The following is a 56,538-nucleotide window of genomic DNA, read 5'->3' on the forward strand; positions in this document are numbered from 1 at the left end:
GCAGCGCCCAGCGCCAGGGTAGAGGCAACAAACAGAGCAGTCAGTTTACGCATAATTTCTATCCTTTCTTTCAGTTATTTTTACGACACTCATGCGACTCTTATGCAATGTGATGTCGTGTTGACGAGATTAACTTTACCGGCTTAAGCGTCAATTAATCAGAGCAACGGTAAAACAATGAAAGTGTAAAAAACAAACTTTCATCAATTATGGAGAAAAAAAGAATAAATTGCGCAGAGTTGCAATAAAAAAATTACAACAGGATGATTTTGAAGGGATTATGAAGAACTATACCTCATCCCTGATTATTAAGAAAGCAATTCACCAGGAATAATCCGTAATAAATAAAAACAGCACACAAAAATAAGCCCTTAGGGATAAACCAAAAGGGCATATATATTTGTCACAATTTTTCGAGCATCAATCCGGCACGTAAACCACAGGCCACGTTTGGATTTGGAAAAAGAACGTATTCAACATCATGGGTGACGGTAAAACGTTCATCACCGTCCTGCGCCAGCAAGGTGCCCTCTGTAAAAGGGGTAAAGTTGAGCGTCTGGTTATCCATGTGAAGAATGAAATCGTCGCTACGCCGCGTGATTTGCGACACCACGCGGTAACGCAGCGGAGATGTTTCTCCCGGTGACATTCGCTCGCCCTGCAGCAGCTTCGCCAGTGCATCTGCCGTCTGCGCAAACTGAGCCAGATCGTTTTGTCCAAACGGCAGCGCTTTACCCAGTTCCAGCGTGCAGGCCAGCGCGCCAAAATGTTCAGCGCTAAAATGAGTGAACGTGCCGCCAGGTGTCTGATGGAAAACCAGCGCCTCCAGCCCTGCCTCTCCCAGCCATCCCAAAAAATCTTCGTCCCAGGCAACGTTGCGTTGTGGCAACACGCCAAAGCGCAGATGCTCCGAGCCGCGAATCGCGGTGTGCAGATCCAGATGCCAGCGTACTGGCTCTTTCGCCCGCGAATAAAAATCCTCCAGACACAGCTCAAGCTGATGAGCTCGGTGCGTTTCTTCACTCGCGGCAAAAATCTGCCAACGGCCGCCAAACATACGGTTCAGGTCGCTATGACAATAACGTTTTCCCGCCGCCAGCGCCTGCGGGTTCCCCAGAATCACCAGCAGCCGCCATGTCAGCGTTAGTTCACCGCTAAACAGCCTGGAGAGAATTGAATCAAGTATCTCTACCGGGGCCGTTTCATTGCCGTGGATCCCCGCAGACAGCACCAGCGAATATTCCGCCGGAGTGTCCGGCGTCAGCTCCAGAATTCCGTGACCAATCCACTGCCAGGAAAAGCCGCGAGCTGTGCCCTCGGTTGTCTCGGGGGTTATCCCTGCCAGCGTCTGGGCCAGAAAATTATCCATGGCTGCTCCTCTCCTGCTGGAAGGGATACACAGAGCCGAGGTTGAGCAATTGCGTCAACGTATCCAGCGCTTCACGCCCCTCACGTAACAGCTGCGGGTCGGCAAGGTCGGCGGCGGTAAGACGATCGCGATAGTAACGGTCGACCCAATTATTCAGCGTGTTAAACAGATTATCGTTCATGATAACCGCCGGATTTACGGCCTGCAGCTCCTGTGGAGTAAGCACCACTCTCAGGCGCAGACATGCCGGACCGCCGCCGTTGGACATACTTTCACGCAGATCGAATACCTGCAGGTCATCGATCGGATTGTCTTCCTCGAGCAGACGGTTCAAATACCGCCACACGCCCGCATGCTCCCGACACTCCTGCGGCAGGACCAGCATCATCGAACCGTCATCACGGCTCAATAACTGGCTGTTAAACAGATAGGTGGTCACCGCATCCTGCACCGACACTTCCGCAGCCGGGACTTCCAGCGGGGTAAAACCTGCCACCTGACTGCGTAACTGCTCGAACAACGCCTGCTGTCTGGCAAACGCCAACTGATGACAAAACAGTACCTGGCGATTCGACACCGCAATCACATCGTTATGAAACACGCCAAGATCGATAACGTCCGGGTTTTGCTGGGCAAAAATGCGCTGATGCGGGTTAACCTGATTCAGTCGGGCGACCGCCTCGCTGGCCTCACGGGATTGCCTCGCCGGATAGCGCTTCGGATGGGACGCATTCCCTTCTTCACGACCGTAAACAAACAGCTGTACGCCAGGGTCGCCGTAATCCCCGCCGAGGCGGTTATGGTTTGCCGCACCTTCATCACCGAATAGTGCAACCTGGGGTAACGCACCGTGGACCGTAAAACTATTCTCATCACGGAAAATCGCCCGTAGCAATGCTTCGGTGGTCGGCGCTTCCAGCGAACGGTGAAACTTATTATTCAGATTCGCCACCGTCAGATGCACTTTCCCGTCCAGCGCATCGGCTGAAGGGCAGACCGTTGCCGCATTCGCCACCCACATAGACGATGCGGAGCTGGCGCTGGAGAGCCAGTGAGGCGCCTGACGCGCCACGTTCTCCAGTATCTGTTCGTCGCGGCCGGTAAAGCCCAACTGACGCAGCACCGGAATATACGGCCGCTCATGAGGCGGGATCACCGCCTGGGGAAATCCCGCATCCGCCAGCGCTTTCATCTTTAGCAGACCCTGCTTCGCCGCCAGACGCGGGTTCGATACCTGAAAACGATGTTTGGTTGAGGCCTCATTACCAAATGACAGCCCCGCATAGTGGTGGGTCAGCCCCACCAGACCATCAAAATTTACCTCACGGGCTTTCATAGCTTATCCTCGCGAGAAAAATCCAGGCCGGGGCTAAGCGTCGTTGGCAGCGTTAAGGCCGGTGATTCCAGACTTGCCATCGGCCAGGCGCAATAATCTGCGGCATACCACGCGCTGGCGCGATGGTTCCCGGAAGCGCCAACGCCGCCAAACGGCGCTGTACTCGCCGCGCCGGTTAACGGCTTATTCCAGTTGACGATCCCGGCCCGCGCCTCGAGCAGCAGTTGATCAAACTGGCTGCGATCGGGGGAAACCAACCCACACGACAATCCAAAGCGGGTGTTGTTCGCCATACGAATTGCGTCATCAAAGCTGTCATAACGCCAGACGCCAAGCAGCGGTCCAAAGACCTCTTCATCGGGTACGTTCGCCGCCCCGGTCAGTTCGATGATCCCAGGGGTGAGCAGTGACGTTCCGGCTTGCACCAGACGTGGCGCTAATAGCGTTCGGCCCCCTAACGATTCCAGACGCTGCCAGGCATCATAGACATGCCGCGCGGCCTGTTCGGAAATCAGCCCGCCAATAAATGGCTGCGGTTCTGCATCCCAGTTGCCGGGCATTAAACGCTGGCTGACGTCCACCAGGCGCGTCAGGAACGCATCCCCCTGCGCGCCTTTTTTAACTAACAGGCGACGGGCGCAGGTACAACGCTGTCCGGCGGTGACAAACGCGGACTGAATAGTCAGATGCACTGCGGCATCAATATCTTCCGGGTTCTCAATAATCAGCGGGTTGTTGCCCCCCATCTCCAGAGCGAGGATTTTTTCCGGCTGGCCGGATAGCTGTCGATGCAGTTGATAACCAGTATTGGCACTGCCGGTAAACAGCAGGCCATCGAGGTCGTCCTGCGCGCTCAGCGCCTGTCCCGTATCGCGACCGCCCTGCACCAGGTTCAGCACACCCGGCGGCAATCCCGCCTGCTCCCACAGCTTTGTCACGGCTTCACCGGTCCACGGCGTCAGCTCGCTGGGTTTGAAAATCAATGTGTTGCCTGCCAGCAGTGCCGGAACAATATGACCATTGGGTAAATGGCCAGGGAAGTTATACGGGCCAAAAACCGCCAGCACGCCGTGCGGGCGATGGCGCAACGTCGCTGCGCCATCCGGTAATTCGCTGTGCTGCTCTCCGGTACGCGCATGCCAGGCTTTCACGGAGATGGCAATTTTATTGATCATCGCCGTCAGTTCTGTAGCGGCTTCCCAACGGGGTTTGCCGGTTTCCCGGGCGATAATCTGTGTGAGTTCGGCTTTATTGCTTTCCAGCAATGAGGCAAATTTTTCAACAATGGCCTGGCGTGCGCCAAAGGGCTGTTTAGCCCAACTGGCAAAGGCTGCGCGCGCGGCCCGGCACGCCTGCGCTACCTGGGCTGCATCGGCATCATTGCCCTGCCACAGCACATCACCGCTTACGGGATTGGTTTTCACCCGACGCTCGCCCAGCCCCGTCACCCAGTCGCCGTTTATCCATAATGTCATGCTGTTTTCTCCTCTGCACAAAGACGCACAAAACGTACATGGTCGCCCGCGTGACATTTCAGGGCGTCCAGTTGCGCCGCCGTCAGCACCAGACGCTGAGTATCCGGGTCAGCACGAACCAACATGACGCGGAAATTTTGATAATTTTCATTGGCAACCAGAGAAGCAGGATAGTCGCCCGGCGCAGGCTGCCCTTCAGCCACCTCCACCAGCCTGCTTTTACGGATAGCCCGTACCCGGTCAATATCGCATTCCAGGGTCGGTCCGCCGTCGAAAATATCGACGTAATTGCGGTAGCGAAATCCTTCTTTCTCCAGCACCGCCCGCGCAGGAGCCGTTTGCGGATGCACCTGACCAATCACGCTTTGCGCTTCGTCAGACAGGAAATGGGTATAAATCGGATGCTTAGGCATCAGTTCAGCAATAAAGGCTTTTTGCCCGGTTCCGCAGAGAAAATCCGCCCGGCTGAACTCCATTGAGAAAAAACGTTTGCCGAGGCTTTGCCAAAACGGAGAGTAGCCGTGTTCATCGATCACGCCGCGCATCTCGGCCACGACCTTCTCATTGAATCGGTCACGAAAGGCCGCCATAAACATAAAGCGCGACTTCGACAACAAATAGCCGTTGCCTTCTTTACGCCAGTCCGGATCGAGAAACAGAGAACAAAGTTCGCTACTGCCCGTGTGATCGTTACTCAGAAACAGCGTCGGCAGCGCGTTATACACGTTCAGCTCTTTCGAGGCGTGCACCAGAGTACCGACCCGGTAGTTGTACCAGGGATCGTTAAGCCCCACCGCCACCTCAATGGCGCAAATCCCTGCCACGCTTCCGCTGGCGCTGTCTTCAAGCACAAACACATATCCCTGCTCACTTTTGGGCAACTCACCGCGCCAGGTTTGTAGCGAACGTTCGATACGCGCCATCAGCGTAGCTTCATTCGCCGGTAGCGAGGTCAACCCACCGCCGGTCTTACTGGCAAGCTGCATCAGCGCGGTGATATCAGCGCGTTCAATGGGACGAATCACCATCATGATGAACCTCCTGCTTTAATGCGTTCGCAGGCTAGCGCAAAGCGATCCAGTCCGGTGGCGATTTCTTCTTCGCTGACGTTTAACGCTGGCGCAAACCGCACCACATTAGCGCCAGCAATCAGCACCATCACTCCGGCAACGGCCGCTTCTTGCGAGATGTGTTTTGCTTTCCCGGCAAATTCCGCGTTCAGCACACAGCCAATCAGCAGTCCGAGTCCACGAATTTCACTAAACAGTCCAAAACGTTCGTTAATGGCGTTAATACGCTCCACAAACCAGTCGTGACGCTGTTTCACTCCGTTAAGCACTTCCGGCGTGTTAACAATTTCCAGCAGTTTTCCCGCCACCGCAGTGGCCAGCGGGTTTCCGCCATAGGTCGTACCGTGCGTACCGACCGTCATCACACTGGCGCAACGCTCTGTCGCCAGCAGTGCGCCGATGGGGAAACCACCGCCCAGCGCTTTTGCTGTCGTCAGCAGGTCCGGCGTAACGCCGTAGTGCATGTAGGCATACAGTTCGCCGGTACGGCCAACCCCGGTCTGAACTTCATCAAAAATCAACAGCGCATTATGGCGATCGCATAATTCACGCAACCCCTGCAAAAAGGCGTTTGTTGCCGGCACTACGCCGCCTTCCCCCTGCACCGGCTCCACAATAACCGCACAGGTGTTGTCATCAATCAGTTGGCTGGCAGAGTCGAGATCGTTATACACCGCATGGCGGATATCCGGCGGCAGCGGCGCGAAGTCCTGTGAATAGGCGGGCTGTCCTCCGGCGCTGACGGTAAACAGCGTGCGACCATGGAAAGCATTTTTAAACGCCACAATGCCGCTCTTCTGGCTACCAAAACGATCGTGGGCATATTTACGTGCCAATTTTAATGCCGCTTCGTTAGCTTCTGCGCCAGAGTTACAGAAGAAAATGCGCTCGGCAAAAGTGGCATCAATCAGCTTTTTCGCCAGGCGCAGCACCGGCTCGTTGGTGTAGCCATTTCCCGTATGCCAGAATTTGCTCGCCTGGTCGTTTAATGCCTCGCGCAATGCCGGATGTGCATGACCCAGCGCGTTAACCGCAATGCCTCCCGCGAAATCGATATACTCTTTACCCTGCTGATCCCACAGACGTGAACCTTCGCCACGCACCGGAATAAAAGGGGCCGGAGCGTATACGGGCATCATCCATTCATCAAAATTTTCACGCGTAATTGACAGAGACATAGCGACCTCAACGGTAAATAAAAGGTTATTTATATGTTAATAAATATAGTGTTTGCGGTGTAAATGTAGATTGCAGGCTTCGTGCCAGCCAGCGAAAAAAGTGCATAAACGGAGGACGGTGACGGAATATCAACGAGTTACAACCTGACGATATTCACTGTATGTGCATATAAAGTGAATATGTTTGCGCACCAGATGACTAAACAGAGGAAAAAACGCAATTTTATTCAGTCGCCAAATATAATTCTGGAATTGTGATCGTATACGAAATTTATCGGAAATTATTGCTCTATTCCGACGCGCTACGCGCCAAAACGGTGCGGTTTTTGCTCCATCGTTAACACCATTAGCAATCATTGTTGGAATCAGGTGACAAGAAGCAGTCAGCCTGCAGAAATTCTGCTACCATCCTTGCACTATTCATCTTGCAAAGTGGCAGCGACTATGAAATTTGTCTCTTTTAATATCAACGGCCTGCGTGCCCGTCCCCATCAACTGGCAGCCATTGTCGAAAAACACCAACCGGATGTTATTGGCTTACAGGAGACAAAAGTCCACGACGATATGTTCCCTCTCGAAGAGGTAGCAAAGCTGGGTTATAACGTCTTTTATCACGGTCAGAAAGGCCACTACGGCGTAGCACTATTAACGAAAGAAACGCCGATTGCGGTGCGTCGTGGCTTCCCGGGTGATGGCGAAGAAGCGCAGCGTCGTATCATCATGGCGGAAATTCCGTCGCCTCTGGGCAGCATCACGGTGATCAACGGCTATTTCCCGCAGGGTGAAAGCCGTGACCATGAAACCAAGTTCCCGGCCAAAGCCGCGTTTTATCAGAACCTACAAAACTACCTGGAGACTGAACTGAAGCGCGACAATCCGGTATTGATCATGGGCGATATGAATATCAGCCCAACCGACCTCGATATCGGTATTGGCGAAGAGAACCGTAAACGCTGGCTGCGTACCGGCAAATGTTCCTTCCTGCCAGAAGAGCGCGAGTGGATGGAGCGTCTGCTGGGCTGGGGCCTGGTAGATACCTACCGTCACGCCTGGCCTGAAAAGAACGATCAGTTCTCGTGGTTTGATTACCGCTCAAAAGGCTTTGACGATAACCGTGGCCTGCGTATCGATCTGCTGCTGGCGAGCAAACCGCTGGCGGAGCGCTGCGAAGAAACCGGCATCGACTATGAAATCCGCAGCATGGAAAAGCCGTCCGACCATGCGCCTGTATGGGCTAAATTCCGCGTCTGATCGTCTGCGTATTTTCACTCTCCGGGCCTGGCCTGGAGGGTCTGTTTATTCTGTGCAAAATCAATAAAGCCACGGTAATACATTGTTGCGGCCGGAAATTTATTATATCTTCGCGCGCACTTTTCGCTGACGAAAACGCTACATTGCACTCGGTTTTACAGGAGAACCCCCATGAAAAAGAAGTTCGCATAACGCAGAATACCGGCTGCTAATTGTTGCGGTATTGTTCTGCGTTCTGGCGGGAGTTTTCCATCATTACGGTCTGACCGATCTGATCACCAATTTCCATCATTTACAAGATGTCATCCGCCAAAGCGGCCTGTTCGGCTATACCCTTTATATCCTGCTGTTTATAGTTGCCGCGCTGTGTCTGATCCCTGGCAGCATTCTGGTGATCGTCGGCGGTGTGCTGTTTGGCCCGGTGACAGGGACGCTTATCTCGTTAGTGGCGGCAACCACGGCTTCGGCGCTGTCGTTTATGCTGGCTCGCTGGCTTGGGCGGGAATTACTGCTGAAATACGTTGGCCACACGGCAACGTTTCAGGCTATCGAAAAAGGCATTGCCCATAGCGGAGTAGACTTTCTGATCCTGACCCGGCTCGTGCCACTGTTCCCCTATAACATTCAAAACTATGCCTATGGGCTAACGGCCATTCCGTTCTGGTCATTTACCGTGATATCTGCGCTAACCACCTTGCCCGGCATCTTTATCTATACGCTGATGTCGCACGAACTGGCCAGCGAAGGGATTAGCTGGGCATTTATCGGTAAGCTCAGCGTTGCGGGGCTGGCGCTATTCGTCCTCGTTCAGGCAGCCAAAGCCTGGGCGCGGCATAAACATGTCGATCCGGCGCCCGGTCACGAGTACGCGGGTAAATGATCAAGATGAATAAAGCGCGGCGGACACGCTATTACCGTATAAGCTTGCTTGCCCTGCTGCTGCTCGCCCTGATGGCGTGGGCGTGGATACCTGGCGTGAGTGATTTTCTTCACGGCAGTCTGGCGGCATTTACCACGCTCGATCAGCATGCTCTTGAGAACTTCATTCGTTCTTACGGAACCCAGGCGGCGGTCGTGTCGTTCTTCCTGATGATCTTACAGGCCATCGTCGCACCGCTTCCCGCCTTTGTGATCACCTTTGCCAACGCCTCGCTGTTTGGCGCATTTTGGGGCGGCGTACTGTCCTGGAGCAGCGCGATGGCAGGCGCGGCGCTGTGCTTTTTTATTGCCCGCGTTTTAGGTCGCAGCGCGGTGGAAAAACTGACCGGAAAAACGGTGCTGAACAACATGGACACTTTTTTCGAGCGCTATGGCAAGCACACAATTCTTGTCTGTCGCCTGTTACCTTTTGTGCCGTTCGACCCGGTAAGCTACGCAGCAGGCCTGACCTCGATTCGTTTTCGCCATTTCTTCATCGCCACCGGCATCGGTCAGTTACCGGCCACTATCGTCTATTCATGGGCTGGTAGCCTGTTAACCGGCGGCACATTTTGGTTTGTTACCGGCCTGTTCATCCTGTTCGCTCTGAGCGTGGTGATTGCCGTGGCCAGAAGCCTTTATCTTGAGCATCAACGGAAAAAGACCTGAGTCTTTCCCCCATTTTTAGCAAGGGAGATATTATGCGTTACTGCTTATTGTGCCTGAGTTTGCTGCTCTCTCCGCTGGCGGCTTTCGCCGAGGACGCCAGTTGGCAGCAAATCAAAAATGACGCCCGCGGTCAGACGGTGTGGTTCAACGCCTGGGGTGGCGACAACGCAGTTAACCAGTATCTCGACTGGGTTAGCGGCGAGATGAAAACGCACTATACCATTAACCTGAAAATCGTACGCCTGGCGGATGCCGCCGACGCCGTAAAACGTATCCAGACGGAAGCGGCATCCGGGCGAAAAACCGGTGGTTCGGTCGATTTACTGTGGGTGAACGGCGAAAATTTCCGCACGCTGAAAGAAGCCGGGCTGCTACAGACCCAGTGGGCGCAAACGCTGCCTAACTGGCGCTATGTTGATACCCAGAAACCGGTGAACGAAGACTTTTCCATTCCAACGGAGGGGGCTGAATCACCGTGGGGCGGCGCACAGCTCACATTTATTACCAGGCACGATCTCACCGCGCAGCCGCCGCAATCCCCGCAGGCACTGCTTGAGTTTGCCCAGGCGCACCCTGGCACGGTGACCTATCCGCGTCCGCCAGACTTTACCGGAACGGCTTTTCTTGAGCAGTTGTTCATTTCGCTCACCAACAAGCCGCAAGCGCTGAAAATAGCGCCAGATGCGTCCACATTCGCCGATGTTACCGCTCCATTGTGGCATTACCTTGATGCTTTGCATCCTGCCCTGTGGCGCGAAGGTAAAGATTTTCCGCCCACGCCCGCGCGAATGGATGCGCTGCTCAACGGTGGCACCCTGCGTTTATCAATGACCTTTAATCCTGCCCACGCGCAGCAAAAAGTGGCCAGCGGTGAATTACCCAATAGCAGCTATAGTTTTGGTTTCTCACAGGGCATGCTCGGCAACGTGCATTTTGTCACCATTCCAGCGAATGCGCGGGCCAGCGCCGGAGCGAAAGTTGTGGCAAATTTCCTGCTTTCACCCGAAGCGCAGTTGCGTAAAGCCGACCCGTCTGTCTGGGGAGATCCTTCGGTGCTTGATCCACAAAAATTGCCTGTCGACCAGCGTAATGCGCTGCTGGCGCGGATCCCACAAGGGCTCCCTGCCGTACTGCCAGAACCGCATGCTGCATGGGTAAACGCTCTGGAACAAGAATGGCTACGCCGCTACGGTACACATTAATTCTGCTACTCTGGGCTATCATGGCGGGCGTTTATCTGCCGCTGGCGCCAGCGGCTTTTTCTCTGATAACGCCGGCGCTGAGTACCAGAAACTGGCTGGCGCTATTTAGCGATCCTCAACTCCCGCAGGCGTTACTGGCAACGCTGGTTTCCGTAAGCCTCGCGGCTGGCGGCGCGCTGATCATCGCCCTGCTGGCGATCCTCGCCTTATGGCCCGGCGCAGGCTGGGCGCGTCTGTGCACGCGTCTTCCGTGGCTGCTGGCGATTCCACATGTTGCCTTCACCACCAGCGTGCTGCTGGTTTTTGCCGAAGGCGGCATGCTCTGGCAATGGCTCCCGTTCCTCAGCCCCCAGCCTGATCGCTACGGCATTGGGCTTGGCGTGACGCTGGCGGTAAAAGAGAGTGCCTTTTTGTTATGGATCCTCTCAGCTCTGCTGAGTGAAAAACAGCTTTCGCAGCAGGTTATCGTCCTGGATTCGCTGGGTTACAGCCGACTGCAATGCCTGAACTGGCTGGTTCTGCCCTCTCTCGCCCCCGCGTTAGGCAAAGCCATGCTGGCGATTGTCGCCTGGTCGCTCTCGGTAGTGGATGTAGCAATCGTCCTTGGTCCCGGAAACCCGCCAACGCTTGCCGTGTTGAGCTGGCAATGGCTCAGTCAGGGCAATGCCGAGCAACAGGCTAAAGGAGCACTCGCCAGCCTGCTGCTGGTACTGCTGCTACTCATCATCGCGCTGGCGGGGTATCTGCTCTGGCGCGCCTGGCAACGCACTATTCCCGCAGTAAACGGGGAACGCCTGCGTTTTTCATCCTGTACAATCGGCCGTTCGCTGGTACAACTTTTGCCCTTTGGCGGTGTGGTGTGCGCGCTGGTTCTGGCGCTGATCGCCAGCTATTCGTCGCTAAATAGCGAGGCGCTCAGCACTAGCCTGCAACTGGGGCTTCTCTCCAGCGTGCTGGCGCTGCTGATACTTTTTGCCTGGCTGGAATGGGGTCCACAAACCGGACACCGTTGGGTCTGGCTACCGCTCATTTTGCCTGCGCTGCCGCTGGTAACTGGACAGTATCTGTTGGCGTTATATGCCGGACAGGATGGGCTGATGATAACCATTGTCTGGGGACACCTGCTGTGGGTGATGCCATGGATGCTGTTTATGCTCAAACCGGCGTGGCAACGCATTGACCCACGATTGATTTTGATTGCGCAAACGCTGGGTTGGACCCGGGGCCGTATATTCTGGCAGATAAAATGTCCGCAGCTGGCGCGCCCGGCGCTGGTTGCCTTCGCGGTAGGGTTCTCAGTCAGTATCGCCCAGTATATGCCGACGCTGTGGTTAGGCGCCGGGCGCTATCCCACGCTGACCACCGAAGCGGTGGCATTAAGCAGCGGCGGTAGCACCGCCATTCTGGCAACCCAGGCGCTATGGCAGCTTCTGTTACCGCTTATAATTTTCGCACTGGCGGCGTTTCTCGCTGCGTGGATTGGCCGCTTTCGACAAGGACTCCGCTAATGCTCACTGTACAAGGCGTTTCGTTGTACCAGGGTACGACAGCGCTACTGAAGGACGTTAATTTTCAGGTTAATAAAAGTGACATTGTCACCATTATGGGACCTTCCGGCAGCGGTAAGTCTTCGCTATTTTCGTGGATGATCGGGGCGTTGTCTCCTCAGTTTCAGGCGTCAGGCGAACTGTGGCTCAACGAACAGCGCGTAGACACACTGCCTACCGCGCAGCGCCAGATTGGCATTCTGTTTCAGGATGCGCTGCTGTTTGACCATTTCAGCGTTGGGCAGAATTTACTGCTGGCCTTACCCGCCAGCGTGCAAGGTCTCGCCAGACGCCATGAGGTGGAAAGCGCCCTCGCACGCGCGGGCCTGGCAGGATTTTATTCACGCGATCCGGCTTCGCTCTCCGGCGGGCAACGCTCGCGTGTCGCCCTGCTTCGCGCGCTGCTGGCGCAACCCCAGGCGCTGTTACTCGATGAACCCTTTAGCAGGCTGGATGCGTCGCTGCGCGATACCTTTCGCCAGTGGGTCTTCACCGAAGTACGTAAACTGGGTATTCCGGTGGTCCAGGTTACCCACGATGCGCAGGACGTTCCGCCAGCAGGTCGCGTATTACAGATGGAAAACTGGGCGTGAATGTGGCGATATGCTGCGTTAACGCAAGGTTTTTACTTAACTGGCGGCACAGAATGTCGTCCTCTTTTTCAACGTCGGGCTATTCGATGAAACGTGTTTCTCAAATGACCGCGCTGGCACTGGCTTTAGGGCTCGCTTGCGCTTCTTCCTGGGCTGCTGAAACAGCACAGACGCTCACCCTCAACCAGTTACAGCAAAAGCAAGGCGCGGCGATCGATACCCGTCAGAGCGCTTTTTACAACGGCTGGCCGCAATCGCTTAATGGTCCTTCAGGACACGAGCCTTCCGCACTGAACCTGTCTGCCGCCTGGCTCGACAAGATGAATGATGAACAACTCAGCGCCTGGGTTAAGGCACATCACCTGAAAACCGACGCGCCGGTGGCATTGTATGGCAGCGATACTGACATGCAGGCCGTCAAATCCCGCCTGCAGAAAGTCGGTTTTAACGCTATCTCAACCCTCAGCGATGCGCTTACGGACCCTGCCCGCCTGCAACGTCTGCCGCACTTCGAACAGTTGGTTTACCCGCAGTGGCTGCACGACCTTCAGCAGGGTAAAGAGGTGACCGCCAAACCGGCCGGTGACTGGAAAGTGATTGAAGCCGCCTGGGGCGCGCCGAAGTTGTATCTGCTCAGCCATATCCCTGGCGCGGGCTATATTGATACCAACGAAGTCGAAAGCGAACCGCTGTGGAATAAAGTGTCCGACGCGCAGCTCAAAGCGATGCTGGCGAAACACGGCATCCGCCACGACACCACGGTGATTTTATACGGCCGCGATGTCTACGCCGCCGCGCGCGTGGCACAAATTATGCTGTATGCAGGTGTGAAAGATGTTCGTCTGCTCGACGGCGGCTGGCAGACCTGGTCTGACTCAGGTTTACCGGTCGAACGCGGTACGGCACCAACGGTGAAGCCTGAACCTGATTTCGGCGTGACGATCCCTGCCCAACCGCAGCTGATGCTGGATATGGAACAGGCTCGCGGTCTGCTGCATCGCCAGGATGCGTCTTTGGTGAGCATTCGTTCATGGCCGGAATTTATCGGTACGACCAGCGGCTATAGCTACATTAAGCCAAAAGGTGAGATCGCAGGGGCGCGTTGGGGCCATGCAGGCAGCGACTCCACCCACATGGAAGATTTCCATAATCCGGATGGCACCATGCGCAGCGCCGATGACATCGCCGCCATGTGGAAGCAATGGAATATCCTGCCACAGCAACAGGTCTCATTCTATTGTGGTACCGGCTGGCGTGCTTCGGAAACGTTTATGTATGCCCGCGCAATGGGCTGGAAAAACGTCTCCGTCTACGACGGCGGCTGGTATGAGTGGAGCAGCTCTCCGAAAAACCCGATCGCCAGCGGTGAACGGGGTCCGGACGCCAGCAAGTAAGATTGCCATTGTTGCCGGATGCAGCGAGAACGCTTTACCCAGCCTACATAAACCATCGTTGTAGGCCGAATAAGCGAAGCGCATCCGGCAATGCACTACGTTACGCCTGACGCTGGACCGCTTTCAGCGTCAGATATCCGCTCCAGATCCGGGTGAACGTCGTCATCCAGCACAGCGCGCCAAAGACCCACGCCATTACGGCAAAATATTCCGGGAACAGACATCCCAACACAAACAGCAAAATCGTCTCGGTTCCTTCAGTCAGTCCGCCCAGATAATAAAACGATTTATGCGCATAACCGGGGTTATCAATCTGATGCTTTGCCGCCAGCGCGGCGAAGGCCAGAAAGCTGCTGCAGGTGCCAATAAACGCGAACAACAGCCAACCGCCTGCCAGCGCATTTTGCGCCGGCGCAGCAAGAATAAAACCAAACGGCACTAAGGCGTAAAACAGAAAATCGAGCGAGATATCGAGAAATCCTCCCGCGTCCGTTAGCCCTCTGCGCCGTGCCAGCGCCCCATCCAGCCCGTCAAACAGCCGATTGAGTACAATGGCCACCAGCGCCGCCATATACCAGCCTAACGCCAGAAATGGCAACGCCAGCACGCCAATAGCAAAACCGACCAGCGTAAGTCCGTCCGGGGTAATCGCCGGTTGATCAAGGATGCCCACGCAGCGATGCAAAAGCGGTTTTAATCGCGGATGAAGATGGCGGTCAAGCATGCGGGCGTCCTTTAAAACTGTCGCACAGTCCCTGGGAGGGAATATCGAGAGCGGCATTAAAACGCGCTGAGAGATTTTGAAACGCAATCAGCGCGGTCATTTCAGTAATGGCGTCATCGGTAAAATACTGCTTCATCTGCGCTTTCAGCGCATCGTCAACCTGTGGTGGCGTTGCGGTGACCGCATCAGCATAGGCCAGCCCTACACGTTCTTCTGCGCTAAATAGCGTCGATTCTTGCCAGTTGGCAACCTGTAAGACTTTATCCAGCGCGCCGCAGCGTTCAGCCAGCCGTAAACTGTTGGCGTCAACGCAGAAAGCGCAGTGGCACACCTGAGAAACGCGGGTCATCAACAGCGCGCGCATCACTGGCGACAGGCGTGCCTTTTTACGCTCCAGAAACCCGACAAACAGCGCCACCAGCCAGAACAGGAACGGCATCCGCCCCCACCAGCGCGTGGGATGCAGCACATCGCCATAATGTTTTTTCTGCGTAGCAACGAGCGGTTGCAAACTGGAAGGGATACGCGTTAACGGTTTTACCCACGACTGAGGATCGTTCAACGGTGGCTCCTGAATACTTTAGATAAAACAAAGATAACGATAGTATGTCATTTTCTACCGTTAGATCTTGATGAATATAATGAAAACCCTCGACGTGGTCGCCGCTATCATTGAACGTGATGGCAAAATTTTACTGGCTCAACGCCCGCAGCATGCGGATCAGTCAGGTATGTGGGAGTTTGCTGGCGGTAAGGTTGAGCCGGGGGAAAGTCAGCCAGAGGCTCTGGTCCGTGAACTGCGTGAAGAGTTCGGCATCGAGGCGGTCGTTGGGCGCTACATTGCCAGCCATCAACGCGAGGTTTCAGGCCGACTCATTCACTTACATGCCTGGCATGTACCGTCATATCAGGGGGAGCTGAAAGTGTATGAACATCAGGATATCGTCTGGTGTTCACCCGAAGAGGCGCTGCGTTATCCGCTGGCGCCTGCCGATATCCCGCTATTAGAAGCGTTTATCCTTTTACGCGACGCCAGACCAGCGGATTCGTGCTGATCGTTTTATCATCACGCTGGCACTGAAGCAAAACGCCATCCGCTTTAATCACCGCCCCTTCTGAGTAGTTTTGATCCTGATAAATGCAGCACTGACTACAGGGTTGCGCCCGCTGACCGCTGGAACTGAACACTTCCGGCGGGACATTCACCTGCACGTCCGGGCGATAGAGCTGATTTGCCAGCGTCGCGCTGGACACCAGTGCCAACGCTCCTGCCATGATTATACGGCGCATATTCTTTCCTTTTTGACTGACAGTTATGCTCAGTATAACGGTATAAACCGGCAGAAACTTTAGCCCTTGCCATCATCGCTTTTGGTTATGACCCACGCCGCAATATTAATTTACTTAGCGCGGTTAATTTTTTCTTGCGTCCCGTCACACTGCTGATGTTATAGTCAAAAACTGCAAAACACTTAACACAAAAATCAAAAATATAACCATATCAATACATAAGAGGTACTTATATCTATGGATCAGACACGTTCTCTGGAGTCATTCCTTAACCATGTGCAAAAGCGCGACCCGAATCAGACCGAGTTCGCGCAAGCCGTTCGTGAGGTAATGACGACACTGTGGCCCTTCCTCGAGCAAAACCCGCGTTATCGTCAGATGTCGTTGCTGGAACGTCTGGTTGAACCGGAGCGCGTGATCCAGTTCCGCGTCGTCTGGCTGGACGATCGCAATCAGGTGCAGGTCAACCGCGCGTGGCGCGTGCAGTTTAGCTCCGCTATTGGCCCATACAAAGGCGGGATGCGTTTCCACCCTTCCGTGAACCTGTCGATCCTGAAATTCCTTGGCTTCGAGCAAACATTTAAAAACGCCCTCACCACGCTGCCAATGGGCGGGGGTAAAGGCGGGAGCGATTTCGATCCGAAAGGTAAAAGCGAAGGCGAAATCATGCGTTTCTGCCAGGCGCTGATGACCGAACTGTTCCGCCATTTAGGGCCCGATACCGATGTTCCGGCGGGCGATATCGGCGTAGGCGGTCGTGAAGTCGGCTTTATGGCCGGGATGATGAAAAAACTGTCCAACAACAGCGCCTGCGTCTTTACCGGTAAAGGTCTCTCTTTCGGCGGCAGCCTGATTCGCCCGGAAGCTACCGGCTACGGTCTGGTGTACTTCACCGAAGCGATGCTCAAACGCCATGGACTGGGCTTTGAAGGCATGCGCGTGGCAGTCTCTGGTTCCGGTAACGTGGCGCAATTCGCCATTGAGAAAGCCATGGAGTTTGGCGCGCGAGTAGTCACCGCCTCCGATTCCAGCGGTACCGTGGTCGACGAAAGCGGATTTACTAAAGAAAAACTGGCGCGTCTGTGCGCGATCAAAGACAGCCGCGACGGCCGCGTGGCGGATTACGCCCGCGAATTTGGCCTGACCTATCTGGAAGGCCAACAGCCGTGGTCGGTTCCGGTTGATATCGCCCTGCCGTGCGCCACCCAGAACGAACTTGATGTCGATGCGGCACGCGTGCTGATCGCCAACGGCGTGAAGGCTGTCGCCGAAGGGGCAAACATGCCTACCACCATCGAGGCCACCGATCTGTTCCTGGAAGCCGGTGTATTGTTCGCGCCGGGTAAAGCGGCCAACGCGGGAGGCGTAGCGACATCCGGTCTGGAAATGGCGCAGAACGCCGCACGTCTGGGCTGGAAAGCGGAGAAAGTGGATGCGCGCCTGCACCACATCATGCTGGATATTCACCATGCCTGCGTCGAGTACGGCGGCGAAAGCAAGCAAACCAACTACGTACGCGGCGCCAACATCGCGGGATTCGTGAAAGTTGCCGACGCGATGTTGGGCCAGGGTGTGATTTAATTCAGATCTGTTGTTCCCGTAGGCTTGATGCGGCACACATGCCTTATCCAGCCTAAGAGCGCATTACAGGCCCGCCTCTTCAGATGGCGGGCTTTTTTTCGCCGTGCGTTTACGCGGCGCGCTCTTTTTCTTGTCACCACCACTACTACCCGGTGCGGCAATACCACGGAAGCGTCGAACCGGCGTGCTGCGCGCCTGATCGATTAGCTGATACAGCGTCCCCACCAGCGGCTGCATGAAATCCTGATATCGACACTGCTTTTCGCTGATTTGGGTCAGGATCGATTCCCAGTGCGCGGTCATATCCGGACGCGTCGCCATTTCAGGCAGCGAATGAAACAGCGCTTTTCCGGCATCGGTAGAATGGATATAGCGCCCCTTCTTCACCAGGAAACCACGCTTAAACAGCAGCTCTATAATCCCGGCGCGCGTCGCTTCCGTTCCCAGTCCGTCCGTTGCGCGCAGGATCTTTTTCAGATCTTTATCCTGCACAAAGCGCGCGATTCCGGTCATCGCTGACAGCAGCGTGGCATCGGTAAAGTGCCGCGGAGGCTGGGTCTGTCGTTCAACCACTTCGCCTTTTTCGCACAGCAGCTCGTCGTCTTTTGCCACCACCGGCAGCGGCGTCCCGTCGTTATCTTCGTCGCGCTCTTTGTTGCCAAGCAGCGTACGCCATCCGGCCTCCGCCAGAAAACGGGCTTTGGCGACAAACTTACCTTTCGCGATATCCAGCTCAATAACGCACTTCCTGAATACCGCATCCGCGCAAAACTGCATCAGATATTGACGGGCAATCAGGTTGTATATCTTCGCTTCATTATCGTTCAGGTTGATGGACGAACTGCGCGCGGTTGGAATGATGGCGTGGTGGGCATCCACTTTTTTATCATCCCAACAGCGGTTTCGCGTATCGGGATTGACCGCCGGTTGCGGAAGCAGGTCCGGCGCATGGACGCTAATCGCGTTCAGCACCGCGTGACGTCCGGCAAAGTGTTCTTCCGGCAGATAACGGCTATCCGAACGCGGATAGGTGATCAGTTTATGGGTTTCATACAGCTTCTGGCAGATATCCAGAACGTTTTGCGCACTTAAGCCAAAGCGTTTCGCCGCTTCAATCTGCAACGCCGACAGCGAAAACGGCAACGGCGCGGATTCTGATTCCCGTTTATCGTTATAGCTGGTGACGATCGCCGGCTGACCGTTAATGCGGTTTACCACGTGTTCAGCCAGCGAGCGATTCAGCAAGCGCCCTTCTTCATCCTGATGCGGCTCACACGCTTCGCTCGGCTGCCAGATAGCGGTAAACCGATCATCGGCGGGCGTCACGATATGCGCCTTTACCTCGAAGAAGTCTTTGGCAACGAAGTTTTCAATCTCTTCATCGCGACGTACAACCAGTCCGAGCACCGGCGTTTGCACGCGCCCGACCGAAAGTACGCCCTGATAGCCCGCGTTACGCCCCAGAATGGTGTAAGCGCGCGTCATGTTGATACCGTACAGCCAGTCCGCCCGCGCTCGCGCCAGTGCCGACACGCAAAGGGGGATGAACTCACTGTTGGCGCGCAGACGCTCAATCGCCCGCTCGACGGCCTGCGGGTTGAGGTCGTTAATCAGGCAGCGTTGCACCTGCTGGCGCTTTTCAGGGGCCAGTTGCAGGTAATCCAGCACTTCATCCACCAGCAGCTGTCCTTCACGATCGGGGTCACCTGCGTGAATGACTTCACTGGCCTCATGCAAAAATCGCTTAATAACGTTGAGCTGTTTGGTCACCGAGGGACGCGGCTGCAGTTGCCACTTTTCCGGGACAATCGGCAGATCAACCAGACTCCAGCGAGCATAACGACTGTCGTAGGCATCTGGCTGCGCCTGCTCAAGCAGGTGACCAATACACCAGGTCACCACTTGCCCGTTTCCGCACTCGATAAAACCGTCACCTTTACGATGCGGCTTCGGCAGCACATCGGCGATAGCGCGCGCCAGACTCGGTTTTTCGGCAATAAACAACCGCATCGAGTTAACGGATCTCAACCATGGCGCGACCGCCACGAGCTTCCACTAACTCACCAATCGCAGTGAGGTCGATGCCAAACTGCGCCGCTGCCGCTTTAACTTCGGCTTCAGCTTCCGGCGTTACCGCTAACAGCAGACCACCGGAAGTTTGCGGATCGCATAGCAAATCGCGAACCGACTGCGGCATTTCACCCATCAGGTGTCCGTAGCTGGCAAAGTTACGCTGGGTACCGCCCGGCACCGCGCCCTGCGCGATGTATTCTTCAACACCTGGCAGCTTAGGAATAGCCTGGTAGACGATCTGCGCCTGAACGCCGGCCCCCTGACACATCTCGCTCAGATGCCCCAGCAGCCCAAAACCGGTAACGTCGGTCATGGCTTTCACGCCGTCGATATCGGCAAATGCCGCCCCGGCAATGTTCATCCGGCACATCACTTCCGTCGCCAGCCCTTTGTGCTCGTCCTTCAGCAGCGATTTTTTCTCTGCGGTGGTCAGGACACCAATACCCAGAGGCTTGGTCAGAAACAGCTTGCATCCCGCCTCGGCGGTGCTGTTTTTCTTCACGCGTTCAGTTGGAACTACGCCGGTTACCGCAAGACCAAAGATAGGTTCAGGGGCATCGATAGAGTGCCCCCCCGCCAGCGCGATACCCGCCTGACGGCAGGCAAAGCGTCCGCCTTCGGTTACTTCTCGGGCGATTTCCGGCGCCAGCTTATCAAGCGGCCAGCCCAGGATAGCAATTGCCATAATCGGTTTGCCGCCCATGGCGAAAATATCGCTGATGGCGTTGGTGGCGGCGATGCGGCCAAAATCAAACGGATTATCGACAATCGGCATAAAGAAATCGGTGGTGCTGATTACGCTGGTGCCGTTCCCCAGATCGTATACAGCCGCGTCGTCGCGGGTTTCATTACCCACCAGTAAGTTTGGATCAACAAACTTCGCCTGCTCGCTGTGCAGGATGGTTTCCAGCACTTTTGGGGAAATTTTACAACCGCAACCGGCTCCGTGGCTGTATTGCGTTAAACGAATAGCTTGCTCGCTCATGGACATCTCCTGTCATTGCAATCCGGATATGGTAGCGCTCATTCCATGATGTGGTAAGAGTGACTGTCTGAATTCGGGTGCCTTTGCTCATAATCCAGACAGTTTTGCCGTTGATATCAGAAATAACGGACGAATGCGCACGGATCGGCAAGGGTAATCGTCGTGGATGCTTTCAACTGTGGTGTGCCCAGATAGAGAAAACCGACGATTTTATCCTGTGGGCGACAGTCAAACGCTTCGCGGACGACCTCACTTTCGGTTAATGCGCCACTGCGCCAGATACCGCCAAAGCCCTGGGCAATGGCAGCCATCTGCATGGCCATCACCGCACAACCGGCAGACATTTCCTGTTCCCATAGCGGAACCTTGTCGTTCGCTTCACATTTCGCTACCACGGTAATAATCAGCGGTGCGCGAAACGGCGCGCTGCGCGCTTTTTCCTGGGCCTTCTCATCGCTGCCAGATGCAATAGCGCCTTTTTCAAGCACGGCGGCAAAGCGTTCACGCCCTTCGCCCTCGATGACAAAGAATTGCCACGGTTGCAGCGTTTTGTGGTCCGGCGCGCGCATTCCCGCGCGCAGAATATTTTGCAGTTGCTCTCCTGCCGGGGCCGGTTCGACGAGACGAGAGGCGCTACGACGGGTCATAAGTAATTCGAGTGCATCCATTTGCTTAACTCCAACAATGAAATTTGTTCACAAAATTAACACGTGAGCGGATTTTGTTACAGCACAGGCGGTGATTCCTGCTGACAAGTGCCTGTCGGGTCATTACGATAGCCTCATCTTATCGCCTTTCTCCGGGATTTCGGGGTGGCGTGTTGTTAATTGGTAGGGAGAATACATGCGAACCCTGTGGCGATTTATTGCCGGATTTTTTAAATGGACATGGCGATTACTCAATTTCGTCCGTGAATTTGTGCTTAACCTGTTCTTCATCTTTTTGGTGCTGGTTGGCGTGGGCATCTGGATGCAGGTCAGCAGCAGCAACACCAGCGAACACGCTGAGCGAGGCGCGCTGCTGCTGGATATCTCCGGGGTGATTGTCGATAAGCCTTCGAGCACCAGTCGTTTAAGCGTTATTGGCCGTCAGCTGTTTGGCGCCAGTTCCGATCGTCTGCAGGAAAACTCCCTGTTCGATATCGTGAATACGATTCGCCAGGCAAAAGATGATCGCAACATCACCGGCATCGTGATGGATCTGAAAAATTTTGCCGGGGCAGACCAGCCTTCCATGCAGTATATCGGCAAAGCACTGCGGGAATTCCGCGACAGCGGTAAACCGGTCTTTGCCGTGGGCGATAACTTCAGCCAGGGGCAGTATTACCTCGCCAGTTTTGCTAACAAAATTTACCTCTCTCCGCAGGGTTCCGTTGATCTGCACGGCTTTGCCACCAACGGTCTGTACTACAAGTCCCTGCTCGATAAGCTGAAAGTTTCCACGCACGTATTCCGCGTCGGGACCTATAAGTCTGCCGTAGAGCCGTTTATCCGCGATGATATGTCTCCTGCCGCGCGTGAAGCCGACAGTCGCTGGATCGGCGAACTGTGGCAGAACTATCTCGACACGGTCGCCGCCAACCGCCAGATCCCAGCTCAGCAGGTGTTCCCTGGCGCACAGGCGATGCTGGACGGTTTGACGAAGGTCGATGGAGATACGGCGAAATATGCGCTCGACAACAAACTGGTGGATGCACTCGCCTCCAGCGCCGAAGTCGAAAAAATGCTGACCAAACAGTTTGGCTGGAGCAAAGCGGATAAAAACTATCGCGCCGTCAGCTATTACGATTATTCGCTGAAAACACCGGCGGATACCGGAGACAGCATTGGCGTTATCTTTGCGAACGGCGCGATTATGGACGGTGAAGAAACCCCAGGAAATGTGGGAGGCGACACCACTGCCGCACAAATCCGCGAAGCGCGTCTCGATCCGAAAGTGAAAGCTATTGTACTGCGCGTGAACAGTCCTGGCGGCAGCGTCAGCGCCTCGGAAGTCATTCGTGCTGAGCTGGCTGCGGCAAAAGCGGCGGGTAAACCGGTTGTCGTGTCTATGGGCGGCATGGCGGCCTCCGGTGGCTACTGGATCTCCACCCCAGCCAGTTACATTGTGGCAAACCCCAGCACTTTAACCGGTTCAATCGGGATCTTTGGTGTGATCAACACCGTAGAAAACAGCCTGGATTCCATTGGTGTACATACCGATGGCGTGGCCACTTCCCCGCTGGCGGATATCTCCATCACCAAAGCGTTACCGCCTGAAGTGCAGCAAATGATGCAATTGAGCATTGAAAATGGCTATAAGCGCTTTATCACGCTGGTCGCGGATGCACGTAAGACAACCCCTGAGCAGATTGACAAAATCGCGCAGGGTCACGTCTGGACCGGTCAGGATGCGAAAGCCAACGGACTGGTAGACAGCCTCGGTGATTTTGACGACGCCATCGCGAAAGCGGCTGAGCTTGCCAAGCTGAAACAGTGGCACATTGCGTATTATCAGGATGAACCGACATTCGTCGATATGGTAATGGACAGCATGTCAGGCTCCGTTCGCGCCATGCTGCCCGGAGCTATTCAGGCCATGCTCCCGGCGCCGCTTGCTTCTGCGGCCAGTGCAGTTAAAGCGGAAAGCGATAAGCTGGCCGCGTTTAACGATCCGCAAAACCGATATGCGTTTTGCCTGACCTGCGCCAACGTTCGCTAACAATTGCCCCCTCTTCGGGATGAAGAGGGGTTTTCATTGAGACAGAAGAAAAGTCATGCAAAAGAAATCGATTTACGTTGCCTATACCGGCGGTACCATTGGTATGCAGCGCTCAGAACAGGGTTATATTCCTGTTTCTGGTCATCTCCAGCGTCAACTGGCATTGATGCCTGAATTCCACCGCCCGGAGATGCCAGACTTCACCATCCACGAATACGTCCCGTTGATGGATTCCTCCGACATGACGCCGGAAGACTGGCAGCATATTGCGGAAGACATTAAAGCACACTACGACGATTACGATGGTTTTGTCATTCTGCACGGCACCGACACCATGGCGTTTACGGCTTCAGCGCTCTCTTTTATGTTGGAGAACCTGGGTAAACCGGTAATTGTGACAGGGTCACAAATTCCGCTGGCAGAGCTACGTTCAGACGGGCAAATCAACCTGCTCAATGCGCTGTACGTTGCGGCAAATTACCCGATCAATGAAGTAACCCTGTTTTTCAACAATCGACTGTTTCGCGGCAACCGTACCACTAAAGCGCACGCCGATGGCTTTGACGCCTTTGCCTCACCCAACCTTGCGCCGCTACTGGAAGCCGGGATCCACATCCGTCGACTGGGAACACCGCCAGCACCGCACGGCGCAGGTGAACTGCTTGTTCACCCTATTACTCCACAACCGATTGGCGTAGTCACCATTTATCCAGGTATCTCCGCTGATGTGGTGCGTAACTTCCTGCGCCAGCCGGTGAAAGCGTTAATTTTGCGCTCCTACGGCGTGGGCAATGCACCGCAAAATAAAGAGTTTCTGCAAGAACTTGAAGATGCGAGCTCGCGTGGCATTGTGGTGGTGAACCTGACCCAGTGTATGTCCGGCAAGGTAAACATGGGTGGCTACGCGACGGGTAACGCCCTCGCCCACGCTGGCGTGATTGGCGGCGCGGATATGACCGTCGAAGCCACACTCACCAAATTGCACTATTTACTGAGTCAGGGACTGGATGTGCAGAGCATTCGTGAAGCTATGACGCAAAATCTGCGCGGCGAGCTCACCCCGGACGAATAAAGGAGTCTATGCCCATGGCCCGAGCCTTACTGTTGGTCGATTTACAAAATGACTTTTGTGCCGGCGGCGCTCTCGCTGTTCCGCAAGGCGACAGCACAATCGAGATTGCCAACCGTCTGATTGACTGGTGCGCCCTACGCGGCGACACGGTTGTTGCCAGTCTGGACTGGCATCCGGCTAATCACGGTAGTTTTGCCAGCCAGCATCAGGTCGCCCCCTACAGTCAGGGACAACTGGATAGTCTGGCGCAAACGTTCTGGCCCGATCATTGCGTGCAAAACAGCGAAGGGGCGGCCCTGCATCCGCTGCTGAACCAGCGTGCAATAGCGAAAACCTTCACCAAGGGCGAGAACCCGCTGGTCGACAGTTACAGTGCGTTTTTTGATAACGGTCGTCGTCAGGCAACCGCGCTGAACGCCTGGCTGCTCGAACACCGCATTGCTGAGCTTATTATCATGGGTCTGGCTAGCGACTATTGCGTTAAATTCACCGTTCTGGATGCGCTCGATCTTGGGTATACCGTCAGCGTTATTACCGACGGCTGCCGTGGCGTCAATATTCAACCCCAGGACAGTGCAGAGGCGTTTATGGAAATGGCCGCAGCGGGCGCAACGCTGTATACGCTTGATGACTGGCTGGAAACCCAGCGCTAATTGATGTCGACAGGATCCCCCCCTGTCGGCACGTTATCTCAAGCCAGTGTCGAAATCTCTTCCAGCGAAACTTTGCGTGTTTCGATGCCAAAGCAAAAAAGAATCAGCGCGCACAGCACCAGCATTATGCCTAGCACGATAAAGACCGTAATCGAGCCGTAGCGGGTCAACAAGATAGCGACACCATAGGGCGTAAATACTGCGACAATTCTTCCCACGGCATTCACAAAGCCCGATCCCCGCAATCTAAGGTGTGTGGGCCACAGTTCGGGGACATATACCGCAGAGGCAAAGCAGACGTACATATACAAAAAAAAGATCATCACCAGCCCGTAGCTCAAAATAGCCCACTCTTCGGTTTGAATCGAATAGAAATATCCGAGCAGCGCGATAATAATCAACAAGAATGAACCAAACAATCGACGTGGAAAACGATCAATAATCAGTGTGGCAATAAATATCCCAACGGGTGCGCTAATCATAATTATCGCGGTCATAAAAATAGATTTCGTCACATCGATTCCCGAATTAACAAAAATCGTCGGGATCCATACCGTAATGGTATAGAGCGAAATATTCATCGCGATAAGCACGGTGATTGCCACCAGCGTACAACGCAACATCGGCCCTTTGAACAAGAGCCAAAATGAATCACTTTCCGTGCTTATATCCGCCGTCAGGCAATCGCTATGGCAGGGAGGTAAAGTGATGTTTTTTTCTTTCTGAATTTGCAGTTCCACCTGTAGAAGATGTTTTTCAGCTTCGTTTCTCTTTCCTTTGCCAGCCAGCCAACGAGGAGATTCAATATAATACTTTCCCGACAGATACCATGCTAAGAGCATCGCCATGCCACCGAGTAAAAACATCATCCGCCAGCTTAGAAAGGCGATAATCACAACGCCAATCGCCGCTGAAAGCATCGGCGACCAGTTGCCGACAAACGACAGGCAAGCAGACCACTTCCCACGCACCCCGGGCGGAATAAATTCAGTAAATGAGGCATAGCCCACCATAATCAGCGCTCCCATTCCGCTCCCCATTAGGAAGCGGAAAAAGATAAGCCAATACATGTTAGGCACAAACGTTGCCGCACAGGCAGAGACCCCGACGATCAGCAAATTGAAGCGGAACGCTTTGCGTCGACCAAGATAATCACCAATAAAGCCACCGGTTAGTGAGCCAATAAAATAGCCAAACATCAGAGCCGAGGTAAACGCGGCGTTGAGGTAATTATTTGACCAACCGGTACTGACTAATTTTGCCAACACCACATTCCCGGAATAGCTGAGAAAACCGGTGACTAATAAACTAAAACTGATAATGCCGAAAATACGAAAATGAAATCGAGATAAAGGCAAGCGATCTAATCTTGCACCGATAGGGTCACATTGTTCCATCTGGATGCCTCAAATTAAGCTAAATAGAAAGTATGGCGATCGCGGCAGAAAAAATCTCACCGCGCCATCCATCATCATTAGATTCTTATGGCATTTTCCAGGTGCAAACTAAAATAATATCGACACGACCCACGTTAAAATTAATATACGAGTTGAATATTATTTTCTTTGCAAAATGCAATCCACTCTGCACCCGGTGCCTTATTGGTTATTAGGTAATTAATATGGCTAAAGTCCACGAGCTGGACGAACGCTTTACGATCGAACTTCGAATGATCAACCAACAGAGCCACCTCGGTCGCCTGGCGGATCATCGTCTTTTTGATTTCCGCTTCCGCTTCGTTAGAGTCAAGCGCTCCGCTCTGCATATCCAGACCTTTGCAGCTCATCACCAGGATATCAACATGATAGCGGCTGATAATCTCCTTGGTGATCCTTCCCTGAAGCGACAGCGTATTCTTATTTAATTCACCGCCAGTAGAAACAACGTTAATTTCTGACTGTGCAAGTTCATGAAAAGCTTCAGCCGAGTTGGTCAGTAGCGTCAGATCGTTTCTTTCCTTCAACAGTTTCAATAATTCCATCGCGGTACTGCTGGCGTCGGCAGCCATGGTGGTCTTATTTTTAATGAACGGTAATGCATTACGGGCAATGATCTGCTTTTCTTCAAAAAAAGATTTTGCACGCTTATAAAAATGGATATTGTCGGACAACGCGGTTGTATTGAGTACAGCACCGCCATATGTTCGGGTCAAAAAACCTTCATCTTCCAGTTTTTCCAGATCGCGGCGAATCGTTTCTTCAGTCACCTGAAAGATCGAACTTAAATTAGATACCGCTACTTTCTTATCATTCACCACCATTTGCTTAATGGCCTGAATCCTGTCTTTTGCCGCCACGATGACACCTCTGTTTGCTGCAAAGTAATAATAAGACCCAAGTATCTCACAGGCCATGTTTATTTTCAAAATAACATGTCTGAATCACAGATTTTAGTGCTATTTTACACAGAAACAGAGGTGAACCCCATTTGGCTTATTTTGTATCCAACGCCTCAGCCATTCGCCTCATCAATAAAGAATCATCATCGGTCAGGGGAATCGTTAACGCCTGAACATTATCACGGACCTGTTCAGGTGCGGTTGCGCCGCTCAGCAAGGTGATTAAATCGCTTTGCTTTAAAATCCACGCCAGTGCCAGCGCGGGGATTGTGCAGCGGTATTTTTCGCGCAACGGCCGCCATTGCTCAAGCATGTCAATCACCCGTAGCATATTGTCTCGTTGGAACCAGACTTTGTTGGCCCGCGCCCCGCCAGGGACATAATCGCGATCAATAGTTCCGGTCAGTAGACCCTGCTCAAGCGGTGAATATACCTGCACCACGATGCCATGCTGCTGACATAACGGCAGCAGTTCAGCTTCCAGTGCCCGGTCAAGGATGCTGTACTTGGCCTGGATGATATCCAGCTCACCGTGTTTGAGATACTCCCTGATATGTTCCGCATCGACGTTAGCCGCACCGATAGAACGAATTTTCCCCTCTTTCTTGAGTGCGTTTAGTGTATCGACGGTTTCCGCAATCGGCGTAAAACAGGGTTCGACCGACTGCCAGTGGGTCATGTAGATATCAATGCTCTCAATACCCAGTCTTTGCAGACTGGCATCCACCTCTTCGCGAATCGACTCGGGTGTGAGATTTTTATACAACTGCCGGTCGCCCACTTTGTTAAACAAACTTCCTGTTCGCTCCCAGACGATGCCGCATTTGGTTTCAACAACGATATCGTTACGCGGCAGTTTTTTCAGCGCCTGCCCGACAATCACTTCACTATTGCCGAAGTTGTAACCTGGCGCGGTATCAATCAAATTAATACCGCAGCGATGCGCCTCAACAATGGTATCAATACAGACCTGCAGATCGAGATCGCCGTTCCACGCCGGACCGCCGCCAATCGCCCATGTGCCTAATCCCATGCGGGAAAGCGTAATATCCGTACTGCCTAAAGGAATCATTTTCATCTGCCGCTATTATCCTTCATATTCATCGAGAAGTTGTTCAACCAGCTTTCTGTTCTTCACACCCGTCGTGGCCCCTACGCTCAAAACCGATATGGCTGCCGTTGCATTAGCAAACAGCGCGCACTCACGCAGTGTTTTGCCTTCAAGCAGCGCGGAAATAAATCCCGAGGCAAAATTGTCTCCCGCGCCGATAGTGTCGATGGCGGTAATTCCCGAAACGGCTGGAACCTCGATTTTCATATCGACACGTTTGATAAAGCAGCCTCTCTTGCCGGTCTTAATCACGACTGTTTTCACGCCACAGTTCAGGAAACTGTCGGCAATGTCATCCAGCGTCTCTTTCCCGGTGAGCAGTTTGGCCTCCTCAAAATTAGGAAACAGATAATCCACGTAGCTCAATGCCTGTCGAATATCTTTCAGTGTTTCATTAAGCCGCGGTTTGATCATATCCGCACAGATAATTAACCGATGCGCTTTCGCCTGAGCGAAAATTGCCGTCAGTGCATCGCTATCCAGTAACGGGCTATTAAAAATACTCGCCAGCGACAGCAGCTTTGCTTGAGAGAAGCGGTCAAAATCAACATCGCTGATATTCAGCTTCCACAGGCTGCCGTTACGGTTAGTCACGAAAGTACGCTCGCCATCGGCGGTGACTAATCCCACGTTAATAGATGTATCAATTGCGGCATCCTGCTTCAGGCTCTGAATATCTATATTCTCCCGACGGCAGTGGTCGAGAATAAAATAACCTGCTGCATCAGCACCTACCCGGCTCATTAACGCTGTACGATGACCGAGACGAGAAATAATAGTCGCTTCATTAATTGCGTCGCCGCCGGTTGTCATCGCTATTCTTTCTAACGGATAAGAATCAACATCAAAGATATTTTTACTCACCGGCTGTAAGGGAATATCAACAATAGCTGCCCCTATACAAATAACCTCGATATTATCCATGTTGTCATTCCGCTTTACCGTCAGAACCAAACAATTTAATTTTCTCCAGCGCGCGCTCTTTTACCGCTTTGCGAACTTCACGTTCAACGTGCAGGAAGGGCTGATTCTGGTTCTCCTGCACTGCCACCATGGCAGCCTGGCACAGTTCGGTATGAATGTTGATTTTAGAGATACCTAATGAAATGGCTTTTTTGATATCCGCATCGCTGATACCCGACGCACCATGCAACACCAGTGGCACGGATACGGCTTCCCGCACGCGTTTAACCACGTCGAAATTCAGTTTCGGCTCTGAGGTATAGACGCCGTGCTGGTTACCAATCGCCACCGCCAGAGAATCGCAGCCGGTACGCTCGACAAATTCCGCCGCCTGGTTCGGATCGGTATAGTGATAACCCGCCAGCGCTTCTTCGTACACCGTTTCATTGCCCACATGGCCCAGCTCAGCTTCGACTGGCACACCCAGCGGATGGAAAAAATCCACGGCCTCTTTTGTCAGACGAATATTCTCTTCGAAATCAAAGGCAGAGGCATCACGCATCAGCGAATTCATACCATGAGTCCAGGCGTTATGGATAATCTCCATGCTACGTCCGTGATCCCAGTGGGTAATAACTGGAACCGAGGCCTTTTTAGCCATTGAAACCATCATGTGCGAAAAATCTTCGAACGAGGTATTACCCACAAAACCAGTACCGAAAGAGATAATCACCGGCGATTTCGATTCTTCCGCCGCATCAATCACCCCCATTAGCATTTCCGCATTCCACACGTTAAAGTGAGCAATCGCATAATGTTTATTTTGGGCATCATTTTCCCAATATTTAATATCTGCCAGCATAGTTATTTCTCCCTTTCCGATAAATTAATTTTTTACTTTAATTACGCCTTTAATAATTTCGCTTTTGTTATTAACGGATTCATCAAACGCGCGCTGAACATCTGCATAATCGTAAATATGCGTCACCATCGATTTCACATCGAACCGACCGGAGGATATGGCTTCAATAGTAACCGGATAGCGGTTGGCGTAACGGAAAACTGTCTGAATAGACACTTCACGGTTAATTTTGAGAAAATTAATTGCGGAATCACCAGGTACTGTACCAACGATCATGATTTTCCCGCCGCGCATCACCAGATACGGCGCCTGCTTAACGGTTATGGCTGAACCGGCAGTTTCGAAAACAATGTCCGCGCCCATATCGCCAGAGAACTGCTGGCAGCGGACAATGGTGTCCTCTTTTGCACCGTTTATAACGGTTGTCGCCCCTAGTTGTTCAGCCATCGCCAGACGTTTTTCCAGCACATCAACCACCGCGATCTCGGTTGCGCCCAAACATTTACACGCCTGCAAAGTCATTAAACCAATACACCCCGCCCCAAGAATGACGATTTTCTTACCCGGTTTAACGTCTGCCAGCATTGCAGCATGCATACCCACCGCCGCTGGTTCCACCAGCGCACCTTCCAGGGTGTCCATGTTATCGGGCAATTTGTAAGTGAAACTCTCCGGATGACACAGATAGTGGGTTAGCGCGCCGCGGTAGTTGGGCTGCGTAGCCATAAAATCGACGTCCGGACAGATATTATATTTCCCTTCCAGGCAGTAGCGGCAGTGACCGCACGGTACACCGGGTTCAATATTCACCCGATCACCCGGTTTAAATTTGGTTACACGGTTCCCTACCGCCACCACTGTACCGGCGCATTCATGCCCCAAACCAATTTCCTGATTAGGATCTTTCGGCGGAATAAAAGGACCTGATTCAAAACCGTGAACATCTGAACCGCAAATACCAACGTATTCAACTTTGATCAGCACTTCATGCTCATTGGGCACCGGAATATCGGCGGCGATGATTTTCATCGTGCCCGGCGTTTTTAATATCGCTTTCGAGTTTTTCATTTTATTTCCCGTCAATATTATTTGCTGGTAACTGCATCAATCCCGAGACTTTCGACAGAGACGCCTTTGGTTTCAATTCCGATGGTAGCAATGGCAATGGCGACAATAATGGAGACCGCACCTAGGGAAGGTGCGAATAAGCAGGTCATTTCTTCCCAAGCTGACTCGCTGATTAAAATTTCGCGGATCTGGGCCGATTTTTTTCCCGCAAACACATCGAATCAGCCTATTTAGGCTATTTTTTCCACCATTTCTGGCGTTATTTCCGGTTTTTACTGAGATCTCTCCCACTGACGTATCATTTGGTCCACCCGAAACAGGTTGGCCAGGGTGAATAACATCGCCAGTTGGTTATCGTTTTTCAGCAGCCCCTTGTATCTGGCTTTCACGAAGCCGAACTGCCGCTTGATGATGCGAAACGGGTGCTCCACCTTGGCACGGATGCTGGCTTTCATGTATTCGATGTTGATGGCCGTTTTGTTCTTGCGCGGATGCTGCTTCAAGGTTTTTACCTTGCCGGGACGCTCGGCGATCAGCCAGTCCACATCCACCTCGGCCAGCTCCTCGCGCTGTGGCGCTCCTTGGTAGCCGGCATCGGCTGAGACAAATTGCTCCTCTCCATGAAGCAGATTACCCAGCTGATTGAGGTCATGCTCGTTGGCCGCGGTGGTGACTAGGCTGTGGGTCAGGCCACTCTTGGCATCGACACCAATGTGGGCCTTCATGCCAAAGTGCCACTGATTGCCTTTCTTGGTCTGATGCATCTCCGGATCGCGTTGCTGCTCTTTGTTCTTGGTAGAGCTGGGTGCCTCAATGATGGTGGCATCCACCAAAGTGCCTTGGGTCATCATGACGCCTGCTTCGGCCAGCCAGCGATTGATGGTCTTGAACAATTGACGGGCCAGTTGATGCTGCTCGAGCAGGTGGCGGAAATTCATGATGGTGGTGCGATCCGGCAGGGCGCTATCCAGGGATAATCGGGCAAACAGGCGCATGGAGGCGATTTCGTACAGGGCATCTTCCATGGCACCGTCGCTCAGGTTGTACCAATGCTGCATGCAGTGAATACGCAGCATGGTCTCCAGCGGATAGGGCCGTCGGCCATTGCCCGCCTTGGGATAAAACGGCTCGATGACAGCGGTCATATTCTGCCATGGCAGAATCTGCTCCATGCGGGAGAGGAAAATCTCTTTTCGGGTCTGACGGCGCTTAGTGCTGAATTCACTATCGGCGAAGGTGAGTTGATGGCTCATGATGTCCCTCTGGGATGCGCTCCGGATGAATATGATGATCTCATATCAGGAACTTGTTCGCACCTTCCCTAGCAGTACAAACACCCCTGTCACGCCGTAACCATTAAGTAATACTGCGACTGCATAAGGTGCGGCGATACCACTGACACGCCCGACAGCGTTGGCCAGTCCCGAACCGCGAAGTTTCGCTTCGGTCGGCCATATTTCCGGAACGTATACAGCGGAGGCATAACAAACATACATATAGACAAAAGTAATCAGGAAAAAACCTATTAATGTAATTAGCAGCATACTGGTTTGCAGCGAATAGATATAACCCAGCACAGCAATTAACACTAATAACCCCACCCCCATTGTTTTTCTCGCAATTTTATCCATTACCAGCATGGCGATAAAAATCCCAAATGGCGCACCGAACATGCTCATGGTATTTAAGACAATGGAGTCTTTCAGATTAATACCCTGGGTCATAAATATTGTCGGTAGCCAGTTAATTAAGGTGTACTGAACGACGTTCATGGCAATCAGAACAAAAGAACCCAAAATAACCCGCTTCAGCAATACACCTGTTAATAAGGCGGAGTACGGTACAGAACGAGGTTGTTTACCATCATCCTTTATCACGACTGGCGGAAGAGGCTTACCGGTCTGTCGAATGACACCTTCTTCAATTGCCCGCATCACCTTTTCGGCTTCCTGGTAGCGCCCGCGAGACTCCAGCCAGCGAGGCGACTCAGGGAAACTGCGCCAGGCAATAACAGTTGCTATGAGCGACAGCACCGCAGGAATCAACAGCTGTACGCGCCAGTTCCATTCCGCGCTGATAAGTGGCGTCAGCCCCATCGCGATCAGTGAACAGAGCGGATAAGACCAGTTGCCGATAAACGAGACCCGACTCGACCAAGTACCACGATTTCTGCCAGGCATATATTCGGTAAACCCGGCAAATAAGGTGACCAGCAGCGCGCCTAATCCAACTCCCATCACAAAACGACAGGCGATCAGGAAGGTCATATTGGGTGAAAACGCACCAACGGTCATAGAAAAAATATGAATCGCTTCATACAGAATAAATGCATTTTTACGCCCGATCTTATCGCCAATAATTCCCCCACCGAGCGCACCGAGAAACATTCCAGCCGTCGTAATGGCAGAGAATGTGGCGGTGGTGGAATTATCAGTCCAGCCAAGTTCTTTTAATTGCGCGAGAATTAATCCACCGACGGCATTACTCCAGCAAACCAGTAATCCGAAGGCAACCATGGCAAACATAGACGTATGCCAGCGACAGTCAGGCAGCCTGTCCAACCTCGCGCCGCAGTGCGGTTTTGCTATCTGTTCCATCCGGGAACCTTCCTTTAATAAATGGGGTTATTCATCAAAGTCGTAGGTCATGATGACCTTAATCGCGGTCTTATCGACCATCGCGTCAAAACCTTCTCGCCATTGCGATAAGCCGATACGGTGAGTGATCATCGGTTTGACTTTTATCGCACCGCTAGCGAGCAGGCGAATAGCATTGCGCCAGGAAGTGGAATCGTAGGCCATATGACCAATGATGCTTTTATTCCACGCAGTGATGTCGTTAATAGAAAAATCGAGAGGTTTGAAGCCCATCCCCACGCGGACGACTTCACCGTTAGGACGCAGCATTTCGATAGATTGTTTCAGGGCTATATTGGCACCGGAACATTCGATGACCAGTCCCAGATTGTCTTTCCCGCAGATCTCCTGACAACGTGCGACCACATCTTCGGTTGAACCGTTGACGACAGCCGTGGCCCCCATTTCTTTGGCTATCGGGAAACGTACCGCGACATCGTCTTCCAGCCCAACCATCACGATATTAACGGCCCCCATAATGCGCGCCATTTGTACCGAAAAAAGTCCCAGCGGGCCGGTACCAAAAACCACCACATCCTGACCCGGAAGAAATTTGGATTGCTGGGCGATAGATTTGTAGGCATTGCAGATGGGATCGAGTACAGCCGCCTCTTCATAATCAACGCCTGTTGGGATTTCCCACAGCGCATGACGGTGAATTTTGAGGATCTCCCCAGGGACCAGACAGTATTTCGAAAACCCCCCTCCCCAGGTATTGTTATCCAGACCTAAATTCACCTTTTCTGTACAACAAAGAAAATCACCTTGTTCGCAAGACGGACAAACGCCGCAGACGTGCCCGCTGTTGTCAGAAACCACTCGCTGACCGACTTTCCAGTCCTTAACCTTATCGCCAACCTGCACAATTTGGCCGGCAAATTCGTGACCACGAATCGAATTGAACTGGTCGGACCCACTGTCGACATTGTAGTGTTTCATGTCCGCGCCGCAGATAGCTGCCGCCTTGATTTCAATCACTACGTCTTCCGGGCCGCATATCGGTTCCGGGACATCAATCATCTTGTAGCCGCCAAAGCTCTTGCCAAATCTTGCCAGTGCTTTCATTGAATTTTCCTTTGTGTTTAGTTTTGCATCACCTGGCATCATACTTATCCATATAATTTTTGAGGTCAACACAAAATCTTTAAAACACAGATTTTGATCTGCATTTCACAACTTAGATCACAAATAAGTGCCAAGATGAATTGAAAGCCAAAGACACAGCAGTCGCTTGGTTAAAATGACGTGAACACCTTCGCATTTTTCCTGTTATGAAACTGTTAACTTGCAGGTGCTGTTTTTTTTCGCCACGCCATTTCCGTGGCGTGTTTGCTTGTTTAAATGTCAAAGAGGAACACCGATGAAACTATTGCCTTTGTTGGCAGCATTACCCCTGCTTTGCGCCAGCGTTGTTTCCGCCAGTTCACTGATGTCAGTTGGCTACTTCAATGGTGGCGGCGACGTCACTGCCGGTCCTGGTGGTGACATCAATAAACTGGATGTTCGTCAGATAACCCATCTCAACTATTCGTTTGGCCTTGTCTACAACAACGAAAAAGACGAGACCAATGACGCCTTAAAAGACGCCGGCAAGCTGCATCAGATTTGGCTTTCACCGAAAGTGCAGGATGATTTACTGAAAATTCCACAGCTGCGTAAACAGAATCCGAACCTGAAAGTATTGCTTTCCGTCGGTGGTTGGGGGGCTCGTGGATTCTCCGGCGCGGCAGCAACGAAAGAATCGCGCGCGGTGTTTATTCAGTCTGCTCAGGAGATAATTGCGAAATATGGCCTGGATGGCATCGACCTCGACTGGGAATACCCGGTCAACGGCGCCTGGGGACTGGTCGAAAGTCAACCGGCCGACCGAGCTAACTTTACCGCACTGTTAAAAGAGCTCCGCGCCGCATTGGGGCATAAAAAACTACTGACTATCGCCGTGGGCGCAAATGCGGAAAGCCCGAAAAGCTGGGTGGATGTGAAAGCCATTGCGCCATCGCTCGACTACATAAACCTGATGACCTATGACATGGCTTACGGTACGCAGTATTTCAACTCGAACCTGTACGATTCGACACAATGGCCGACAGTCGCCGCGGCGGATAAGTACAGCGCTGATTTTGTGGTCAACAACTATCTTGCTGCCGGTCTAAAGGCGAGTCAGATGAACCTGGGCATTGGTTTTTATGGTCGCGTACCGAAACGCGCTGTTGAGCCTGGCATTGACTGGAGCAAACCTGACGCACAGAAAAATCCTGTTACCCAGCCCTATTTCGGGCCCGCGCAAATTGAATTGTTCAAATCACTGGGCGTCGATCTGAGCAAAGATACCTATGTGAAGTACAACGACATTGTGGCGAAATTGATCAACGATCCGCAAAAGCGCTTTAGCCAGCATTGGGATGATGAAGCAAAAGTGCCGTGGCTGTCAGTGCAGTCTGTGGATGGAAAAGCGCGCTTTGCCCTCTCCTATGAAAACCCGCGCTCGGTAGCGATCAAGGCTGACTATATCAAGAGCAAGGGGCTGGGAGGCGCCATGTTCTGGGAATACGGTGCGGATGACCAAAACCAGTTGGCGAAGCAGTTAGCCGATTCGTTAGGCATCAAACACTGATCCCAACGCCTGACACAATAGGTTATGATTATCGCATTCTGCTGCGCCAACTTTTGGCGCAGCTTTTCATTTTCTACTGGAGGCATGAGCTTTATGGCTTTTATCCCTAAAAATTACGCCCGTCTGGAAATCGGTTACCGGGAAAAGGCGCTTAAACTCTTCCCCTGGGTCTGCGGACGTTGTTCCCGTGAGTTCGTGTACTCAAATTTGCGCGAATTGACGGTACACCATATCGATCACGATCACTCCAATAACCCGGAAGATGGTAGCAACTGGGAAATGTTGTGCCTGTACTGCCACGATCACGAACATTCCAAATATACGGAAGCGGACCAGTATGGTTCAACGGTGGTTGCAGGCGAAGATGCACAGAAAGCGGTGGGCGAAGCGAAATATAATCCGTTCGCCGATCTGAAGGCGATGATGAACAAGAAATAACTTCAACTGCGGGCCCGACATAGATGTTTGCCGGGCCTGAGTAATCAGGATTTAAACGTCGCAATGGGTTCGGGCGTAATACCAAACTCCACTTTCAACTGCTGCTTACTCTTCATCACCATCTCACCGTTGGTATCAATCGTCATATGCTGCGCGTCAATATTGTTTCGCGCCTGCCACAACATCACCAGCTGTAAGCAGTTCTCTTTTTGTTCTGCCGTTAGCGCCACGCCATCCGGCCATTTTCCGAGTTCAACGGCAGTTGATAAGCGCTGATAAACTTCCGGCGTCATGCTGTTGATCATCTCATCAAGATTCATGTTAAATCCACTCTCCGTAGAATAATTTGCTGAATCGTTTCTTCAGCCTTTGGTCTGCTCACCGTTTTCACCATCGGTGAAGTTCAAAGACGCTGAGTTAACGCAGTAACGTTCACCTGTAGGTTGCGGACCATCCGGGAAGACATGCCCCAGGTGCGCATCACAGTTACCACAGCGGATTTCAATGCGCTGCATACCGTGTGAAGTATCTTTAATGTAACGGATAGCCTCTGCGCTGACAGGCTCGTAAAAGCTGGGCCAGCCGCAGCCAGAGTCATATTTTGTCTCGGAACGAAATAGCGGTTTGTCACAGACCAAACAGTGGTAGATTCCGTCACGCTTGTTGTGCAGCAAACGCCCGGTAAATGGCGGTTCTGTCCCGTGATTCTGCGTCACGTAGAACTGCATTTCGGTTAAATTTTTTTTTAGTTCTTCTGGAGAAGGTTGATTAGCCATTTGCTCACATCTCGCTTTATCTAAACTCACATCGCGAGACAGATTCTAACAAAACATTAACACCAGAGTGCGAACTTTTGTTCTAAACTTGATCCGTGCGAAATGGCAGCCTGCAATTCGTGATCACAATCACGTTTTTATCTTGATTGCCCTTTAAAATTCGGGCCGCCGACCCCATGTGGTTTCAAGCCCAAAGGAAGAGTGAGGCGAGTCAGTTGCGCAAAGCTTAAGCAGCAGATTGATTTGTCGCAATGATTGACACGATTCCGCTTGACGCTGCGTAAGGTTTTTGTAATTTTACAGGCAACCTTTTATTCACTAACAAATAGCTGGTGGAATATATGACTATCAAAGTAGGTATCAACGGTTTTGGCCGTATCGGTCGCATTGTTTTCCGTGCTGCTCAAGAACGCTCTGACATCGAGATCGTTGCAATCAACGACCTGTTAGACGCTGACTACATGGCTTACATGCTGAAATATGACTCCACTCACGGCCGTTTCAACGGTACCGTTGAAGTGAAAGACGGTCATCTGATCGTAAACGGTAAAAAAATCCGTGTTACCGCTGAACGTGATCCGGCTAACCTGAAATGGGACGAAGTTGGTGTTGACGTAGTAGCTGAAGCTACTGGCCTGTTCCTGACAGATGAAACCGCTCGTAAGCACATCACTGCTGGCGCGAAAAAAGTGGTTCTGACTGGTCCGTCCAAAGATAACACTCCGATGTTTGTTAAAGGCGCTAACTTTGACAAATACGAAGGTCAGGACATCGTTTCTAACGCTTCCTGCACCACTAACTGCCTGGCTCCGCTGGCTAAAGTTATCAACGACAACTTCGGCATCATCGAAGGTCTGATGACTACTGTTCACGCGACCACCGCTACTCAGAAAACCGTTGATGGCCCGTCTCACAAAGACTGGCGCGGCGGCCGCGGCGCATCCCAGAACATCATCCCGTCCTCTACCGGTGCTGCTAAAGCTGTAGGTAAAGTACTGCCAGAACTGAACGGCAAACTGACTGGTATGGCGTTCCGCGTTCCTACCCCGAACGTATCTGTTGTTGACCTGACCGTTCGTCTGGAAAAAGCTGCTTCTTACGAAGAAATTAAGAAAGCAATCAAAGCTGCTTCCGAAGGCCCGATGAAAGGCGTTCTGGGTTACACCGAAGACGACGTAGTATCTACCGATTTCAACGGTGAAGTTTGCACTTCCGTGTTCGATGCTAAAGCTGGTATCGCACTGAACGACAACTTCGTGAAACTGGTATCCTGGTACGACAACGAAACCGGCTACTCCAACAAAGTTCTGGACCTGATTGCTCACATCTCCAAATAAGTTGAGATGAAACAGTAATCTGTAAGAGCGACTCAGGTCGCTCTTTTTTTTGCCTGAAGATACCCGTCATACTTCAAGTTACCGGTGTGTTGGCAATGCTCTCTCACCCGAATCACTTACTTTTGTAAGCTCATCGGGATCGTTCACTTGCCGCCGTCCTGCAACTCGAATTATTTAGGGTAAAAAAAAGGATTGCATAATGATTAATAAAATTTTTTCACTTCCGGTAATCGAACAAATTACCCCGGTCCTCTCCCGCCGCCAGCTTGATGAACTTGAGATTCTTGTGGTCGATCATCCACAGGTTAAAGCATCTTTCGCACTGCAGGGCGCACATCTTCTTTCCTGGAAACCCAACGGCGAAGAGGAAGTCCTGTGGCTAAGTAACAATACCCCGTTTAAAACCGGCGTAGCGCTGCGTGGCGGCGTACCAATTTGCTGGCCGTGGTTTGGCCCGGCTGCTCAGCAGGGTCTGCCTTCTCATGGTTTTGCCCGCAACCTGCCATGGACGCTGAAAGCGCACAACGAAGACGACAATGGCGTGGCGCTGACGTTTGAATTGCAAAGTAACGCTGAAACGCGTCAGCTATGGCCGCACGAGTTCTGCCTGCTGGCCCGTTTCAAAGTAGGTGCCACCTGTGAAATGGAACTGGAAGCCCACGGTGAATTTGAAACCACCTCTGCGCTGCATACCTATTTCAACGTCGGTGACATTGCGGCAGTAAAAGTCAGTGGACTTGGCGATCGCCTGATCGACAAAGTAAATGATGCTAAAGAAGATGTGCTGGCTGATGGTATCCAGACCTTCCCGGACCGCACCGATCGTGTCTATCTGAATCCGCAAGCGTGCAGCGTTATCCATGATGGTGCGCTCAACCGCAATATTGACGTTGTCCATCATCACCATCTGAATGTCGTGGGCTGGAACCCGGGTCCGGCGCTGTCCGTTAGCATGGGCGACATGCCGGATGACGGCTATAAAACGTTTGTTTGCGTAGAGACGGCTTACGCGACCGCGCCGCAGAAAACCCGCGAAGAAAGACCATCACGCCTGGCACAAACTATCCGCGTTGCTAAACGCTAAAATTGTGTCAGTTGCCTGACGGAGCTTGCGCCTTATCCGGCCTACCAAAACGTTGCGTAGGCCGGATAAGAAGCGTGAGCATCGCCATTCGGCAAATCAGGCCATATCCAGCGCCGTTTTACCCTTTGGCGCTGGATATGCCTTATCTAACTGCTTCAGCTCATCAACAGAGAGCGTTATCTCCAGCGCGGCGGCATTTTGTTCGACATGCGCTACGCTTGCCGCTTTTGGAATCGCCATCACGCCCGGCAGACGAATCACCCATGCCAGCAAAATCTGCGCAGCACTAACATTGTGCGCGTGCGCGATGTCGTTCACCACAGAGTGAGAAAGCAAGTCACCGCGCAATCGCCCCGCCTGAGCCAGCGGACTGTAAGCCATGACCGGCATCTGCTGCTGCTGGCACCACGGCAGTAAATCATATTCAATACCGCGCGATGCTAAATGATAAAGCACCTGGTTAGTGGCACATTCCCGCCCACCTGTGACTTGCCATAACGCCTGCATGTCATCGTAATCGAGATTAGAGACGCCCCAGCGGCGGATTTTCCCCTGCGCAATGAGTGCTTCCATGGCATCAACGGTCTCAGCAAATGAAAAACTGCCCGTCCAGTGCAGCAAATAGAGATCCAGATAATCAGTTTTTAGTCGACGCAGGCTCGCTTCACAGGCGGCAATGGCTTTCTGACCACCGGCATTCCAGGGGTATACTTTCGAGACTAAAAAAGCGCTATCACGACGCCCGATTAATGCTTCACCCACTACCTCTTCCGCTGCACCATCTGCATACATTTCGGCGGTATCGATCAACCGCAGACCGAGATCCAGACCAGCCCGCAGCGCTGAAACCTCTTCCCGACGTCGGCCAGGATCCTCGCCCATGTACCATGTTCCCTGCCCAATAGCAGGCAGCGATACCTGCTTTGTAAACATCACCTGTTTCGCTGTCATCGCACCCTCCTGTGTTAATGCACCACAGTAAAGCAAAACAACTGGTATGTGTCCTGTTAGGGTGCACAAATTGCACCCTCTAAGATTGGAAGTTGACCGCTATGGCAACGGCAATAAAAAACCCGGGAACAAACAATGCTCCCGGGCCGAATGACAGAAAATCTTAACTGCACTGCGGTTATTTTAAGCGACCTAAATATTTCCCTTCTTTCATCGCGTTAATTTTCCCGTTTTTATAGACGATGACGGAAATCAAGCCCGCGCTATAAGACTGAGCGTCTGCATTGTTCTCATCATTTGCCGCCGCTTTGCCATTAATATAAGCAATACCATCAGCGCCACGTTTAAAGTCTACGCCCAGTTTATTCACATGCACGGGTGTGATTTTACTGGCGAGCACCGGAGCATTAGCATCGCTGACCATCGTTTTATGTTCATGCTGTAACTGCTGACGGTAAGCCTCGCTGATGGCATAGGCTGGTGCAGCAGCAGATGTTGCGACCAGTACAGCGATAATTATTAATTTCTTCATAAGTTACACCTTAATAATTATTGTGTTTGTGGTGATGACTGGAATTAGTATCATTTGAGTTATATACGTTTTGCGCGTTCTCCATAGCTTGTTTTTCAGCTACGGCATTGATTGTCGCCTGACGGTTTTGCTCAGCGATATAGCAGGCATCGCGGCTCACGCCCTTGCTTTCGCAAGCACTCATGCGTGAAGCCTCGGTGGAACATCCCGTCAGAATCCCACCCATCACTGCTATCATGATTAACTTTTTCATTATCTCTACCAGGTTTATTCGCAAGAAAACCACATGACATTTAATATCTGAGCCATGCAGCGTTACTGTCTTTACTTATTAAGTTGGAGTAATATCTGCAATCGCTTATTTAATGTCAATTTTAATTTTTTCAGATAAATACCTAAAAGATGTAAAATAAAAATTAACTTAATGATTTTATTTTTTCAAATGAAAGTTAACTTTCATCGTCACACAAAAATAATAAAATAGTTATCTTGCTATTTTTAGTGGCGAGAGTTTCACGATAAAATTATACCGTGATTATAAAATAGAATATTATCAATATATTGCGCAACCAGAAATCACTCTCCCAGAACAATGATTCGTGAAACTGTACAGATACTCTTCCATTCACAAACGAATAGATTTCAGTCTCATCAAACAACAGGTTTAATTTTGGTAATTGCGGCAGGAAAAATACGTTAACTATTTGTTGCGGCCGATGTAATGCCAAAACAGCACAAAAAATCAAATCACATGTTTTGGATCAATATTCATCTCTGATATGCACAAAAAAGCCCGCATCTCTGCGGGCGAGTGTTTGACACGCAGTGGCATCAGAACTTGTAGGTAACACCCGTTGAAATCAGACCCGTCCAGGATTTGTCCACCATCGGGCTGTCTGTCACTTCATCAGACAGACGGGTATAACGCGCAGTACCGTACACGCTCCAGTTGCCCAGGAAGTTATAGTTTGCGCTAAGCTCCAGATACGGGTTCCAGGAGCTTTCAGGATCGTAGCTACGCAAGCCGCTACGGGCAGATTCATGGCGTGAAACACCATAATAGTATTCATTCTGGTTTTCACTGTTCCACTCGACACCAATCCCCGGAGTCAACGTCAGACCGCCATTGGTATAGCGGTATAACCACGCCAGATCCCATACAATACCATTGCTGTTATCCAGCGTATCGCCTGCAAGGCTGGTACGCAGGAAACCGTATTGCGTGTTGTGAATGTAAGAAAGGCCAGCCATCATGGTGCTCTTACGTTTATCCAGACTACGCAGACGGTTGTCGTCGCTGTCACCCGGTTTGAAGTACATTGGCGACCAATAGGCCATCACCGACAGCTTATCGGTATCGTCATTCCACAGGTAGTAACCACCGCCCAGACCACGGAACCAGAAGTTATCGCTTTCATAAGTCACAACCGGGACCGGGTAAACGTCACTATCGTAATCTTTGTAAGGGTGCTCAACCACACCAACGCCTGCGCCCAGCGTCAGGTTGCTCTCTGCCTGTGCGACGTTAGCGGAAGTGGCGATAAGCACGCTAAGTGCCAGAAGTTTGAGTTTGGTCACAGTCAATAATTCCTTATTTAAATGTGTAGCGGTCAAAGTTTAACCGTCAATACGCTTCAGCCCAACTATTTTACGGATTCGCCCCAGAATGTAACCCCCTAATTTCTCAGCGAGTGATGACATTTTGCTTGCAGGACAGTGAACACCGCATGAATCCTGCCCCATATATTTACAAAAGATATGCTTTTTTTGCTGATGAGTTATTGATATGCCATTGAAATTCATTTGCGCACACAGGCAAGTTTTGCAAATGCCATCTACGCTTAATTTTAGAAGGTGTATCACCGAATACGTTGATCTCCTGACCACCACAATGGCATGAGAGTTGCTTATTTCTTCAGCAGCGACGTCGTTCAGTTTACCTCTTCAGGGGCCTCTACTATTCATATGAACGGCTCTTAACATGTGCTAAAAAAACGAAAGGACGGCATACCATGAATATATTCGATCACTATCGCCAGCGTTATGAAGCTGCCAAGGACGAAGAGTTCACGCTGCAGGAGTTTCTTACCACTTGTCGGCAAGATCGCAGCGCTTATGCCAATGCGGCAGAGCGGCTATTAATGGCTATTGGTGAGCCTGTCATGGTCGACACTGCCCACGAACCTCGTCTTTCTCGACTCTTTTCGAATCGGGTGATTGCACGATACCCCGCCTTTGAAGAGTTTTACGGCATGGAAGAGGCCATTGAGCAGATTGTTTCTTATTTGAAGCATGCGGCTCAAGGTCTGGAAGAGAAGAAGCAGATTCTGTATCTGCTGGGGCCTGTGGGAGGGGGGAAATCATCTCTTGCTGAGCGGCTGAAGTCGCTGATGCAGCGAGTACCGATTTATGTCCTGAGCGCCAACGGCGAGCGTAGCCCGGTAAACGATCATCCGTTATGCCTGTTTAACCCGCAGGAAGACGCCCAGATCCTGGAAAAAGAGTATGGGATCCCACGTCGTTATCTCGGTACGATCATGTCGCCCTGGGCTGCAAAACGTCTGCATGATTTTGGCGGGGACATTACAAAATTCCGCGTTGTCAAAGTCTGGCCGTCTATTCTGGAGCAGATCGCTATTGCCAAAACGGAGCCTGGTGATGAAAACAACCAGGATATCTCTGCGCTGGTCGGGAAAGTGGATATTCGTAAACTCGAGCACCACGCCCAGAACGATCCTGATGCCTACGGTTATTCGGGCGCACTGTGCCGCTCAAACCAGGGGATTATGGAGTTCGTTGAGATGTTTAAAGCACCGATTAAAGTGCTGCATCCTTTGCTGACCGCAACCCAGGAAGGAAACTACAACGGGACAGAAGGTATCTCTGCCCTGCCGTTTAACGGAATTATTCTTGCCCACTCGAACGAGTCCGAATGGGTGACGTTCCGTAATAATAAAAACAATGAGGCGTTCCTTGACCGTGTTTACATCGTCAAAGTGCCTTATTGCCTGCGGATCTCCGAAGAGATCAAAATTTACGAAAAACTGCTTAACCACAGTGAGCTGACCCATGCGCCTTGCGCACCGGGCACGCTGGAAACGCTCTCTCGCTTTACCATTCTTTCTCGCCTGAAAGAGCCTGAGAACTCGAGCATTTACTCGAAGATGCGCGTTTACGATGGGGAAAGCCTGAAAGATACCGATCCAAAAGCGAAGTCCTATCAAGAATATCGGGATTACGCCGGGGTCGATGAGGGAATGAACGGTCTTTCCACGCGCTTCGCGTTTAAGATCCTCTCACGCGTCTTTAACTTTGACCACGCCGAAGTGGCAGCTAACCCGGTGCATCTGTTCTACGTACTGGAGCAGCAAATCGAGCGCGAACAGTTCCCGCAGGAGCTGGCAGAACGTTACCTTGAGTTCCTGAAAGGCTATCTGATCCCGAAATATGCTGAGTTCATTGGCAAAGAGATCCAGACGGCTTATCTCGAATCCTATTCCGAATATGGACAAAACATTTTTGACCGTTATGTCACTTATGCGGATTTCTGGATTCAGGATCAGGAGTATCGCGACCCGGATACCGGTCAGCTGTTTGACCGCGAGTCGTTGAACTCAGAACTGGAGAAAATTGAGAAACCGGCGGGTATCAGTAACCCCAAAGATTTCCGTAACGAGATCGTCAACTTTGTTCTGCGTGCCAGAGCGAATAACAGCGGTCGCAATCCAAACTGGACCAGTTACGAAAAACTGCGCACGGTCATTGAGAAGAAAATGTTCTCCAATACCGAGGAGCTGCTGCCGGTCATTTCGTTCAACGCCAAAACCTCAACTGACGAGCAGAAAAAACACGACGATTTTGTCGACCGGATGATGGAAAAAGGCTACACGCGTAAACAGGTGCGTTTACTGTGCGAATGGTATTTGCGCGTACGTAAATCGTCTTAAAATAAGTGCCCGGAGGCGCGTACGCTTGCCGGGCCTACAATACACATCCGTAGGCCGGATATGCTCAGCGCATCCGGCGTTACTGATGTAGCATAAAGTTGGCAAATGCAGTACGGGGGGCTTATGACCTGGTTTATTGACCGGCGTCTTAACGGCAAAAACAAGAGCACGGTAAACCGCCAGCGCTTCTTACGCCGTTATAAATCGCAAATTAAACAGTCGATCTCCGAGGCCATTAACAAGCGTTCGGTGACTGATGTGGATAGCGGCGAATCTGTCTCTATTCCGACTGATGATATTAGCGAACCGATGTTCCATCAGGGGCGTGGCGGCTTGCGCCATCGCGTGCATCCGGGTAACGACCATTTTGTGCAGAACGACCGCATTGAACGCCCGCAGGGCGGCGGCGGTGGTTCAGGAAGCGGACAAGGCCAGGCCAGCCAGGATGGCGAGGGTCAGGATGAATTCGTCTTCCAGATCTCTAAAGATGAATATCTCGATCTGTTGTTCGAAGATTTAGCACTTCCTAACCTGAAGCAGAATCAGCAGCGTCAGTTAACGGAGTACAAAACGCACCGGGCAGGTTTCACCTCTAACGGCGTGCCTGCCAACATCAGCGTGGTGCGCTCCCTGCAAAACTCACTGGCGCGCCGCACAGCGATGACGGCAGGTAAGCGTCGCGAATTGCATGCGCTCGAAGCGGATCTGGAAACCATCGCAAAAAGTGAACCAGCGCAGTTGCTGGAAGAGGAACTGTTACGCAAAGAGATTGCCGAACTACGGGCAAAAATCGAACGCGTGCCGTTTATCGACACCTTTGATTTACGCTACAAGAATTATGAAAAACGGCCCGATCCTTCCAGCCAGGCAGTGATGTTCTGTCTGATGGACGTCTCCGGTTCAATGGATCAGTCGACCAAAGATATGGCCAAGCGTTTTTATATCTTGCTGTATCTGTTCTTGAGTCGGACCTACAAAAACGTGGAAGTGGTTTATATTCGCCACCATACCCAGGCGAAAGAGGTGGATGAGCACGAGTTCTTCTACTCTCAGGAAACCGGGGGAACCATTGTTTCCAGCGCGCTGAAGTTAATGGATGAAGTGGTAAAAGACCGTTACGACCCGGCCCAGTGGAACATCTATGCCGCACAGGCCTCGGACGGTGATAACTGGGCGGATGATTCCCCGTTGTGTCATGAGATTCTGGCGAAAAAACTGCTGCCGATGGTGCGATATTATAGCTATATCGAAATCACCCGCCGCGCGCACCAGACCTTGTGGCGTGAATACGAACATCTGCAATCAACGTTTGAAAACTTTGCGATGCAGCATATCCGCGACCAGGATGATATTTATCCGGTCTTTCGCGAACTGTTTCATAAGCAAAGTACAACCAGCAATAGCTAACCACATACATAAATCAGCCAGAGGTTATCTCCTCTGGTTGATTTTTATGACTTCGCGTTTCGACTACATGTTATGTCATTTAGCATTTTGTCTCAGGCTAGCCACTTCCACTTCGAGCGCGGAAATATTGCCAGAAGACAACAGCGGTTGCATTTTCACGAGCGACTCTTCCGGAAGTTGATACAAATTAAGGGCCAGTATTCGTTCAATATCCCCCACCGGCAGGCGATATTTTATTATTTTTGCCGGATTACCGCCGACTACCGCATACGGTGGCACATCTTTAGTCACCACCGCACCTGCTGCGACAACAGCGCCCTCCCCGAGCGTAACGCCTGGCATGATCATGGCGCGCATGCCTAACCAGCAACCATCATGCAACACCGTGTCACCCCGAAACTCGTAGGCATCTTTGATCGACGCCATAAAGGGATAAAGACTGATCCAGTCAAGCCGGTGCGTACTATTTCCCCCCATCAGAATAACGCTCTCAGCGCCAATGCAGACGAAATTCCCAATAATCAACTTATCCAAATGCCCAAGCGGTTCCCAGTCCCGGCTGATCTCATCACCGAGTAAATACCGCACCACCGAACGTTCGAATCCATGATCCCAGCAGTCACTGTAATAGCTATGCGTACCCTTAATAACTATATTAGGGTTGGTCACTGTCTGATGAAGGTACTCCATTCTCGACCAGTGTTTTTCTGACACTTCGCCATCCTTTTATCATTGTGTTTTAAAACACCCTACATCCTTTCCACCAGCGGATAGAAGTCTTTATTTTCTTTTTGCATACGCACATACACTTTGCGTAGAACATTGTTGGCATCACGTCTGAATGCCTCATCATTACCTTTTAATTTACTGGCAATATTCCAGCGCCGGGAAAAAACTTCATATTCGCTGACGATATCCGTCATTTCACGTTTAAATTTTGAGCTAACCTGTCTGAGCGTACTATTTCCATCCTGCTCAATATGTGGATAAAGGAACTGATCTTCAGCAGACAAATGTGTTTTTATAATGGCACTCATGCTAACGATCGCAGTTGCAATTTCCTGGGCATTGGATGATACGCCTGCATGGCTCAACGTACGTAGAAATGATATTTTTTCCAGAATTTCAACATGCTGATTTTTCATTTTATCAATATTCATCCGTTTATCCTTTTTATTTTCCCTTTACGGAGCAGCAGGCAATGTAGTTTAGCTGGTGACGTTGCGAACGGAAGAAGCGAAACATTTTCAGGAACCGGCGACGATTTTCGCGTGTGCGTAAGCCGTTAAACACAATTTTAACCGCCCCAGTCAGCCCTTCATCACGAATTAATCCTCGCGGCGACATCAGCGACATATCGCCATTCTGCTGCAAGACCTGTGCAAACCCACCGTTCAGAAATAAATCGCGCCAGCCTTGTCTGGTCATCGGGCTAACGTTTGATTTCACTACCTCTACAAGCTGGCCCTGCTCGCCCGCGCCCAGTTTTTGTGCGGTGAACATAATGTCGTGAGTTAACAGACGCCCGCCGGGCTTCAATACGCGATAATACTCGGCAATTAACTTCGCCTTCGCTTTATCGGCATACATTGTCAGCATGGCTTCGTTGATCACAACGTCGAAACTGTTATCCGCAAATGGAAGGGTGTTAGCGTTAGCTGCCATAACGTGAATGTGATTTTCCAGACCATTTGCCGTCACGTTATTTCTGGCGTTTGCCAGTGCGATTTTATCCATATCAATGGCGTATACCGTACAACCAAAACGTTGAACTAACTCTATCGCCGTCGTGGCCATGTTGCACGCCACTTCCAGCACCTGGCTGTCGGGCGTCAGCTGTGACTGGCTGAACAACCACTCTGTTGCTTCAACGCCCCCCGGACGCAGACGGGTTTTGCCCAGGCTGGCTAAGAACGTATGGCCCGCTTTAACAGTCGCGCTCATCTGCTTGTCTCCTTCCTTATAAGTTGCATTATAAATACAACAATAAGAATTAAAGGTGAAGCACGCGAATGATTTTTATTACAAAATGCCCTTCCCAGTAGCGTTAGAGCGGATGTATGCCGTGTGATAGACTGAAGTATCAGACTTACAGGGCTGTACATCATTATGCAATTGCATCATAAAGCGCTCAGGCTCTTTATCTCCGTCAGCGTAGTTGTTTTGACATTTTCTTTTTTGGTTTATGAGCTCATTGCCAGCGATAAAGCAATGAATGCGTACATGCGCTATATCAATGAGAAAGCCGACTCATCGTTTCTCTATGATAAGTATACTAATCAAAGTATTGCAGCCCATCTGATGCGCACATTTTCATCCCCCCAGGTACCCGCTTCTATCGAGCAACAAAAAGCACTTTGCAACGCTTTCGACAGCGTTAACGGCACTCATGGGCTCAACCTCACCCAGCATAACTACCTACCATTACACGGTACGTTGCAAACCCCCACCACAAAATGTAGCGAGAAACTTGAAGACATATTTCTACTGCCCTCTTTTGACCGGGCGGTAAACGTTAATCGTGAGCAGAAAGATTACGGTCATGGTTTAGGTATGCAGGAGTATAAATTTCGATATTACGTCGATCTCAAAAATAACTACGTCTATTTCTTTGATCTGGTCGACTCGCGGAAATTTGCGATACACAACTGGTCGTTTTTGCAAAAAGGAAACCTGGGTATCAACCAGAATGACATTGACGGTATTTTCACTGGCCGCACGGTAATCTCCCGTATTTATGAAGATAACCTGACCGAGAAAAAAGTGATGAGCTTTTTAACACCGGTCTACTATGCCGGTAAGTTAAAAGGCGTGGTGATGGTGGATATTAACAAAGAGAATTTAAAGAATATTTTCTATACCAGCGACCGCCCTCTCGTCTGGCGCTATCTTAACGTGACGCTTTCGGACATCAACTCAGGTAAAGAGATACTCGTTCACCAAAGTGAGAACAACCTGTTTAGCTATGTTCACTACCAGGAGGACATGCCCGGCGGTATACGCATCACCTTATCGCTTGATTTTATGTACTTTATTGTCTCCTCCTGGAAAGTATTCGCCTTTTATCTGCTGGCGACAATACTGTTGCTGAATATGGTCAGAACGCATTTTCGGCTGTATCACAACGTCACGCGTGAAAATATCAGTGACGCGATGACCGGGCTCTACAACCGCAAAATTTTAACGCCGACGCTCGAACAGCGTTTACAGCAGTTAGTAAACGCGGGCACCCTCGTGACCTTTATCGCCATTGATTGCGATAAACTAAAAGTCATTAATGATACGCTGGGGCATAAGGAAGGCGATCGCATTATCACCATTCTGGCTAGAGCTATTCAAACCTCGATTCGCAAAAACGACTATGCCATCCGCCTCGGTGGGGATGAGTTTTGCATTATCCTCATCGATTACCCCGCTGAATTAACGCCACGTCTGCTGGAGAGGATTCACTATAACTTACAAATTATTGCGCAAGATAGAGCAATCAGCTTCTCCGCAGGGATTTATAATATGCAGCCAAACGACACCATTGATGATGCCTACAAAGCATCCGATGCACAGCTCTACCTGAACAAACAGAAAAAACGCGCGGATGCGTAATCATTTTTCTGACAGGATTTTCATTGTTGTACCAGGAGTAAGTCATGACGGAAGTGAACAAAGGTAACGCAACGCATCAGCGTTTAATTTCGCTGTTGTCAGAACAAGGCGCGACGTATCGCGTGGTAAGCCATGAAGCGGTCGGCAAATGTGAAGCGGTTTCTGAAATTCGCGGTACCGCACTGGGCCAGGGAGCAAAAGCGCTGGTTTGTAAGGTCAAAGGCAACGGCGTTAATCAGCATGTCCTGGCGATTCTTTCTGCCGACCAGCAGGCCGACCTGGGCCTGTTAGCCAGTCATATCGGCGGGTTAAGAGCATCACTTGCCAGCCCGGCGGAAGTCGATGCACTGACTGGCTGCGTATTTGGCGCTATCCCACCGTTTAGCTTCCATCCAAAGCTTAAGCTGGTCGCCGATCCGCTATTGTTTGAGCGTTTTAATGAAATTGCGTTCAATGCCGGAGTGCTGGAAAAATCCGTGATCATGGATACCGCAGATTACCTACGTATCGCGCAACCGGAATTACTCCCGTTCCGCCGCGTACAATAGCCGCCCGAGTCAGGTGTAAAAACGTAGCATCGTGCATTAGCCCAAAAAAAATCATAATCATTAAAAAAAGCCTGTTCCGTCACGCGTTTACGCGTACAGTAAGCAGGCTTATTTTTTCTTTTGGCAAGGAAACTACGATGTTTGATGTCACTCTGCTGATCCTGCTCGGACTGGCAGCTCTGGGCTTTGTCAGCCACAACACCACTGTCGCTGTTTCAATTCTGGTGCTGATCATTGTTCGTGTTACCCCTCTGAATACTTTCTTTCCATGGATAGAAAAACAGGGCCTGACCGTCGGGATTATAATTCTAACCATTGGCGTCATGGCGCCGATCGCCAGCGGAACGCTCCCCCCCTCCACGCTCATCCACTCCTTTGTGAACTGGAAATCACTGGTCGCTATTGCCATCGGGGTATTCGTCTCCTGGCTTGGCGGGCGCGGTGTCACGCTCATGGGTAGCCAGCCTCAGCTTGTGGCCGGTTTACTGGTGGGTACAGTTCTGGGCGTGGCGCTATTTCGCGGTGTGCCGGTGGGACCGCTCATTGCGGCAGGTCTGGTGTCATTGATTGTTGGGAAGCAGTAGCCAGTCCAGCCAGATAACGGCCTGGCGTCTGTCCCAGGCCTTTTTTGAACATGGTGATAAATGCCGTGGTCGAATCGTAACCGAGCATTTGCGCAACCTGTTGCACGTTATGACCATCTATCAGCGCCTGCAACGCCAGAATCAATTGAAGCTGGTGACGCCAGCGGCGAAAACTCAACCCCGTTTCTTTAACGACCAGACGGGCAAGGTTCCGCTCACTCATCGCAAATACGCTGGCCCACTGTCCCAGCGTCTGCCACTGCGCGGGCTCCCCCGCCATCGTCGCGACCATTCTGCGGATTTTCGGGTGATCGGAAACCGGCAACTGCATTTGCTCCTGCGGCTGCTGCGGGAGTTCATCAAATAGCACTTGTGTCAGCCGCTGGGTAGACGGCTCCAGCCGTTGATCATCCGTTTTGGACGCCAGCGCCAGAATGAGCTCCCGACATAATGGGGCGATTTTCAGGGTGCAGCAGCGTTCAGGCATCACGACTGCCTGCGGCTCAATAAACAAAAAGCACAGTTGCGCTCCAACGGTAACGTGGTTGCTGTGTGGAATTTCACCGGGGATCCATACCGCATATTGTGGAGGCACCATCCACATGGCATTTTCAACCTCACAGGTGATCGCGCCATGCAAGGCCAGAATCAACTGCCCCTTACGGTGCTGATGCAGCGGACTGAAGAGTTCATCTTCCCGGGCCTGTATACAAAACGCCACCGCCGCATCGTGGTAAAGGTCGGGCTCATACCCATCCAGCCTCAGTCCTAACATAAAAATGTCCGTTTTTAGCGATAAACTGTCATTTTAGCTTGATTCATCCATTGAGTAAAAACGCTAAAGTATCGCCTCGCCTGACGATATGAGAAAAAAATGACAAATATGCCTTCCTCCCGCGGCAAAAACGCAGCCTGGCTGATCGCGGGGATCCTGATGATTGCCACCACGCTGCGCGTCACCTTTACCGGTGCCGCCCCGTTGCTGGATGCAATTCGCACCGACTACGGCCTGAGTACCGCCCAGACGGGACTTCTGACCACCCTGCCGCTGCTGGCCTTCGCACTGGTATCGCCTCTGGCCGCCGCCGTTGCACGCCGTTGGGGTATCGAACGCAGCCTGTTTGCCGCAATGCTACTGATTTGCGCTGGTATTGCGATACGTTCTCTGCCCACGCCAGGTTTCCTGTTTAGCGGCACCGCTATCATTGGTTGCGGAATCGCGCTGGGAAATGTGCTGTTACCTGGGCTGATTAAGCGTGATTTTGCTCAGCATGTGGCAAAACTCACTGGCGCATACTCGCTGACTATGGGCGCAGCGGCGGCACTGGGTTCAGCTATTGTGGTTCCGCTGGCGCTGAACGGGTTTGGCTGGCGCGGTGCGCTGATGGTACTGATGGTCTTTCCGCTGCTGGCGCTGATTATCTGGTTACCCCAATGTCGCCAGACGGCCAATGCCAGTTTGAGCAACTCGCGCGCTTTGCATTCCCGCGCGATCTGGCGCTCGAGCCTCGCCTGGCAGGTGACGCTGTTTCTCGGGATCAATTCACTTATCTACTACGTGATTATTGGCTGGCTACCCGCCATTTTAATCAGCCACGGCTACAGCGAAGCGCAGGCCGGTTCGTTGCATGGTTTACTGCAACTGGCAACCGCCGCGCCGGGGTTATTGATCCCTCTCGTCCTGAACAGATTTAAGGATCAGCGCGCCATCGCCGCACTGGTTTCGTTAATGTGCGCCTTCGGCGCAGCGGGATTCGCGGTAATGCCCGGGCAGGCTTTGCTGTGGACCTTACTGTTTGGCTTTGGCTCAGGCGCCACGATGATCCTTGGTTTGACCTTTATTGGCCTGCGCGCAAGCTCAGCGCATCAGGCCGCGGCCCTGTCCGGCATGGCACAGTCCGTCGGGTATTTACTGGCTGCCTGTGGGCCACCGCTGATGGGTAAGATTCACGACCTCAATGGTAGCTGGCTGATTCCATTAGCTGGGGTCGCCGTGTTAGCGATACTGATGGCAGTGTTTGGTCTGTGCGCAGGGCGTAATCGGGAGATCGCAAGCGCATAATGCAGCGGGCAGGTTTGAGTATAACCTGCCCGTTTTTTTATCCTCGTGCAGCGCGCAGCATTGCCTGAACTAACGGCACGGGTTTTCCCGCCAGCGCTCCACGTTCATGCTGAAAGAGTGTGCCGACAAAAAAAGGATGCGTCACCAGCTCAATGGCACGGATATCACCCGCCTCATCCCAGCCAGTCACACGAAGATCACCGCTCTCAAGCTCGGCGGCAAAATCTTCCGATACGCCATAGTTACAGTGATACCCCTCGGAGATAACACCCCGTCCGTAGGCTTTGGCAATCAGCGTATTGGCCCTCAGTTCAATATCATCCGTTTTTTCTACCAGCGAGCAGGTCAACGGTGCGATGACCATCCGCCCCGTGGTATCCGTTTCCACATGGGCAGCATCACTCCAGCCCAGCACGTTGCGGGCATACTCCAGAATCGCATGTTGAAAACCGCCACAGGTCCCGAGGAATGGGATGCTGTTTTCACGCGCATAGCGGATCGCGATCAGTGCGCCTTCCAGGTGCCGATATGGACTGCCAGGAACGACCCAAATAGCATCATAGCCAATCAGATCTTCACTGCTGCTAATATCAGAGGTGGTTAGCCAGTCATAATCAGCCACTAATTCCAGGACGGCAGCGGCATCATCGATGGCAAGAGGAATGGCCTGATGCGCCACAATATCAGGGCTGTAATCACCCACCAGCGCAATGCGAAGCGTATCTTTAAACGGGGAAATTTCCATTAAGCTTTCCTTATGTCCAGACAATGAGGGACAATATAAGGAGCCTCAGCCTACCGATTTTTTGTTGGTATCACAATCCCTTAAATTGGGAGTCAGGACGGGCAGAATGTTACAATTGTCACGTTTTACGATCTTATTTAACCGTAATAAAGGTGTCGAAATATATCAAAGCAGTGGATTAATGGAGCGGATGAAAAGATGAAAATTCAATGTAAACGCGTGTATGACCCAGCAGAAAAAAATGATGGTTATCGCGTACTGGTCGACAGGCTGTGGCCTCGCGGGGTAAAAAAGACCGACCTTATTTTTAACGAATGGAATAAAGCGCTTACGCCGTCATCTGATTTACGCAAGGCGTTCCACGCAGAATTGATTGATTTCACACACTTTTCCGAGCAATATCGCGCTGAACTCGCCCAACAGCAGCAGGAAGGAAAGCGTCTCGCAGAGATTGCCCGACAGCAAACCTTAACGCTACTATATGCGGCGAAAAACACCCAGCAAAACCACGCGCTGGTGCTGGCTGAATGGATACGTCAATGCTAACCGGATTTCATTTGCCCGTTGTCGGATGATCTCTGCGCCAGAGCACCCATTCATCAATCACTTCCCCGCCCGGTAATTTGCAGTCCGACCTTACGCCTTGCGTGGTCTGCACCGCAATCAGCGAGCCGCCCTTTTGTTCACAATATACCGATGCCGGATTCGCCAGACCAATCTTCGGCGGTTTGGGGGCTTCGGGCTGAGTGGTACATCCCGCTAACACCAACAAGCCGGGCAAAATAATAGACGCCAGTTTCATATCGACTCCTGTTAAAAACCTTATCCCGGCAGGTTACCCCGACTTTCCATCTATCTCCATGTTTTACTGTCAGCTTTCAATTTAATGTTTAAGTTTTGAGCGGGATGGCGTGTTTCATCTTTCATCTTGATGTTCTATCATGCGGGCCACGTCAGCCCAGTCATTACTCAGGAGCATTTACACCTCATGTCGGACATGATCCTTGCCAGAGTCTCACAATCCTTAGCCACGGAGCAGTCAGTTGAGAGCCTGGTTCGGCAACTTCTGGAGATGCTGGAAGTGGTGACTGAGATGGAATCCACCTATTTAACCAAGGTCGATTTAGATGCCCGCCTGCAGCATATTTTGTATGCGCGCAATAGCAAGCAGATGCAGATCCCTGAAGGGCTGTCCGTACCCTGGGATGAGACGCTATGCAAACGCGCCATAGACGAAAACTGTCTGTACAGCGACAACGTTCCCGCTCGCTGGCCGGAGTGTACCGCCGCCCGCGCGCTGGAGATAACCACTTTCCTGAGCACGCCGGTTCATCTTCCCGACGGAACGTTTTACGGTACGCTCTGCGCCACCAGTCGCCATCAGCACGCATTAAGCCAACGTGGCGAACAGGTGTTACATCTGTTTGCGGGCCTGATCGCCCAGTCAATTCAAAAAGAGTCGCTGGTTGCTCAGTTACGCGAAGCGAATGCCGCGCTGATTGCGCACTCTTACACCGATGCCCTGACCGGATTACCGAATCGGCGCGCCATTTTTGAAAATGTTGAGACTCTTTTTTCCCTTGCCCGACATCTCAGGCAGAAGATTATTTTTGCCTATATTGATTTGGATGATTTCAAATTGATCAATGACCGCTTTGGCCACGAGGTTGGCGACCAGTTTCTGATCCAGATTGGTCAGCGTCTGCTTCGCGAATGCGGTGACAATGATATCCTTGGCCGACTGGGTGGTGACGAATTTTTAGTCGTGAGCCTGTCACCGGAAGATGACAGGGATCCGCGAGACCGCCTGCTGCAGGTGAAAAATCAGCTACAACAGCAAATTTGCGGTGACTACCACCTGGGTGACATTCATCTATTTTATCCTGGCGCCAGTCTGGGCGTGGTGGAAATTAAT

Annotated in this window: 55 protein-coding genes and 3 pseudogenes (2 of these 58 only partly in view); 24 read left to right on the plus strand and 34 right to left on the minus strand. The window is 51.8% G+C overall.

What is annotated here, in order from left to right; all coding sequences use genetic code 11:
• From spy to astC, 6 genes are all read right to left on the minus strand, one after another.
• On the minus strand, nt 1-53 hold the beginning of the coding sequence (gene spy, locus HV314_RS14550; protein ID WP_003030629.1) for an ATP-independent periplasmic protein-refolding chaperone Spy. Its footprint begins 433 nt before the window's first position; the window shows 53 of its 486 coding nt (coding positions 1-53); it begins with the start codon at nt 51-53; the stop codon falls past the left edge of the window.
• A gap of 350 nt (nt 54-403) precedes the next feature.
• Nucleotides 404-1,369: a succinylglutamate desuccinylase gene (astE, locus tag HV314_RS14555; RefSeq protein ID WP_181545937.1), complete on the minus strand. Its 966-nt coding sequence runs from the start codon at nt 1,367-1,369 to the stop codon at nt 404-406.
• Nucleotides 1,362-2,705, minus strand: coding sequence for an N-succinylarginine dihydrolase (astB, locus tag HV314_RS14560; protein ID WP_094761827.1), 1,344 nt, complete (start codon nt 2,703-2,705; stop codon nt 1,362-1,364). Before astB ends, astE begins: the two co-directional genes overlap by 8 nt.
• A complete protein-coding gene (gene astD, locus HV314_RS14565) occupies nt 2,702-4,180 on the minus strand; it encodes a succinylglutamate-semialdehyde dehydrogenase (RefSeq protein WP_075847317.1) in 1,479 nt (492 codons plus the stop codon). The genes astB and astD overlap by 4 nt, the downstream gene beginning before the upstream one ends.
• Nucleotides 4,177-5,211, minus strand: a complete 1,035-nt coding sequence (gene astA / locus HV314_RS14570) for an arginine N-succinyltransferase (protein WP_181545939.1) — start codon at nt 5,209-5,211, stop codon at nt 4,177-4,179. The genes astD and astA overlap by 4 nt, the downstream gene beginning before the upstream one ends.
• On the minus strand, nt 5,208-6,428 hold the full coding sequence (gene astC, locus HV314_RS14575; protein WP_181545941.1) for a succinylornithine/acetylornithine transaminase: 1,221 nt from the start codon (nt 6,426-6,428) through the stop codon (nt 5,208-5,210). The genes astA and astC overlap by 4 nt, the downstream gene beginning before the upstream one ends.
• A gap of 444 nt (nt 6,429-6,872) precedes the next feature.
• Between astC and xthA the strand changes: the two genes are divergently transcribed.
• From xthA to HV314_RS14610, 7 genes are all read left to right on the plus strand, one after another.
• Nucleotides 6,873-7,679: an exodeoxyribonuclease III gene (xthA, locus tag HV314_RS14580; RefSeq protein ID WP_016156323.1), complete on the plus strand. Its 807-nt coding sequence runs from the start codon at nt 6,873-6,875 to the stop codon at nt 7,677-7,679.
• A 223-nt stretch (nt 7,680-7,902) separates the two neighbouring features.
• The gene (locus HV314_RS14585) at nt 7,903-8,559 is read left to right on the plus strand and encodes a TVP38/TMEM64 family protein (RefSeq protein WP_016152843.1); all 657 of its coding nucleotides are present in this window, start codon (nt 7,903-7,905) and stop codon (nt 8,557-8,559) included.
• Nucleotides 8,556-9,266 (plus strand): TVP38/TMEM64 family protein, encoded by a 711-nt coding sequence (locus tag HV314_RS14590; protein WP_181545943.1) that lies wholly within the window; start codon nt 8,556-8,558, stop codon nt 9,264-9,266. Before HV314_RS14585 ends, HV314_RS14590 begins: the two co-directional genes overlap by 4 nt.
• Before the next feature lie 32 nt (nt 9,267-9,298).
• Nucleotides 9,299-10,468, plus strand: a complete 1,170-nt coding sequence (locus HV314_RS14595; RefSeq protein WP_181545945.1) for an ABC transporter substrate-binding protein — start codon at nt 9,299-9,301, stop codon at nt 10,466-10,468.
• Nucleotides 10,441-11,976 carry a thiamine ABC transporter permease gene (locus tag HV314_RS14600; protein WP_181545947.1) on the plus strand — a complete coding sequence of 512 codons (1,536 nt, stop codon included), beginning with the start codon at nt 10,441-10,443 and terminating at the stop codon, nt 11,974-11,976. Before HV314_RS14595 ends, HV314_RS14600 begins: the two co-directional genes overlap by 28 nt.
• Nucleotides 11,976-12,608, plus strand: coding sequence for an ATP-binding cassette domain-containing protein (locus tag HV314_RS14605; RefSeq protein WP_016152839.1), 633 nt, complete (start codon nt 11,976-11,978; stop codon nt 12,606-12,608). The genes HV314_RS14600 and HV314_RS14605 overlap by 1 nt, the downstream gene beginning before the upstream one ends.
• Before the next feature lie 86 nt (nt 12,609-12,694).
• A complete protein-coding gene (locus HV314_RS14610; RefSeq protein WP_049040435.1) occupies nt 12,695-14,002 on the plus strand; it encodes a sulfurtransferase in 1,308 nt (435 codons plus the stop codon).
• 100 nt (nt 14,003-14,102) lie between these two features.
• On the opposite strand, the gene HV314_RS14615 is transcribed toward HV314_RS14610, so the two are convergent.
• Together HV314_RS14615 and HV314_RS14620 are read right to left on the minus strand one after the other, a co-directional pair.
• Entirely contained in the window at nt 14,103-14,726 is a 624-nt protein-coding gene (locus HV314_RS14615) for a CDP-alcohol phosphatidyltransferase family protein (RefSeq protein ID WP_181545949.1), read from the minus strand.
• Nucleotides 14,719-15,288 (minus strand): carboxymuconolactone decarboxylase family protein, encoded by a 570-nt coding sequence (locus HV314_RS14620; protein WP_016156315.1) that lies wholly within the window; start codon nt 15,286-15,288, stop codon nt 14,719-14,721. Before HV314_RS14620 ends, HV314_RS14615 begins: the two co-directional genes overlap by 8 nt.
• A gap of 79 nt (nt 15,289-15,367) precedes the next feature.
• Between HV314_RS14620 and HV314_RS14625 the strand changes: the two genes are divergently transcribed.
• On the plus strand, nt 15,368-15,781 hold the full coding sequence (locus HV314_RS14625) for a pyrimidine (deoxy)nucleoside triphosphate diphosphatase (RefSeq protein ID WP_181545951.1): 414 nt from the start codon (nt 15,368-15,370) through the stop codon (nt 15,779-15,781).
• On the opposite strand, the gene HV314_RS14630 is transcribed toward HV314_RS14625, so the two are convergent.
• The gene (locus tag HV314_RS14630) at nt 15,741-16,016 is read right to left on the minus strand and encodes a YnjH family protein (protein WP_016152834.1); all 276 of its coding nucleotides are present in this window, start codon (nt 16,014-16,016) and stop codon (nt 15,741-15,743) included. The genes HV314_RS14625 and HV314_RS14630 overlap by 41 nt on opposite strands.
• A 237-nt stretch (nt 16,017-16,253) precedes the next feature.
• On the opposite strand from HV314_RS14630, the gene gdhA reads away from it, so the two are divergent.
• The gene (gene gdhA / locus HV314_RS14635) at nt 16,254-17,597 is read left to right on the plus strand and encodes an NADP-specific glutamate dehydrogenase (RefSeq protein ID WP_016152833.1); all 1,344 of its coding nucleotides are present in this window, start codon (nt 16,254-16,256) and stop codon (nt 17,595-17,597) included.
• 63 nt (nt 17,598-17,660) lie between these two features.
• On the opposite strand, the gene HV314_RS14640 is transcribed toward gdhA, so the two are convergent.
• From HV314_RS14640 to HV314_RS14650, 3 genes are all read right to left on the minus strand, one after another.
• The gene (locus HV314_RS14640) at nt 17,661-19,607 is read right to left on the minus strand and encodes a DNA topoisomerase III (protein WP_181548107.1); all 1,947 of its coding nucleotides are present in this window, start codon (nt 19,605-19,607) and stop codon (nt 17,661-17,663) included.
• 4 nt (nt 19,608-19,611) lie between these two features.
• Nucleotides 19,612-20,655, minus strand: a complete 1,044-nt coding sequence (gene selD, locus HV314_RS14645) for a selenide, water dikinase SelD (RefSeq protein WP_016152831.1) — start codon at nt 20,653-20,655, stop codon at nt 19,612-19,614.
• 116 nt (nt 20,656-20,771) lie between these two features.
• Nucleotides 20,772-21,323: an NAD(P)H nitroreductase gene (locus tag HV314_RS14650; RefSeq protein ID WP_181545953.1), complete on the minus strand. Its 552-nt coding sequence runs from the start codon at nt 21,321-21,323 to the stop codon at nt 20,772-20,774.
• Nucleotides 21,324-21,498: 175 nt separating this feature from the next.
• Here HV314_RS14650 and sppA point away from each other — a divergent pair, with 175 nt between their 5' ends.
• The 3 genes from sppA to pncA are packed head-to-tail and all read left to right on the plus strand — an operon-like array spanning nt 21,499 to nt 25,080.
• Nucleotides 21,499-23,355, plus strand: a complete 1,857-nt coding sequence (sppA, locus tag HV314_RS14655) for a signal peptide peptidase SppA (RefSeq protein WP_181545955.1) — start codon at nt 21,499-21,501, stop codon at nt 23,353-23,355.
• Nucleotides 23,356-23,410: 55 nt separating this feature from the next.
• The gene (ansA, locus tag HV314_RS14660) at nt 23,411-24,427 is read left to right on the plus strand and encodes an asparaginase (protein WP_016152828.1); all 1,017 of its coding nucleotides are present in this window, start codon (nt 23,411-23,413) and stop codon (nt 24,425-24,427) included.
• Nucleotides 24,428-24,441: 14 nt separating this feature from the next.
• Entirely contained in the window at nt 24,442-25,080 is a 639-nt protein-coding gene (gene pncA, locus HV314_RS14665) for a bifunctional nicotinamidase/pyrazinamidase (protein ID WP_410687357.1), read from the plus strand.
• 38 nt (nt 25,081-25,118) lie between these two features.
• On the opposite strand, the gene HV314_RS14670 is transcribed toward pncA, so the two are convergent.
• From HV314_RS14670 to HV314_RS14715, 10 genes and pseudogenes are all read right to left on the minus strand, one after another.
• On the minus strand, nt 25,119-26,477 hold the full coding sequence (locus HV314_RS14670) for an MFS transporter (protein ID WP_181545959.1): 1,359 nt from the start codon (nt 26,475-26,477) through the stop codon (nt 25,119-25,121).
• Nucleotides 26,478-26,617: 140 nt separating this feature from the next.
• On the minus strand, nt 26,618-27,376 hold the full coding sequence (locus tag HV314_RS14675) for a DeoR/GlpR family DNA-binding transcription regulator (protein ID WP_016152825.1): 759 nt from the start codon (nt 27,374-27,376) through the stop codon (nt 26,618-26,620).
• 136 nt (nt 27,377-27,512) lie between these two features.
• Complete coding sequence (ydjG, locus tag HV314_RS14680) at nt 27,513-28,496, minus strand: NADH-dependent methylglyoxal reductase (RefSeq protein WP_181545961.1); 984 nt, start codon at nt 28,494-28,496, stop codon at nt 27,513-27,515.
• A 9-nt stretch (nt 28,497-28,505) separates the two neighbouring features.
• Nucleotides 28,506-29,453 carry a carbohydrate kinase family protein gene (locus HV314_RS14685; RefSeq protein ID WP_181545963.1) on the minus strand — a complete coding sequence of 316 codons (948 nt, stop codon included), beginning with the start codon at nt 29,451-29,453 and terminating at the stop codon, nt 28,506-28,508.
• Nucleotides 29,454-29,457: 4 nt separating this feature from the next.
• A complete protein-coding gene (locus tag HV314_RS14690; RefSeq protein WP_016152822.1) occupies nt 29,458-30,294 on the minus strand; it encodes a ketose-bisphosphate aldolase in 837 nt (278 codons plus the stop codon).
• 24 nt (nt 30,295-30,318) lie between these two features.
• Nucleotides 30,319-31,362, minus strand: a complete 1,044-nt coding sequence (locus HV314_RS14695) for an NAD(P)-dependent alcohol dehydrogenase (protein WP_181545966.1) — start codon at nt 31,360-31,362, stop codon at nt 30,319-30,321.
• A 17-nt stretch (nt 31,363-31,379) separates the two neighbouring features.
• Nucleotides 31,380-31,487 (minus strand): annotated as a pseudogene (locus HV314_RS27625) (hypothetical protein); the annotation flags it as partial.
• Nucleotides 31,488-31,634: 147 nt separating this feature from the next.
• Nucleotides 31,635-32,615, minus strand: coding sequence for an IS5-like element ISKpn26 family transposase (locus HV314_RS14705; protein WP_000019441.1), 981 nt, complete (start codon nt 32,613-32,615; stop codon nt 31,635-31,637).
• Between the two features lie 60 nt (nt 32,616-32,675).
• Nucleotides 32,676-33,959, minus strand: a pseudogene (locus HV314_RS14710) (MFS transporter); the annotation flags it as partial.
• Nucleotides 33,960-33,986: 27 nt separating this feature from the next.
• Entirely contained in the window at nt 33,987-35,063 is a 1,077-nt protein-coding gene (locus HV314_RS14715; RefSeq protein ID WP_049041622.1) for a zinc-binding dehydrogenase, read from the minus strand.
• Nucleotides 35,064-35,358: 295 nt separating this feature from the next.
• On the opposite strand from HV314_RS14715, the gene HV314_RS14720 reads away from it, so the two are divergent.
• Together HV314_RS14720 and yajD are read left to right on the plus strand one after the other, a co-directional pair.
• Entirely contained in the window at nt 35,359-36,612 is a 1,254-nt protein-coding gene (locus HV314_RS14720) for a glycoside hydrolase family 18 protein (RefSeq protein WP_181545970.1), read from the plus strand.
• 93 nt (nt 36,613-36,705) lie between these two features.
• Entirely contained in the window at nt 36,706-37,050 is a 345-nt protein-coding gene (yajD, locus tag HV314_RS14725; protein ID WP_181545972.1) for an HNH nuclease YajD, read from the plus strand.
• Between the two features lie 44 nt (nt 37,051-37,094).
• Here the strand turns inward: yajD and HV314_RS14730 are convergent, their stop codons facing one another.
• Together HV314_RS14730 and msrB are read right to left on the minus strand one after the other, a co-directional pair.
• Nucleotides 37,095-37,370 carry a YeaC family protein gene (locus HV314_RS14730; protein ID WP_016152817.1) on the minus strand — a complete coding sequence of 92 codons (276 nt, stop codon included), beginning with the start codon at nt 37,368-37,370 and terminating at the stop codon, nt 37,095-37,097.
• A 42-nt stretch (nt 37,371-37,412) separates the two neighbouring features.
• Nucleotides 37,413-37,826 carry a peptide-methionine (R)-S-oxide reductase MsrB gene (gene msrB, locus HV314_RS14735; protein ID WP_016152816.1) on the minus strand — a complete coding sequence of 138 codons (414 nt, stop codon included), beginning with the start codon at nt 37,824-37,826 and terminating at the stop codon, nt 37,413-37,415.
• A gap of 341 nt (nt 37,827-38,167) precedes the next feature.
• On the opposite strand from msrB, the gene gapA reads away from it, so the two are divergent.
• Together gapA and HV314_RS14745 are read left to right on the plus strand one after the other, a co-directional pair.
• Nucleotides 38,168-39,163: a glyceraldehyde-3-phosphate dehydrogenase gene (gene gapA / locus HV314_RS14740; protein ID WP_003030697.1), complete on the plus strand. Its 996-nt coding sequence runs from the start codon at nt 38,168-38,170 to the stop codon at nt 39,161-39,163.
• Nucleotides 39,164-39,362: 199 nt separating this feature from the next.
• Nucleotides 39,363-40,247: a D-hexose-6-phosphate mutarotase gene (locus tag HV314_RS14745; RefSeq protein WP_181545974.1), complete on the plus strand. Its 885-nt coding sequence runs from the start codon at nt 39,363-39,365 to the stop codon at nt 40,245-40,247.
• A gap of 96 nt (nt 40,248-40,343) precedes the next feature.
• Here HV314_RS14745 and HV314_RS14750 read toward each other — a convergent pair whose 3' ends face one another.
• The 4 genes from HV314_RS14750 to HV314_RS14765 form a co-directional block, all read right to left on the minus strand.
• Nucleotides 40,344-41,198, minus strand: a complete 855-nt coding sequence (locus tag HV314_RS14750) for an aldo/keto reductase (RefSeq protein ID WP_137352128.1) — start codon at nt 41,196-41,198, stop codon at nt 40,344-40,346.
• Nucleotides 41,199-41,376: 178 nt separating this feature from the next.
• Nucleotides 41,377-41,730 (minus strand): hypothetical protein, encoded by a 354-nt coding sequence (locus tag HV314_RS14755; RefSeq protein ID WP_181545976.1) that lies wholly within the window; start codon nt 41,728-41,730, stop codon nt 41,377-41,379.
• Between the two features lie 10 nt (nt 41,731-41,740).
• A complete protein-coding gene (locus HV314_RS14760) occupies nt 41,741-41,983 on the minus strand; it encodes a hypothetical protein (RefSeq protein ID WP_019076610.1) in 243 nt (80 codons plus the stop codon).
• Nucleotides 41,984-42,561: 578 nt separating this feature from the next.
• Nucleotides 42,562-43,308 carry a MipA/OmpV family protein gene (locus HV314_RS14765; RefSeq protein ID WP_016152811.1) on the minus strand — a complete coding sequence of 249 codons (747 nt, stop codon included), beginning with the start codon at nt 43,306-43,308 and terminating at the stop codon, nt 42,562-42,564.
• A 434-nt stretch (nt 43,309-43,742) separates the two neighbouring features.
• Between HV314_RS14765 and yeaG the strand changes: the two genes are divergently transcribed.
• Both yeaG and HV314_RS14775 read left to right on the plus strand, forming a co-directional pair.
• Nucleotides 43,743-45,677, plus strand: coding sequence for a protein kinase YeaG (gene yeaG / locus HV314_RS14770; RefSeq protein ID WP_016152810.1), 1,935 nt, complete (start codon nt 43,743-43,745; stop codon nt 45,675-45,677).
• A 123-nt stretch (nt 45,678-45,800) separates the two neighbouring features.
• Nucleotides 45,801-47,084, plus strand: a complete 1,284-nt coding sequence (locus HV314_RS14775) for a YeaH/YhbH family protein (protein WP_181545978.1) — start codon at nt 45,801-45,803, stop codon at nt 47,082-47,084.
• Nucleotides 47,085-47,159: 75 nt separating this feature from the next.
• Here HV314_RS14775 and HV314_RS14780 read toward each other — a convergent pair whose 3' ends face one another.
• From HV314_RS14780 to HV314_RS14790, 3 genes are read right to left on the minus strand one after another with little or no spacing between them, the layout of a single operon-like run.
• A complete protein-coding gene (locus tag HV314_RS14780) occupies nt 47,160-47,798 on the minus strand; it encodes a CatB-related O-acetyltransferase (RefSeq protein WP_181545980.1) in 639 nt (212 codons plus the stop codon).
• Between the two features lie 35 nt (nt 47,799-47,833).
• The gene (locus HV314_RS14785; RefSeq protein ID WP_019076609.1) at nt 47,834-48,244 is read right to left on the minus strand and encodes a hemerythrin domain-containing protein; all 411 of its coding nucleotides are present in this window, start codon (nt 48,242-48,244) and stop codon (nt 47,834-47,836) included.
• Between the two features lie 13 nt (nt 48,245-48,257).
• A complete protein-coding gene (locus HV314_RS14790; RefSeq protein WP_181545982.1) occupies nt 48,258-49,028 on the minus strand; it encodes a class I SAM-dependent methyltransferase in 771 nt (256 codons plus the stop codon).
• A 165-nt stretch (nt 49,029-49,193) separates the two neighbouring features.
• On the opposite strand from HV314_RS14790, the gene dgcJ reads away from it, so the two are divergent.
• From dgcJ to HV314_RS14805, 3 genes are all read left to right on the plus strand, one after another.
• Nucleotides 49,194-50,684: a diguanylate cyclase DgcJ gene (gene dgcJ, locus HV314_RS14795; protein WP_181545984.1), complete on the plus strand. Its 1,491-nt coding sequence runs from the start codon at nt 49,194-49,196 to the stop codon at nt 50,682-50,684.
• Nucleotides 50,685-50,728: 44 nt separating this feature from the next.
• A complete protein-coding gene (locus HV314_RS14800) occupies nt 50,729-51,232 on the plus strand; it encodes a YbaK/prolyl-tRNA synthetase associated domain-containing protein (protein ID WP_181545986.1) in 504 nt (167 codons plus the stop codon).
• Between the two features lie 137 nt (nt 51,233-51,369).
• Nucleotides 51,370-51,816 (plus strand): DUF441 domain-containing protein, encoded by a 447-nt coding sequence (locus HV314_RS14805; RefSeq protein ID WP_016152803.1) that lies wholly within the window; start codon nt 51,370-51,372, stop codon nt 51,814-51,816.
• Here the strand turns inward: HV314_RS14805 and HV314_RS14810 are convergent.
• Nucleotides 51,793-52,591: pseudogene (locus tag HV314_RS14810) on the minus strand (AraC family transcriptional regulator). The gene HV314_RS14805 and the pseudogene HV314_RS14810 overlap by 24 nt on opposite strands.
• Before the next feature lie 99 nt (nt 52,592-52,690).
• Here HV314_RS14810 and HV314_RS14815 point away from each other — a divergent pair.
• A complete protein-coding gene (locus HV314_RS14815) occupies nt 52,691-53,878 on the plus strand; it encodes a CynX/NimT family MFS transporter (protein WP_181545988.1) in 1,188 nt (395 codons plus the stop codon).
• A 37-nt stretch (nt 53,879-53,915) separates the two neighbouring features.
• Here HV314_RS14815 and HV314_RS14820 read toward each other — a convergent pair whose 3' ends face one another.
• Nucleotides 53,916-54,623, minus strand: coding sequence for a CTP synthase C-terminal region-related (seleno)protein (locus tag HV314_RS14820; RefSeq protein ID WP_181545990.1), 708 nt, complete (start codon nt 54,621-54,623; stop codon nt 53,916-53,918).
• Nucleotides 54,624-54,821: 198 nt separating this feature from the next.
• On the opposite strand from HV314_RS14820, the gene HV314_RS14825 reads away from it, so the two are divergent.
• Complete coding sequence (locus HV314_RS14825) at nt 54,822-55,169, plus strand: DUF488 domain-containing protein (RefSeq protein ID WP_019076603.1); 348 nt, start codon at nt 54,822-54,824, stop codon at nt 55,167-55,169.
• A 7-nt stretch (nt 55,170-55,176) separates the two neighbouring features.
• Here the strand turns inward: HV314_RS14825 and HV314_RS14830 are convergent, their stop codons facing one another.
• A complete protein-coding gene (locus HV314_RS14830) occupies nt 55,177-55,425 on the minus strand; it encodes a putative hemolysin (RefSeq protein ID WP_094761889.1) in 249 nt (82 codons plus the stop codon).
• A 186-nt stretch (nt 55,426-55,611) separates the two neighbouring features.
• Between HV314_RS14830 and HV314_RS14835 the strand changes: the two genes are divergently transcribed.
• A protein-coding gene (locus tag HV314_RS14835) for a sensor domain-containing diguanylate cyclase (protein WP_181545992.1) crosses the window boundary here: on the plus strand, nt 55,612-56,538 show its 5' portion. Its footprint extends 99 nt past the window's final position; only the first 927 of its 1,026 coding nucleotides appear in the window; it begins with the start codon at nt 55,612-55,614; its stop codon lies off the right edge, out of view.

The sequence above is a fragment of the Citrobacter sp. RHBSTW-00887 genome, assembly GCF_013728095.1.
Lineage (GTDB): Bacteria > Pseudomonadota > Gammaproteobacteria > Enterobacterales > Enterobacteriaceae > Citrobacter > Citrobacter braakii.

What these genes read in the sequence shown, in the direction of transcription:
- astE (WP_181545937.1), bottom strand. Translation starts at nt 1,369, where the DNA reads ATGGATAATTTTCTGGCCCAGACGCTGGCAGGGATAACCCCCGAGACA.
- astB (WP_094761827.1), bottom strand. Translation starts at nt 2,705, where the DNA reads ATGAAAGCCCGTGAGGTAAATTTTGATGGTCTGGTGGGGCTGACCCAC.
- astD (WP_075847317.1), bottom strand. Translation starts at nt 4,180, where the DNA reads ATGACATTATGGATAAACGGCGACTGGGTGACGGGGCTGGGCGAGCGT.
- astA (WP_181545939.1), bottom strand. Translation starts at nt 5,211, where the DNA reads ATGATGGTGATTCGTCCCATTGAACGCGCTGATATCACCGCGCTGATG.
- astC (WP_181545941.1), bottom strand. Translation starts at nt 6,428, where the DNA reads ATGTCTCTGTCAATTACGCGTGAAAATTTTGATGAATGGATGATGCCC.
- xthA (WP_016156323.1), top strand. Translation starts at nt 6,873, where the DNA reads ATGAAATTTGTCTCTTTTAATATCAACGGCCTGCGTGCCCGTCCCCAT.
- HV314_RS14590 (WP_181545943.1), top strand. Translation starts at nt 8,556, where the DNA reads ATGATCAAGATGAATAAAGCGCGGCGGACACGCTATTACCGTATAAGC.
- HV314_RS14595 (WP_181545945.1), top strand. Translation starts at nt 9,299, where the DNA reads ATGCGTTACTGCTTATTGTGCCTGAGTTTGCTGCTCTCTCCGCTGGCG.
- HV314_RS14600 (WP_181545947.1), top strand. Translation starts at nt 10,441, where the DNA reads ATGGCTACGCCGCTACGGTACACATTAATTCTGCTACTCTGGGCTATC.
- HV314_RS14605 (WP_016152839.1), top strand. Translation starts at nt 11,976, where the DNA reads ATGCTCACTGTACAAGGCGTTTCGTTGTACCAGGGTACGACAGCGCTA.
- HV314_RS14610 (WP_049040435.1), top strand. Translation starts at nt 12,695, where the DNA reads ATGAAACGTGTTTCTCAAATGACCGCGCTGGCACTGGCTTTAGGGCTC.
- HV314_RS14615 (WP_181545949.1), bottom strand. Translation starts at nt 14,726, where the DNA reads ATGCTTGACCGCCATCTTCATCCGCGATTAAAACCGCTTTTGCATCGC.
- HV314_RS14625 (WP_181545951.1), top strand. Translation starts at nt 15,368, where the DNA reads ATGAAAACCCTCGACGTGGTCGCCGCTATCATTGAACGTGATGGCAAA.
- HV314_RS14630 (WP_016152834.1), bottom strand. Translation starts at nt 16,016, where the DNA reads ATGCGCCGTATAATCATGGCAGGAGCGTTGGCACTGGTGTCCAGCGCG.
- gdhA (WP_016152833.1), top strand. Translation starts at nt 16,254, where the DNA reads ATGGATCAGACACGTTCTCTGGAGTCATTCCTTAACCATGTGCAAAAG.
- HV314_RS14640 (WP_181548107.1), bottom strand. Translation starts at nt 19,607, where the DNA reads ATGCGGTTGTTTATTGCCGAAAAACCGAGTCTGGCGCGCGCTATCGCC.
- selD (WP_016152831.1), bottom strand. Translation starts at nt 20,655, where the DNA reads ATGAGCGAGCAAGCTATTCGTTTAACGCAATACAGCCACGGAGCCGGT.
- HV314_RS14650 (WP_181545953.1), bottom strand. Translation starts at nt 21,323, where the DNA reads ATGGATGCACTCGAATTACTTATGACCCGTCGTAGCGCCTCTCGTCTC.
- sppA (WP_181545955.1), top strand. Translation starts at nt 21,499, where the DNA reads ATGCGAACCCTGTGGCGATTTATTGCCGGATTTTTTAAATGGACATGG.
- ansA (WP_016152828.1), top strand. Translation starts at nt 23,411, where the DNA reads ATGCAAAAGAAATCGATTTACGTTGCCTATACCGGCGGTACCATTGGT.
- pncA (WP_410687357.1), top strand. Translation starts at nt 24,442, where the DNA reads ATGGCCCGAGCCTTACTGTTGGTCGATTTACAAAATGACTTTTGTGCC.
- HV314_RS14670 (WP_181545959.1), bottom strand. Translation starts at nt 26,477, where the DNA reads ATGGAACAATGTGACCCTATCGGTGCAAGATTAGATCGCTTGCCTTTA.
- ydjG (WP_181545961.1), bottom strand. Translation starts at nt 28,496, where the DNA reads ATGAAAATGATTCCTTTAGGCAGTACGGATATTACGCTTTCCCGCATG.
- HV314_RS14685 (WP_181545963.1), bottom strand. Translation starts at nt 29,453, where the DNA reads ATGGATAATATCGAGGTTATTTGTATAGGGGCAGCTATTGTTGATATT.
- HV314_RS14690 (WP_016152822.1), bottom strand. Translation starts at nt 30,294, where the DNA reads ATGCTGGCAGATATTAAATATTGGGAAAATGATGCCCAAAATAAACAT.
- HV314_RS14695 (WP_181545966.1), bottom strand. Translation starts at nt 31,362, where the DNA reads ATGAAAAACTCGAAAGCGATATTAAAAACGCCGGGCACGATGAAAATC.
- HV314_RS14705 (WP_000019441.1), bottom strand. Translation starts at nt 32,615, where the DNA reads ATGAGCCATCAACTCACCTTCGCCGATAGTGAATTCAGCACTAAGCGC.
- HV314_RS14715 (WP_049041622.1), bottom strand. Translation starts at nt 35,063, where the DNA reads ATGAAAGCACTGGCAAGATTTGGCAAGAGCTTTGGCGGCTACAAGATG.
- HV314_RS14720 (WP_181545970.1), top strand. Translation starts at nt 35,359, where the DNA reads ATGAAACTATTGCCTTTGTTGGCAGCATTACCCCTGCTTTGCGCCAGC.
- yajD (WP_181545972.1), top strand. Translation starts at nt 36,706, where the DNA reads ATGGCTTTTATCCCTAAAAATTACGCCCGTCTGGAAATCGGTTACCGG.
- HV314_RS14730 (WP_016152817.1), bottom strand. Translation starts at nt 37,370, where the DNA reads ATGAATCTTGATGAGATGATCAACAGCATGACGCCGGAAGTTTATCAG.
- msrB (WP_016152816.1), bottom strand. Translation starts at nt 37,826, where the DNA reads ATGGCTAATCAACCTTCTCCAGAAGAACTAAAAAAAAATTTAACCGAA.
- gapA (WP_003030697.1), top strand. Translation starts at nt 38,168, where the DNA reads ATGACTATCAAAGTAGGTATCAACGGTTTTGGCCGTATCGGTCGCATT.
- HV314_RS14745 (WP_181545974.1), top strand. Translation starts at nt 39,363, where the DNA reads ATGATTAATAAAATTTTTTCACTTCCGGTAATCGAACAAATTACCCCG.
- HV314_RS14750 (WP_137352128.1), bottom strand. Translation starts at nt 41,198, where the DNA reads ATGACAGCGAAACAGGTGATGTTTACAAAGCAGGTATCGCTGCCTGCT.
- HV314_RS14755 (WP_181545976.1), bottom strand. Translation starts at nt 41,730, where the DNA reads ATGAAGAAATTAATAATTATCGCTGTACTGGTCGCAACATCTGCTGCT.
- HV314_RS14760 (WP_019076610.1), bottom strand. Translation starts at nt 41,983, where the DNA reads ATGAAAAAGTTAATCATGATAGCAGTGATGGGTGGGATTCTGACGGGA.
- yeaG (WP_016152810.1), top strand. Translation starts at nt 43,743, where the DNA reads ATGAATATATTCGATCACTATCGCCAGCGTTATGAAGCTGCCAAGGAC.
- HV314_RS14775 (WP_181545978.1), top strand. Translation starts at nt 45,801, where the DNA reads ATGACCTGGTTTATTGACCGGCGTCTTAACGGCAAAAACAAGAGCACG.
- HV314_RS14785 (WP_019076609.1), bottom strand. Translation starts at nt 48,244, where the DNA reads ATGAATATTGATAAAATGAAAAATCAGCATGTTGAAATTCTGGAAAAA.
- HV314_RS14790 (WP_181545982.1), bottom strand. Translation starts at nt 49,028, where the DNA reads ATGAGCGCGACTGTTAAAGCGGGCCATACGTTCTTAGCCAGCCTGGGC.
- dgcJ (WP_181545984.1), top strand. Translation starts at nt 49,194, where the DNA reads ATGCAATTGCATCATAAAGCGCTCAGGCTCTTTATCTCCGTCAGCGTA.
- HV314_RS14800 (WP_181545986.1), top strand. Translation starts at nt 50,729, where the DNA reads ATGACGGAAGTGAACAAAGGTAACGCAACGCATCAGCGTTTAATTTCG.
- HV314_RS14805 (WP_016152803.1), top strand. Translation starts at nt 51,370, where the DNA reads ATGTTTGATGTCACTCTGCTGATCCTGCTCGGACTGGCAGCTCTGGGC.
- HV314_RS14815 (WP_181545988.1), top strand. Translation starts at nt 52,691, where the DNA reads ATGACAAATATGCCTTCCTCCCGCGGCAAAAACGCAGCCTGGCTGATC.
- HV314_RS14820 (WP_181545990.1), bottom strand. Translation starts at nt 54,623, where the DNA reads ATGGAAATTTCCCCGTTTAAAGATACGCTTCGCATTGCGCTGGTGGGT.
- HV314_RS14825 (WP_019076603.1), top strand. Translation starts at nt 54,822, where the DNA reads ATGAAAATTCAATGTAAACGCGTGTATGACCCAGCAGAAAAAAATGAT.
- HV314_RS14830 (WP_094761889.1), bottom strand. Translation starts at nt 55,425, where the DNA reads ATGAAACTGGCGTCTATTATTTTGCCCGGCTTGTTGGTGTTAGCGGGA.